This window comes from Pseudomonas sp. A125, assembly GCF_055409485.1.
Map to the genome: position 1 here is coordinate 1 of NZ_JBUZVP010000024.1, position 57,671 is coordinate 57,671.

A 57,671-nucleotide genomic window follows, 5' to 3' on the forward strand; every position below is an offset into this window, starting at 1 on the left:
GCCAGGGACGGGCCGTCGCGGCGGCCCGCGGAGCAATGCCGGAGTGAGGGCACACCGAGCCTAAGCGAGGTGCCGACAGGCGGGGCAGAGCGTTTTGGTGGACTTTTGCGCTTTTCAAAAGTGACCCGCTGTAAGAGCGGAACCATAAGCGGCCGTTACCTAAATAACGGATATACACCCCACTCCCCAAAAACACAGGCCTAAACCGAAAACCTAGCCACCATGGTGTTCAGATCCACAGCCAACCGCGACAACTCCTGACTCGCCGCACTGGTCTGATTCGCCCCCGCCGACGTCTGCTGCGCCAGATCGCGGATATTCATCAAATTGCGATCCACCTCCCGCGCCACCGCCGCCTGCTCCTCCGAGGCACTGGCAATCACCAGGTTGCGCTCATTGATCAGGGTAAACGCCGAAGCAATCGCCTCCAGCGCCGTCCCCGCCGACTTGGCGATATCCAACGTCGAACGCGCCCGAGTAGTGCTCTGCTGCATAGAGTGCACCGCCTGATCAGTCCCCTGCTGAATCCCACTAATCATCTGCTCGATTTCCTGGGTCGACTGCTGCGTACGATGCGCCAAGGCCCGCACTTCGTCCGCCACCACCGCAAACCCGCGCCCGGCATCCCCGGCCCGCGCCGCTTCGATCGCGGCATTCAACGCCAGCAAATTGGTCTGCTCGGCGATCGAGCGAATCACATCCAACACCTTGCTGATGCCATACACCTTCTGCGCCAAGTCCTCCACCTGCGTCGCATTGGCCGTCACATCATCCGCCAGGGACTCAATCGACAACACTGTCTGATGCACCTGCTCACGACCCTGCTGGGCGATACGATCAGACTCCACGGACGCCTGCGAAGTGGCCACCGCATTGCTCGCCACCTCCTCCACCGCCGCCGTCATCTGATTCACCGCAGTGGCCGCCTGCTCGATTTCCTGGCTCTGCTGATGCAACCCACGGGTCGCATCTTCCGTCACGCAACTGAGCTCTTCGGAAGCCGACGCCAACTGGCTCGACGAATCGGAAATACGCCGAATGGTTTCCCGCAGGCTCTCCTGCATGCTCTTCAGCGCCTGCTGCAAACGCGCCGGCTCATCCTTGCCGCTGACGACAATCACGCCAGTCAGATCGCCACTGGCCACGCCCTGGGCGACTTTCAACGATTGGGACAGCGGCAGCACGATACTGCGGGTCAGCAGTAACGCCAGGCCAATGGTGATCAGCGCCGTCAGCACAACCATGCCTACCACCCAAGTGCGCGATTGCGTGAACACGCTTTGCGCCAGACTCGCCGCCTGATTGGCACTGACCTTGTTCAACGTGACCAGCTCTCGCAGGGTGCCGGCCAACTCGTCGGCAAGTTGGTTCATCTCGCCGTTGACCACCTTGATCGCATCTTCCAGCTGATTGGCCCGGGAGAACGCTAGCACCTGCTCCTGGCGTTGCAGGTAGCGCTCTTCTTCGGCTTTGAAACGATCGAACAGCACCCGCTCTTCAGGCAGCACAATCAAGCCCTCATAGAGGGACTGAGCCTTGTGCAGGCCGCTTTTCAATTCGCTGATTTTCGTTTCGTTCTGCGTGATCGCCTGCGGGTCGCGGTTCAACAGCAGCCGCAATGTCAGGGCCCGTACCCGCAGCAAGTCCTGATTCATCTCGCCGACCGCCATCACGCTGGGCAGCCAGTTGTTTTCCACCTGGTCCGACTGCTGGCGCATATTGCCCATCTGCAACAAGGCAAACCCGCCCAGGGCAAACACCATCAGCGCCAGCAAACCAAACCCCAGGCCGGCGCGAGGGGCGATATTCAGACTTCTGATATTCATGCTCGGAATCCTTCCATAAGCGCTGCATCCACCTGCAGCGGGCTCTTGAAAGGTATCGGCGAAGGACGGGGTTTGCGTAAGACGAAAATGCGATATCAAAACGCCTTATCATCGCCCCGTCTGCGCTGTAGCGATTCAGCGAAGCCCTTCACCTGGCTTTGGGCAAAATCGCCAGGAAATTGTCCCGTGCGACCTTTTTCGCCACGTCGTCAGGCAACGCATCGAGGAATGGATCAAAGCTACGCATTTCCTCACCGAGCTTGTTGAAGCGTCCTACCACATCTGAGCCAAGCATGAAGCGGTCCGGGAAGCGCTCTACCAGCTTTACCCACTCAGCACGGGGCTTTCCCGCCTCATCCAGCAAGTAAGGCGTGAGCACGCTCCAGGACAGGTCGACGTACAGGTTCGGGTAAGCCTCCAGCATGCGTGCCAGGGTCGGCAGCAAAAAATCCATTTGCGTCTGGTGCCTGTGAATTTCCATGCTGCTGCCCGCATGGGCCCAGATAAACCGGGTATGCGGATGATTGCGCAGCGGCTCTTCCATTTCGGCCAGGTACAACGGGTTTTTCTCACGCTTGGAGGTGATATTGGAATGCACCATCACCGGCAGATCATTCTCAGCCGCCAGGTGATAGATGCGAGTCATCGCCTCGTTATTGGCCCTTGGGGTATCGCCGGAGGTCAGCGCGGTCAGGTCGTCGTGACGGGTGAACACTTCACCGATGCCCTGCCATAGCCCGGGGTTGAGGTCGAGCATGCGCTGGATATGGGATGCGGCGTTTTTATCGTTGGGGTTGAAACCGCTGAGGAACGGGTGAAACCGCTGGCGTTGCTCGGGGGTCAGTTTATTCACCGCATCGGCGACGAACACATCGGTGCCGCTGTACCAATAGGCGTCGGCGTCATCCCCGGCGTAATAGCGCGGGCGCTTGGGCTCGTCTTCGTGCCATTTCTTGGCCACCGGAATGCCGGAAATCATCACATGCTCGATGCGATTATCGGCCATGGCCTTGAGCAACTTGTCCATGCCCGCCGACTCCTGGAAGAAGTCGACGTAATGCAGATGCGCATCGCTGTAGGCATAGTCGCGGGCCTGCACCGCAAGGCTTGCGGCGGCCAGCAACAGGGCAATACTCAGGCGGGTCCGGTGCACGGGAAAGTCTCAAGCAAGGGCGAATGAAGGTAGACCTCAGGGCCCGCCTGCCGGTTCAGCGGTAAACAACGGGGAACACCAAGGTGCCAGCATGCTCTATAACTGCATGACCTTCTTCCTGCCACCCTGTGAGGTTTGCCATGCCTGTTACCGTGAACACGTTGAACGCCGAAAACTTTCGCCACAGCGTCAACATCAATAACCACGAGCTGTTTACCGACCTGCCCAAGAGCCTGGGCGGCGACGACTCCGCGCCCTCCCCCCATGATTACTTCGATGCCGCGCTGGCGTCGTGCAAGGCCCTGACCGTCAAGCTCTATGCACAGAAAAAAGACATTCCGCTGACCGGCGTGACCGTGGAGGTCACCCATGACAGCACCGAAGAGCAAAAGGGCAAGTACACGCTCAACGTCAAACTCACCCTCAAGGGCGTACTCACCGATGAGCAACGCGATGAGCTGCACCGCGTGGCGGATCGCTGCCCGGTGCACAAGCTGATGACCACGGCCGAAGTCACCATCGAGACCAAGCTCTCCGAAGGCGCCTTCAGCCAGTAGCGGCAACCTGCTATCGAGCGGGTTATGCTCAGTGGCATCTAACCCGCTCAGACTGGGACGTACCATGACCACAACGACCGTGATCCGCCCGCGTGCCGAAGACGTCGAAGGGCAACCGATCCTGCGCCCGCTGCCTTCCCGGCAATGCCGTAGCGTCGGGCCTTTCGTGTTTTTCGACCATATGCTGCAAACCCGGTATGCCCCGGGCACCGGCATGAATATTCGCCAGCACCCGCATATCGGTCTCTCCACCCTGACCTACCTGTTTGAAGGCGAACTCCTGCACAAGGACAGCCTTGGATCCGACCAAGTGGTCAAGGCCGGGGATGTCAGCTGGATGACGGCCGGCAGCGCCATTGCCCACGTTGAACGCAGCCCCGAAGCACTCAAGGCCAGTGGTTTCAGCTTGCATGGGTTGCAAGTGTGGCTGGCCTCTCCCATAGAGCATGAGCAAGGGCCAGGGCATTACAGCCATCACCCCGCCGCCAGCCTGCCGGTCAGTGACACCCTCGGCGTGCAGATTCGTGTGATTGCCGGCAGCGGCTTTTGCCTGGTATCGCCCGTGCCGGTGTTATCGCCCACGCTGTATGCCGAAGTGCGGATGCAGACGGCCACCACGCTGCTGATCCCGAATGAGCATGAGGAACGGGCGGTGTATGTGCTGGAGGGTGAGGCGCAGTTGGACGGCGAGGCGCTGGAGCGGCACAGCCTGGTGGTATTGCCGGCAGGCGAAAGCATGGCGCTGTTTGCCGAGACCGATTGCCACTTGGTGGTGTTTGGTGGCGCGGCGCTGGATGGGCCACGGCGGATTAACTGGAACTTTGTCGCGAGTGATCCGGCGTTGATCGAGCAGGCTCGGCAGCGTTGGGCGGCCGGGGATTGGCCGGTGGTGCCGGGGGAAAGTGAGCGGATTGAGTTGCCACGGTAAGGCTTGAGAGATTTATCTCTGATTAGATAGCAATCGCCGGCAAGCCAGTTCCTACAGTAGGAATGCGTTCCAACTGTAGGAGCTGGCTTGCCGGCGATGGGGTCGGTCGGTTAACCGAGCTATCAGCCCTTGAACACTTCATCCAGCAAGTTATGCATCGACTGGAAGGCCCGTGCAGCGGTCTTCGCGTCATACATCATCTTGCCTGGCACATTCGCGTGCGGGTCGGTAAACGAGTGCACCGCACCGCCGTAGCTCAACAACTGCCAATCCACACCGGCTGCATTCATTTCGTCTTCAAACGCCGGCAGTTGCTCTTTCGGCACCAGCGGGTCGGAGGCGCCATGCAAGACCAGCACTGAACCCTGGATGTTTTTCGCATCGGCCGGGTTCGGTGTGTCGAGGCTGCCGTGGAACGAAACGGCGGCTTTCAACGGCGCACCGGTACGCGCCAGCTCCAGGGAGCAGCAACCACCGAAGCAGAAACCGAAGGTTGCCAGCTTCGAGGTATCCACCGCCGCTTCAGTCTGGGTTTTGAGGTGATCAAGCGCGACCTGCATGCGCTTGTTCAGCAGCACCCGGTCATTCTTCAACGGCATCATCGCCGCGCCCGCTTCGTCACCATTGGAGGGGCGAACAGTCTGCCCGTACAGGTCGGCAAGCAGCACCACGTAGCCCTTGCTGGCCACGCTTTTGGCGATCTCTTCAGCGCCGGCACTGACACCCATCCAGTTCGGCGCCATCAACAACCCTGGCAGCGGGCCCTTATGACTGGCATCAAATGCCAGGCGGCTTTCATAAGACTGGCCATCAATCTGATAGACCACGGAACGCACGGTGATTTGGCTCATCATTTACTCCAGGTGAACGGCTCTAGAACGAAAAAACCCGCCGAAGCGGGTTTTTCTACAACGGTGTTAAACCGACAGTTCAACCAACAGCTTGTTCAGTCGGCGCACATAAGCGGCCGGGTCTTTCAGGCTGTCGCCGGCAGCCAGGGCTGCCTGGTCGAAGAGGATGTGCGACAGGTCGCCAAACCGCTCTTCGCTCTGCTCGCCGTCGAGCTTCTCGATCAGCGGGTGAGCCGGGTTGAACTCGAAGATCGGCTTGGAATCCGGAACCTTCTGACCGCTGGCTTCCAGAATCTGACGCATCTGCATGCCCAGGTCCTGCTCGCCGATGGCCAGAATCGCCGGGGAGTCGGTCAGGCGGTGGGAAACCCGCACTTCGCTGACGGCATCGCCCAGGGCTGTCTTGATTCGCTCAACCAGGCCCTCTTTGGACTTGGCCACTTCTTCAGCGGCTTTCTTGTCTTCTTCGGAATCCAGGTTGCCCAGGTCCAGGTCGCCACGGGCCACGTCAACAAAGCTCTTGCCGTCGAAGTCGCTGAGGTAGCTCATCAGCCACTCGTCGATCCGGTCGGTCAGCAGCAGCACTTCGATGCCTTTCTTGCGGAAGACTTCCAGGTGCGGGCTGTTCTTGACTTGGGCGTGGGTTTCGCCGGTCAGGTAGTAGATCTTGTCCTGGCCTTCCTTGGCGCGAGCCAGGTAGTCGGCCAGGGACACGTTCTGCTCGCCGTCGTCACCCAGGGTGGATGCAAAACGCAGCAGGCCGGCGATTTTTTCCTTGTTGGCGAAATCTTCTGCCGGGCCTTCTTTCATGACCTGGCCGAAGTTTTTCCAGAAGCCCTTGTATTGCTCAGGCTCGTTCTTCGCCAGTTTTTCCAGCATGTCAAGCACACGCTTGGTCAGCGCCGACTTCATGGAGTCGATGATCGGGTCTTTTTGCAGGATTTCCCGCGACACGTTCAGCGACAGGTCGTTGGAGTCGACCACGCCCTTGATAAAGCGCAGGTACAACGGCAGGAACGATTCCGCCTGGTCCATCACGAACACGCGCTGCACGTACAGCTTCAGGCCTTTCGGCGCTTCACGCTGGTACAGGTCGAACGGAGCACGGGCCGGTACGTAGAGCAAGGAGCTGTATTCCAGCTTGCCTTCGACCTTGTTGTGGCTCCAGCTCAACGGGTTTTCGTAGTCGTGCGCGATGTGCTTGTAGAACTCCTGGTATTCCTCGTCTTTGACTTCGGTACGAGGACGGGTCCACAGGGCGCTGGCACGGTTGACCACTTCCCATTCCTGGGCTGGCGCTTCTTCGCCTTCGGCGGCCGCTTGTTCTTTCGGCAACTCGATCGGCAACGCGATGTGGTCGGAGTACTTCTTGATAATGTTGCGCAGACGCCAGCCATCAGCGAACTCGTCTTCACTCGACTTCAAGTGCAGGACGATGCGCGTACCACGATCAGCCTTGTCGACAGTGGCGATTTCAAACTCGCCCTCGCCTTTGGAAGACCAGTGCACACCTTCGCTGGCGGCAAGGCCGGCGCGGCGGCTGAACACTTCAACCTGGTCGGCAACGATGAAAGCTGAGTAAAAGCCGACGCCGAACTGGCCGATCAGGTGCGAATCTTTCTTCTGGTCGCCCGACAGGTTTTTCATGAAGTCAGCGGTGCCGGATTTGGCGATGGTCCCCAGATGGGTGATCGCATCGTCACGGCTCATGCCGATACCGTTGTCTTCGAGGGTGACGGTTTTCGCGTCTTTGTCGAAGCTCACACGGATTTTCAGTTCCGCGCCGCCTTCCAGCAACTCAGGCTTGGACAGGGCTTCGAAACGTAATTTGTCGACAGCGTCAGAGGCGTTCGAGATCAATTCGCGAAGGAAAATTTCCTTGTTGGAATACAGCGAATGGATCATGAGGTGCAGCAGTTGCTTCACCTCGGTCTGGAAGCCCAGGGTTTCCTTTTGAGTTTCCACACTCATGGTCATCAAACTCCAATTGGATGGCAGTGGCCGCGCCCTTGAGGGTTGGCGGCGGGTTGTCATCAAAGTTGGGGGCTAAGACCAGGATTTCAAGGGCGGGCAGGTTCCTCAATCTTGAAATGTGCACGGGCGGTGGCAATCGGTTCGGCCTGGGTACTTTGCCACGCGGTAATCGCCACATTGGCCACCCGTCGGCCCTGTCGCCACACCTGGCATTTGGCGTAGGTGTCGCGAAACTGGCCTGCACGCAGGTAATCCAGGGAGAAGTCGATGATTTTCGGCACGCCCGGAGAACCCGTGAATACGAGCAAATGCAACGCTGCAGAGAGCTCCATAAAGCCTGCAATCACTCCGCCGTGGATCGCCGGCAATATCGGGTTACCAATGTTGTCCTTGTTGGCCGGCATGCGGAACAGCAATTCATCCCCCAGCCGCGTGCACTCGATGCCGATCAGCTTGGCGTAGGGAATCAGGTTGAGCAGCGCCTCATAGTTGCCGCGCTCATGGGCTTGCTGCAGGCGGGTCTTGAACTGATGCGTCATGCCTGTTCTCCCTTGATCGTATTGCCCAGGCCCTGGCTGCCCTTGAGGCGCTTGCCCATGCGCATGAATGTGCCCACCACATGGGCAATCGGCTGCTGCGGGTCATCCTGGTAGGCGAAACCGCGGGTGAAGATCACGTCGGTGGTCACCCGGTAGCACTGGGCGAAACCGAACACCGGCTTGTGGGGTTCGGCCGGGTGCATGTAGTCGACCCGCAGGTCCAGGGTCGGGCAGACCTCGAACTCCGGCAGTACACACAGGGTGGCCATGCCGCAAGCGGTGTCCATCAACGACGTGAGTGCACCGCCGTGGATCACCCCGGTCTGCGGGTCACCGACGATATGCGGACCATAAGGCAGCACCAGGGTCATGCCCTCTTCACTGGCAGCGTGCACTTCAATACCCAGTACCTGACAGTGACGCAGGGCTGAAACGAAGCGCGTGGCACGCGCTAATAGCGGATTTTCGGTCATTCGTTAAAGACTCTTATTAGTGTGAGCCCGGCAGAGTAGACAGCCGGGGTGAAAGTTCCCTGTGAGAAACGCCTTATATATCTGTGAGATTTAAGGAACTAAGCGTTGGGCATAGGCTCGAAAGGCCAGTAGATATCTTCAATAAGGAGAAACACCCCATGCGTAAGACTTTAGCTATTTCCTTGATGTTGGCCGCTGCCCTCGGCCTCGCTGCCTGCGATAAAAAATCCGAGGACAAAGCTCAGGACGCCAACCAACATGCTGAACAAGCTCAAGAAAAAATGAGCGAAGCTCAGGATAAAGTGAACGACGCTGCAAAAGAAAACGCTGAAGCTGCCAAAGCCCAGCAGGAATCGAACAACGCAGCCGCGAAAGAAGCAGCACCTGCAACCGGTTCTTGAGTCTGACGACTTGAACACCGTGGCTTGAATAAGCCTTGCAGCAAAAGAAAGCCCGCTATCTAAGCGGGCTTTACTTTGTCCGGTGGTTTTAACCAGGCCGTGCAGCTCGAAAGTTCGAACCAAACATCAGCACAAGTTGATGGCTACACCTTCAGGCAATCGCCTCACTGCGCTTGCCCAGTACGCGGTCAACCACTACCGCGACTACCAGCGTCATCACCGAAGGCACCAGCCATGCCAAGCCCTGCTCGCTCAACGGCAAGTGAGCCAGTTGCGATGGCATCCAGTCCGCCAGGCCGGCGCCCTTCAGCGCGTCGATGCAGCCGAAGATGAACGACACCAGCATCACCGGGCCAACGATGCGGCCTTGCTCCTGCCAGAAATCCTTACAGAAGCTCAGGGCCACCAGCACGATGCACGGCGGGTAGATCGCCGTCAGTACCGGGATCGAGAACGCGATCAGCTTGGTCAGGCCCAGGTTGGACACAAACAGCGAGAACACCGCCAGGATCACCACCAGCGTCTTATAGGACAGCGGCAGCACACGGCTGAAGTACTCGGCGCAGGCGCAGGTCAGGCCTACGGCGGTCACCAGGCATGCCAGGGAAATCAGCACGGCGAGGAAGCCGCTGCCCAGGGAGCCGAAGGTGTGCTGGACGTATGCGTGCAACACGGCGGCGCCGTTGGCCGCACCGGCGGCCACTTCATGGCTGCCCGAACCCAGACGGAACAGGCTGATGTACACCAGCGCCAGGCCCACGCCGGCAATCAGCCCGGCAATGATCGCGTAGCGGGTGATCAGCTTGGGCGACTCGACGCCACGGGAGCGAATCGCGTTGACGATCACAATGCCAAACACCAGGGCGCCAAGGGTATCCATGGTCAGGTAACCATTGATAAAGCCCTGGGAGAACGGTGCAGCCACGTACTCAGGGGTGGCGACGCCCACATCCCCGGCCGGCAAGGCAAAGGCGGCAATGCCCAATATGGCCAGGGCGATGATCTTCAACGGCGCCAGGAAGCGACCGACGGTATCCAGCAGGCGGCCCGGGTACAGGGAGATGAAGAACACCAGCAGGAAGTACACCGAGCTGTAGAGGAACAGCGCCAGCGGGCTTTCGCCAGTCAGCGGCGCCAGGCCCACTTCAAAGGACACGGTCGCGGTACGCGGGGTGGCGAACAACGGGCCGACTGCCAGGTAAGCAGCCGCTGCCAGCAAGCCACCGGCGATCTTGCCGATCGGGCTGCTCAACGCGTCCATGCCGCCACCGACCTTGGCCAGGGCGATGACAGTGACCACCGGCAAACCGACCGCGGTGATCAGGAAGCCCAGCGCCGCCATCCAGACATGAGGCCCGGACTGCAAACCGACGATAGGCGGGAAGATGATGTTGCCGGCGCCCACGAACAGGGCAAACGTCATAAAGCCCAGCGCCAGGATGTCCTGGCTTTTCAACACTTTCATTTGAGGAAATACCACACTACTGAATCGGAATTTAGAGAGGGCTTCCCTATGGATGAGGGAAATACTGCCGGTCCTGATGGAGACCGACGGGTCTAGCGCGGAGCTTCCTTTTGGGATGCGCACGCATAAAGAGGCGGCTAGCCTAACGAACTTGCCGGCAAAACGCACTGTTGCGGGGCGAACTGTCCGATAAGCGACATTTTTATGTCGCGTTTTTATATCTAAATTTTGAAATGCGATCGAATGCAGGAGCTGGCTTGCCTGCGATAGCATCACCTCAGTGCGTCCGAAACACCGAGTAGCCTGCATCGCAGGCAAGCCAGCTCCCACAGTTGGTCGGCGTCACTCCATCCAACCGATGAGTAATCCCCAGAATGCACAAAGGCCACCCGAAGGTGGCCTTTGTGTGGTGAAGCGTCAGTTAAGCGCGAGGCTTACTTGACAGCCCAACCAGTCAGCTCGGCCAAAGCCTTGCCGATGTCTGCCAGCGAACGCACGGTTTTAACGCCTGCGTCTTCCAGGGCAGCAAACTTCTCGTCTGCAGTACCCTTGCCACCAGAGATGATTGCGCCAGCATGGCCCATGCGCTTGCCAGCAGGGGCAGTCACACCAGCGATGTAGGAAACAACCGGCTTGGTCACGTGCGCCTTGATGTAGGCAGCCGCTTCTTCTTCAGCCGAACCGCCGATCTCGCCGATCATCACGATCGCCTCGGTCTTCGGGTCTTCCTGGAACAGTTTCAGGATGTCGATGAAGTTCGAACCCGGGATCGGGTCACCACCGATGCCGACGCAAGTCGACTGACCGAAACCGGCGTCAGTAGTCTGCTTGACAGCTTCGTAGGTCAGGGTGCCGGAACGGGAAACGATACCGACCTTGCCTGGCAAGTGAATGTGACCTGGCATGATGCCGATCTTGCATTCGCCTGGAGTGATCACGCCTGGGCAGTTAGGGCCGATCAGGACTACGCCGAGCTCGTCGCACTTAACTTTAGCGTCCAGCATGTCCAGGGTAGGAATGCCTTCGGTGATGCAAACGATCAGCTTGATGCCGCCGAATGCCGCTTCCAGGATGGAGTCCTTGCAGAAAGGAGCAGGAACGTAGATCACGCTGGCGGTAGCGCCAGTGGTAGCTACAGCTTCTTTCACAGTGTTGAACACTGGCAGGCCCAGGTGCTCGGTGCCGCCTTTACCAGGCGTAACGCCACCGACCATCTTGGTGCCGTATTCGATGGCTTGCTGGGTGTGGAAACTACCTTGCGAACCGGTAATACCCTGGCAGATAACCTTGGTGTCTTTATTGATCAGGACGCTCATTATTTGCCCTCCGCAGCTTTGACAACTTGTTGAGCAGCGTCGGTCAGGCTGGTAGCAGCGATGATGTTCAAACCGCTTTCTGCCAGTACTTTAGCGCCCAGTTCAGCGTTGTTACCTTCAAGGCGAACAACAACCGGGATTTTAACGCCGACTTCTTTCACTGCACCGATGATGCCTTCGGCAATCATGTCGCAACGAACGATGCCGCCGAAGATGTTGACCAATACTGCAGCGACGTTGGAGTCGGACAGGATGATCTTGAACGCTTCGGTAACGCGTTCTTTGGTGGCACCGCCGCCTACGTCGAGGAAGTTGGCTGGTTTGCCGCCATGCAGGTTGACGATGTCCATGGTACCCATGGCCAGGCCAGCACCGTTGACCATGCAACCGATGTTACCTTCCAGGGCTACGTAGTTCAGTTCGAACTTGGCAGCGTGCGCTTCGCGCGGATCGTCTTGCGACGGATCGTGGAAAGTCTTCAGCTTAGGCTGACGGTACATGGCGTTGGCGTCGATGTTGATCTTGGCGTCGAGGCAATGCAGATCGCCGTCAGCCTTGATCACCAGCGGGTTCACTTCCAGCAGGGCCAGATCGTGATCCTGGAACAGTTTGGCCAGACCTACGAAGATCTTGGCGAACTGGGCAACTTGCTTGCCTTCCAGACCCAACTGGAATGCCAGCTCGCGACCCTGGAATGGCTGCGCGCCAACCAGTGGATCGATAGTGGCTTTCAGAATTTTTTCTGGGGTTTCTTCAGCGATCTTCTCAATGTCCACGCCACCTTCGGTGGAGGCCATGAACACGATGCGACGGCTCGAACGGTCAACGACAGCGCCCAGGTACAGCTCTTTATCGATATCAGTGCACGATTCAACCAGGATCTTGGTGACTGGCTGGCCATTGGCATCAGTCTGGTAAGTCACCAGACGCTTGCCCAGCCACTGCTGAGCGAAGGCTTTGGCGTCTTCTTTGCTGCGAACCAGCTTAACGCCGCCCGCTTTACCGCGACCACCAGCGTGGACCTGGGCTTTGACAACCCACTCGGTGCCGCCGATTTTGTCGCAAGCTTCTGCTGCTGCTTCCGGGGTGTCTACTGCGTAACCCTTGGATACTGGCAGGCCGTACTCAGCGAACAGCTGCTTACCCTGATACTCGTGAAGATTCATGCTTATTACCGTCTTCGTTAGGTACTGCGCATTCGGCGCTGCGCTCTTTATTGAGTGCCGCGCCACCTGTGACTGCTGCTTGCACAGTCAAACCACCAAAGGCCTGAACCCTGGGTGGTGAAACTGCGCAAGACTGCGTCCAGCGGATATTCCGCGGTGAGTCTTGCGCACAAGGCTCACGACGGGCAACCGCCGTGGTTTCTTATTATCTCGCTTAACGCTTCTTCTTGTTGGCGATGTGAATGGCGCCGCCATTCACTGCCAACGCGGCTTCGTGCAGCGCTTCAGACAGGGTCGGATGGGAGAAAACCATCATGCCGATGTCTTCGGCGCTGGTGCCGAATTCCATACCGATTGCGCCTTGCTGAACCAGTTCTGCAGCGCTCGGGCCAATCACATGCACGCCCAATACGCGGTCAGTTTTGGCATCAGCGATGACTTTGACAAAACCACCGGTGTCGTTGGCTGCCATGGCACGGCCAGAAGCGGCAAACGGGAAGGTGCCGACGTTAACTTCAACGCCTTCAGCTTTCAACTGCTGTTCGTTCTTGCCGACCCATGCAATTTCCGGGTGGGTATAGATAACAGACGGGATCAGGTCGTAGTTCATCTGGGTCTTGTGACCCTTGATGCGCTCGACAACCATGATGCCTTCTTCAGAAGCCTTGTGCGCCAGCATCATGCCGCGAACCACGTCGCCAATGGCGTAGACGCCCGGCACGGTGGTAGCGCAGTGATCGTCAACGTGGATGAAACCACGCTCGTCGATGTTCACGCCGCTGTCGGAAGCCAGCAGATCAGCGGTCACTGGACGGCGACCAACGGCAACGATCAGCTTGTCGAAAGTGATGGTCTGCTCGCCTTCCTTGTCGGTGTAGGTCACGACGACTTCGTCGCCGTTAACCTTGGAACCGGTAACACGAGCGCCCAGCTTGATGTCCAGACCTTGTTTGGTCAGGGTTTTCAACGCTTCCTTGGACACAGCGGTGTCGGCAGCCAGCAGGAACGTGTCCAGGGCTTCCAGCACGGTCACTTCGGAACCCAGGCGGGACCAGACCGAACCCAGCTCCAGGCCGATCACGCCAGCGCCGATTACACCCAGACGTTTTGGAACCGATTGGAATTCCAGCGCGCCGGTCGAATCAACGATCACGTTCTGGTCAACGGGAGCCGGTGGAATGTCGATTGGACGCGAACCTGGCGCCAGGATCACGTTCTCGGCTTCGATGACTTCTACCGAACCGTCAGGCTTGGTGATTTCAATTTTCTTGCCGGCCAGCAGTTTGCCGTGGCCTTGCAGGGAAGTAACGCCGTTGGCCTTGAACAGGGTAGCAACGCCGGAAGTCAGGCCTTTAACGATGTTGGCCTTGCGGCCGACCATTGCTGGCACGTCCATGGTCACGCCAGCGTGGTTGATGCCGTGGATGGCAAAACCGCTTTGCGCTTCGTGGAATTTCCAGGAGCTGTCCAGCAGCGCCTTGGAAGGAATGCAACCCACGTTCAGGCAAGTACCGCCCAACGCCAGTTTGCCTTCCTTGTCGGTGTATTTTTCGATGCAAGCAGTCGAGAGGCCCAGTTGTGCGGCCTTGATAGCGGCAACATAGCCGCCAGGGCCAGCACCAATCACTACAACGTCAAATTTCTGCGACATGAAAAAAAATCCTCTTTAGCTAAAAGCTTCAAGCCGTGAGCCGCACTTCGGCCTGCCTTGCGGCAGACCGGGTGGTGCGGCTCACCGCCGCTTTATCAGATATCCAGCAGCAGACGAGCCGGGTCTTCCAGCAGGTTCTTGATGGTCACCAGGAAAGTCACGGCTTCTTTACCATCGATCAGGCGGTGATCGTACGACAGCGCCAGGTACATCATCGGGCGGATAACCACTTGGCCGTTGATCGCCATAGGACGCTGCAGAATGTTGTGCATGCCCAGGATCGCAGCTTGTGGCGGGTTGACGATCGGGGTCGACATCATCGAACCGAAAGTACCACCGTTAGTGATGGTGAAGGTACCACCGGTCATCTCGTCGATGGTCAGTTTGCCGTCACGGGCTTTCTTGCCGAAGTTGGCGATGCCGCCTTCGATTTCAGCCAGGCTCATCAGTTCGGCGTTACGCAGAACCGGTACCACCAGGCCACGGTCGCTGGACACGGCAACGCCGACGTCAGCGTAGCCGTGGTAAACGATGTCGCTGCCGTCGATGGAAGCGTTGACTGCCGGGAAGCGTTTCAGCGCTTCGGTGGCCGCTTTCACGAAGAACGACATGAAGCCCAGGCGCACGCCGTTGTGGGACTTCTCGAACAGGTCCTTGTACTTCGAACGCAGCGCCATGACTTCAGTCATGTCGACTTCGTTGAACGTGGTCAGCATCGCCATGTTCGACTGCGCTTCAACCAGGCGCTTGGCCACGGTGGCACGAACGCGGGTCATCGGTACGCGCTTCTCGGTGCGGTCGCCAGCGGCGAACACAGGAGCAGCGGCAGCCGGGGCAGCAGCCTTGGCAGGTGCGGCAGCCGGGGCGTTTTTCTTGGCTTCAACGGCGGCAACCACGTCTTCCTTGGTCACACGGCCGTCTTTGCCGGTGCCTTTGATGGAAGCCAGGTTGATGCCGTTTTCTTCAGCCAGCTGACGCGCAGCCGGTGCAGCGATTGGGTCTTCGCCGCCAGCAGCCGGCGCAGCAGCTGGAGCTGCGGCAGCAGCAGCCGGTGCAGCAGCCGCAGGAGCAGCGGCAGCAGCGCTGCCCTCTTCGATCGAGCCCAGTACCTGGTTCGACAGGACGGTAGCGCCTTCTTCGGCAACGATTGCGCCCAGCACGCCGTCAGCTTCAGCCAACACTTCGAGCACGACCTTGTCGGTTTCGATGTCGACGATCAGGTCGTCACGCTTGACGGCCTCGCCTGGTTTCTTGTGCCAGGTGGCAACGGTGCCATCGGCAACCGATTCCGGGAATGACGGGGCTTTGATTTCGATAGCCATTATCTGTGGGTCCTTAAAATTCGGTTTCAGTCAGCACGAAGGCGTTAAACAGTGAAAGCATCTTGCAGCAGTTTTTCCTGCTGCTCGGCGTGCATCGACGCATAACCACACGCAGGTGCAGCAGAAGCATCACGACCGGCGTACTCCAGGCCCAGGGCCTGTTTGTGGTTGCCGATGCTGCGACGCAGATGATGCTGGCTGCTGTACCACGCGCCCTGGTTCATCGGTTCTTCCTGACACCACACCACGTTGGTGAGGTTGGTGTAAGGCGCGATGGCCTCCATCAGGTCGTCTTCCGGGAACGGGTAAAGCTGCTCGATCCGCACGATGGCGATGTCTTCACGGCCCTCGCTACGGCGTTTTTCCAGCAAGTCGTAGTAGACCTTGCCGCTGCACAGCACCAGGCGGGTGACCTTGGCTGCGTCCAGCGTGTCGATTTCTGGAATAACGGTCTGGAACGAACCGTCGGCCAGATCTTCCAGGGTCGAGATGGCCAATTTATGACGCAACAGCGATTTCGGGGTCAGCACTACCAGCGGCTTGCGCAGCGGGCGGATCACCTGGCGACGCAGCAAATGGTAGATCTGGGCCGGGGTAGTCGGCACGCACACCTGGATGTTGTGCTCGGCGCACAATTGCAGGTAACGCTCCAGACGGGCCGAGGAGTGCTCCGGACCCTGGCCTTCATAACCGTGTGGCAACAGCATGGTCAGACCGCACAGACGGCCCCACTTGTGCTCGCCGCTGGTAATGAACTGGTCGATAACCACTTGGGCACCGTTGGCAAAGTCGCCGAACTGGGCTTCCCAGATCACCAGCGCCTGAGGCGTGGTGGTCGAGTAACCGTATTCGAACGCCAGTACGGCTTCTTCGGACAGGAACGAATCGTACAGGTCGAAACGTGGCTGGCCTTCGTACAGGTTCTGCAACGGGATGTAGGTGCCCGCGTCTTTCTGGTTGTGCAACACCGCGTGACGGTGCGAGAACGTACCGCGGCCGATGTCCTGGCCGGTCATGCGGATCGGGTGACCTTCGAACGCCAGGGTCGCGTACGCCATGGTTTCAGCGTAACCCCAGTTGATCGGCAGGCCGCCGGCTTGCATCTTCTGACGATCTTCGTAGATCTTCGCAACCTGGCGCTGTACAACGAAACCGTCTGGAATTTCCAGCAGCTTGGCCGACAGTTCCTGCAGGGTTTTCAGATCGAACGAGGTGTCGTGACGCGCAGTCCAGGCGTGGCCCAGGTACGGGCGCCAGTCAACGAACAGCTCTTTGTTCGGCTCTTTAACCAGGCTTTTCACTACGTGCAGGCCGTTGTCCAGCGCGTTGCGGTATTCATCGATCTTCGCCTGAACACGTGCATCGTCCACCACACCGGCCTTGGTCAGGCTTTCGGCGTACAGCTCACGGGTGGTGCGCTGCTTGGTGATTTGCTGGTACATCAACGGTTGGGTGCCGCTAGGCTCATCCGCTTCGTTGTGACCGCGACGACGGTAGCAGACCAGGTCGATGACCACGTCACGCTTGAACTGCATGCGGTAATCAATGGCCAACTGGGTCACGAACAACACGGCTTCCGGATCATCACCATTCACATGGAGAATCGGCGCCTGGATCATCTTGGCAACGTCGGTCGCGTACTCGGTAGAGCGCGCGTCCAGCGGGTTGCTGATGGTGAAGCCCACCTGGTTGTTGATGACGATGTGAACGGTACCGCCCGTCTTGAAGCCGCGAGTCTGCGACATCTGGAACGTTTCCAAGACCACGCCCTGACCGGCGAATGCCGCGTCACCGTGGATGGAAATCGGCAGGACCTTCTCACCGGTTGCATCGTTACGACGATCCTGGCGCGCACGTACCGACCCCTCGACCACTGGAGAAACGATTTCCAGGTGGGATGGGTTGAACGCCATGGCCAGGTGAACTTCACCGCCGGTGGTCATTACGTTGGACGAGAAGCCCTGGTGGTATTTAACGTCACCGGAACCCAGCTCGACCTTCTTCTTGCCCTCGAACTCGTCGAACAGCTCGCGCGGGTTCTTGCCGAAGGTGTTGACCAGCACGTTCAAACGGCCACGGTGGGCCATGCCGATCACGATTTCCTTGGTGCCGTAGGAACCGGAACGCTGGATCAGCTCGTCGAGCATCGGGATCAGGCTTTCGCCGCCTTCCAGGCCGAAACGCTTGGTGCCCGGGTATTTGGTGCCCAGGTATTTTTCCAGGCCTTCCGCTGCGGTGACGCGCTCGAGCAAATGGCTCTTGACGTCTGCAGACAGCACCGGGCGCCCACGCACGCCTTCAAGACGGTGCTGGAACCAGTGGCGCTGCTCGGAATCGGTGATGTGCGTAAATTCAGCGCCGATGGTGCGGCAATATGTCTGCTGCAACGCTTCGTGAATTTCGCGTAGGCTCGCTTCCTCTTTGCCGATGAACAGGTCGCCGGCACGGAAGGTCGTATCAAGATCGGCATTGGTCAAGCCGTAATGATTGATCGACAGGTCTGCAGGTGCAGGACGCTGCCACAGCCCCAGCGGGTCAAGCTGGGCTGCCTGGTGGCCACGCATACGGTAGGCCTGGATCAGTCGCAGTACTTCAACTTGCTTCTTCTCGTGCTCACTGCTCACGCTCCCGGCGGAAACCGGTTGAGCGCGGCGCTGGTTCTTTGCCAGCAGCACGAACTGATCGCGAATTGTTGCGTGCGATACATCGGTGGCAGCGTTGCCGTCTGAAGACAACGTCTGAAATTTGGTGCGCCATTCTTCTGGCACAGCGTTAGGGTCGTGCAGGTAGAGCTCATAAAGCTCTTCCACATAGGCAGCGTTACCACCTGAAAGATAGCCGCTGTTCCACATGCGCTGCATCACGCTTTCTTGCATGCTTGGTCACCCTCGATTTGGGGACACCACCGGCGAAAACACCGAGTTTGCTTGCAAAAGGCCAAGTGCAGCGACCAAAACAAGCCACTTAGGATCACGCTGATAGTTCGGGTACCAACCCGAATGCCCCTGCTTGTCTCATTTCTTCAAAATAAGAGCCGCGGCTTTGTAAGTCGCTGCTCAAGTTAAAACTACGGCGCCGGTTGAAGCCTGCGCCGTAGCATCTACGGGCACAACGGTCCTGCTTTTTACGACAACGTCAGTTACACGCCGCTTTGCAGCAGCATGCTACGTACGTGACCAATGGCCTTAGTCGGGTTCAGGCCTTTTGGACATACGTTGACGCAGTTCATGATCCCGCGGCAGCGGAATACGCTGAACGGGTCATCCAGCGAAGCCAGACGCTCGGCAGTCTTGGTGTCACGGCTGTCTGCCAGGAAGCGGTACGCTTGCAGCAGGGCAGCTGGGCCCAGGAACTTGTCGGGGTTCCACCAGAAGGACGGGCAGGAGGTCGAGCAGCAAGCGCACAGGATGCACTCGTACAGACCGTCCAGCTTCTCGCGCTCTTCTGGAGTCTGAAGACGCTCGATGGCCGGGGCCGGAGTGTCGTTCAGCAGGAATGGCTTAACCTTTTCGTATTGCTTGTAGAAGATGCTCATATCGACGACCAGGTCACGGATAACCGGCAAACCTGGCAGTGGACGAACGATCAGCTTGTTGCCTTTAACCACGGCAGACAGCGGCGTGATGCACGCCAGGCCGTTTTTGCCGTTGATGTTCATGCCGTCGGAACCGCAAACACCCTCGCGGCAAGAGCGACGATAGGAGAAACCTTCGTCCTGCTCTTTAACCAGGGCCAGTACGTCCAGCACCATCAGGTCTTTACCACCGGTATTGACCTGGAATTCCTGCATGAACGGCGCGGCGTCCTGATCAGGGTTGTAGCGATAAACACTGACTTTCAACATATCGGCCACCCTTAATAAGTCCGAATCATTGGTTCAAACGTAGGGACTGTTTTTGGCGAGAAGTTCACGGCACGTTTAGCTACGCGCTTGTCACCCGGGAAGTACAGGGTGTGGCACAGCCAGTTAACGTCGTCGCGTTCTTCGAAGTCTTCACGGGCGTGGGCGCCGCGGGACTCTTTGCGAACTTCTGCAGCGATGGCAGTTGCTTCAGCCACTTCCAGCAGGTTTTGCAGCTCAAGGGCTTCGATACGAGCGGTGTTGAACGCCTGGCTCTTATCGTTGATCTTGACGTTGGCGATGCGCGTGCGCAGGTCAGCCAGTTGGGCGATACCTTTTTGCATGTATTCGCCGGTACGGAACACACCGAAGTAGTTCTGCATGCAGCTTTGCAGTTCTTTGCGCAGGGAGGCAACGTCTTCGCCGTCGGTACGCGAGTTCAGGCCATCCAGACGTGCCAGGGCAGCGTCGATGTCGGACTGGCGTGGACGAGCGTAATCAACGCCTTCCTTCAAGGTCTGTTCCAGGAACAGGCCGGCGGCACGACCGAACACCACCAGGTCGAGCAGCGAGTTGCCGCCCAGACGGTTGGCACCGTGAACCGATACGCACGCCACTTCGCCTACTGCGAACAGACCAGGGATGATCTGGTCGACGCCGTCGGCGTCCTGGGTGATCGCCTGGCCATGAATGTTGGTGGCAACGCCGCCCATCATATAGTGGCAAGTTGGAACAACCGGGATCGGCGCAACAGCCGGGTCAACGTGAGCAAAGGTCTTGGACAATTCCATGATGCCTGGCAGACGGCTGTGCAGCACTTCTTCACCGAGGTGATCGAGCTTGAGCATCACGTGGTCGCCATCAGGACCACAGCCGTTACCGGCGATGATCTCTTTAACCATGGAACGGGCTACAACGTCACGACCGGCAAGGTCTTTGGCGTTCGGAGCATAACGCTCCATGAAACGCTCGCCGTTCTTGTTGATCAGGTAACCACCTTCACCACGGCAACCTTCTGTAACCAGTACACCGGCGCCGGCGATGCCGGTCGGGTGGAACTGCCACATTTCGATGTCCTGTACCGGGACGCCTGCACGCAGGGCCATGCCGATACCGTCACCGGTGTTGATCAGGGCGTTGGTAGTAGACGAGTAGATACGGCCTGCACCGCCGGTCGCCAATACGGTGGCGTTAGCCCGCACGTAAGAGGTTTCGCCGGTTTCGATGCAGATAACGATCATGCCTACAAAGGCACCGTCTTCGTTCTTCACCAGGTCGACACCATAGTATTCGTTGAGGAATACGGTGCCGGCCTTCAGGTTGGCCTGGTACAGGGTGTGCAACAGCGCGTGACCGGTACGGTCAGCTGCGGCGCAGGTACGAGCGGCCTGGCCACCCTTGCCGAAGTCTTTGGACTGGCCGCCGAACGGACGCTGATAGATGCGACCCTGCTCGGTACGGGAGAACGGCAGACCCATGTGTTCCAGCTCGAAGACCGCTTCCGGGCCTACGGAGCACATGTATTCGATAGCGTCCTGGTCACCGATATAGTCGGAACCCTTGACGGTATCGTACATGTGCCAGCGCCAATCATCGTTTGGATCGGCAGAGGCGATGGCGCAGGTAATGCCACCCTGGGCCGAAACGGTGTGGGAACGGGTCGGGAACACCTTGGTGATCACGGCAGTCTTGTGACCGCCCTGGGCCAGTTGCAGCGCAGCGCGCATGCCGGCACCGCCGCCGCCAATGATGATGGCGTCGAATGAAAGCGTATTAACTGTGTTAGCCATGAATCAGATACCCCAAAGAATCTGCACACCCCAGACGAAGTAAGCGAACATCGCAACGCCGCATACCGCCTGGAAGAGAAACCGTACTGCTGTCGCGGACTTGCCCAGCGCCATTGGCGTGAGGTAGTCGGTCGCGATGGTCCACATGCCAACCCAGGCGTGAGCGCCCAGGGCTACAAGGGCCAGCAGACTGAAAATGCGCATCCCGTTGTGAGCGAACAGGCCGTGCCATTGGGCGTAGCCAATGCCAGGGTTCGCCGCGAGGTACCCGATCAGGAAAATGAAATAAGCCGCGAGAACAACCGCAGACACACGTTGCGCCATCCAGTCATAGAGGCCCGAACGCGACAGGTTCGTAACGCTGGTTACCATATCCAAACTCCCGCCAGAACGATCAGCACCACGGAAATGGCGATGACGATTTTCGAGCCCAGCTTGCCGCCTTCCAGCGTCTCACCGATACCCATGTCCATGATCAAGTGGCGAATACCGGCCACAAGGTGATAAAGCAGAGCGGACAGGAGGCCCCAGGCGACGAATTTGGCCAGCGGACTGGTCAAGCATGCCTTCACCTCGGCGTACCCTTCTTCCGAACCCAGGGATTTGCTCAATGCATAAAGCATGATGCCCAGGCCAAGAAACAGGATGATGCCGGATACACGGTGCAGGAATGACGTTACGCCGGTGATGGGGAGTTTGATGGTCCTTAGGTCTAGGTTTACAGGTCGTTGGCTATTCACGGCTTTTTTTCACACTGAAGAGCCCCTAACAATCAGGGCAAAGTTGTTGGGGAGTGCACTGGTCAGGTAACCACCACCCAGGGAGTGCGACCCCCATCAAAACGGGCCCAAAAGCCCCTGGCGGTCGGAGGCCGAGTATAGACAGTTAGGCAACTAATGACAACGCGCACTCCTCACCCTAATAGCGCATTGCGCTGGCGGCATAAAAGGCGTAAATGGCAGGTAATTTCGAGGAAAAAGTACGGTTAAAGCCTTCTGGAGCAAGACTTTAGGCAAATTGACATCTGAATTTATCTCACTATAGTGGTGCGGGCCCTGCGTGGGGGGTCTGTCTGATGATTTGAAGCATAAATAGGAGGCCACATGGCTGACAAAAAAGCGCAGTTGATCATCGAGGGCGCAGCCCCCGTCGAGCTGCCCATTTTAACCGGCACCGTTGGTCCCGATGTTATCGACGTACGGGGCCTGACGGCCACGGGCCGTTTTACCTTCGACCCAGGCTTCATGTCGACCGCCTCATGCGAGTCGAAGATCACCTATATCGACGGTGATAACGGTATTTTGCTGCATCGCGGCTACCCGATCGAACAGCTTGCTGAACAGTCGGACTACCTGGAAACCTGCTACCTGCTGCTTAATGGCGAATTGCCAACAGCTGAACAAAAGGCCCAGTTTGTCAGCACCGTGAAGAACCACACCATGGTTCACGAGCAGTTGAAGACCTTCTTCAACGGCTTCCGTCGCGACGCCCACCCGATGGCCGTCATGTGCGGCGTAGTCGGCGCCCTGTCGGCCTTCTATCACGACTCCCTGGACATCAATAACCCGCAGCATCGCGAAATTTCCGCGATCCGCCTGGTTGCCAAGATGCCTACCCTGGCCGCAATGGTTTACAAGTACTCCATGGGTCAACCCATGATGTACCCGCGCAACGACCTGACGTACGCGGAAAACTTCCTGCACATGATGTTCAACACCCCGTGCGAGATCAAACCGATCAGCCCGGTACTGGCCGCGGCGATGGACAAGATCTTCATCCTCCACGCCGACCACGAACAGAACGCCTCGACGTCTACCGTACGTCTGGCAGGTTCGTCGGGTGCCAACCCGTTCGCCTGTATCGCCGCCGGTATCGCCGCACTGTGGGGCCCTGCCCACGGCGGTGCGAACGAAGCCGTATTGACCATGCTCGATGAAATCGGCGATGTCTCGAACATCGACAAGTTCATCGCCAAGGCCAAGGACAAGAACGATCCGTTCAAGTTGATGGGCTTCGGTCACCGGGTCTACAAGAACCGCGACCCGCGCGCTACCGTGATGAAAAAGACCTGCGACGAAGTGCTGAAGGAACTGGGCATCAAGAACGATCCGCAACTCGAACTGGCCATGCGCCTGGAAGAGATCGCCCTGACCGACCCGTACTTCATCGAACGCTCGCTGTACCCGAACGTCGACTTCTACTCGGGGATCATCCTCAAGGCGATCGGCATTCCAACCAGCATGTTCACCGTGATCTTCGCCCTGGCGCGGACCGTGGGCTGGATCTCCCACTGGAAAGAAATGCTCTCCAGCCCGTACAAGATTGGCCGCCCGCGCCAGCTGTACACCGGCTACGAGTCGCGTGACATTACCAAGCTGGAAGACCGCAAGTAAGCAGTTAGCTGCCTGGTTGCACTGAAAACGGCCTCCCTGGTGGAGGCCGTTTTTATTTGTGCCAGATTTGTGCCGAGGAGCTTTGTAGTGAGGGGGCTTGCCCCCCGCTGGAGTGCGTAGCGCTCCCAGGATCTTGGGGCCGCTTCGCAGCCCAGCGGGGGACAAGCCCCCTCACCACAGCAAGTCCCCTCACCACAGCAAGCCCCCTCACCACAAACAAGCCCCCTCAACACAGAAGCCCACCAGGCAGGCAATCAGCCATAAAAAATGCCCCAGTCTCTCGACCGGGGCATTTTTGTCAGTGCAGCTTATACAGCTATCTCGATACAACCCTTAGTGAGAAACCGCCCCACTTGCGCCCAACCCCGTTTGCGAACGCACAAACTGCGGGAAGTACAGCGCACGTTCCTTCTCTGCCGCCGCCGACTTGTCGGTGATGGAGAAGAACCAGATACCGACGAACGCAATGATCATCGAGAACAGCGCCGGGTATTCGTAAGGGAAAATCGCCTTCTCATGGTGCAGGATCGAGACCCAGATGGTTGGACCAAGGATCATCAGGCCAACGGCACTGACCAAGCCCAACCAGCCACCAATCATTGCGCCGCGGGTGGTGAGGTTTTTCCAGTACATGGAAAGCAGCAGCACCGGGAAGTTACAGCTGGCGGCAATGGAGAACGCCAGGCCGACCATGAACGCGATGTTCTGGCTTTCAAACAGGATACCCAGACCAATGGCCAGCACTGCCAGGGCGATAGTGGTGATCTTCGATACACGAATCTCATCCTTCTCGTTGGCCTTGCCTTTCTTGATCACGCTGGCGTACAGGTCATGGGACACCGCCGAAGCACCCGCCAGGGTCAAACCGGCAACCACTGCCAGGATGGTGGCAAACGCCACGGCCGAGATGAAGCCCAGGAAGATACTGCCGCCCACCGCGTTGGCCAGGTGCACCGCCGCCATGTTGTTACCGCCGAGCAAGGCACCTGCAGCATCCTTGAACGCCGGGTTGGTGCTGACCAGCAGGATCGCGCCGAAGCCGATGATGAAGGTCAAAATGTAGAAGTAGCCGATGAAGCCAGTGGCATACAGCACGCTCTTGCGAGCTTCTTTCGCGTCACTCACGGTGAAGAAGCGCATCAGGATGTGCGGCAGGCCGGCGGTACCGAACATCAGTGCCAGGCCGAGGGAGAACGCCGAAATCGGGTCTTTTACCAGGCCGCCCGGGCTCATGATCGCTTCACCTTTAGGGTGAACCTTGATCGCCTCGGCAAACAGCATGTTGAAGTCGAAGTTGACGTGCTTCATCACCATCAGCGCCATGAACGAGGCACCGGACAGCAGCAGAACCGCCTTGATGATCTGCACCCAGGTGGTCGCCAGCATGCCGCCGAACAACACATAGAGGCACATCAGGATGCCTACCAGGATTACCGCAACGTGGTAATCAAGGCCGAACAGCAGTTGGATCAGCTTGCCCGCGCCGACCATCTGCGCGATCAGGTAGAACGCCACCACCACCAAAGAGCCACAGGCCGACAGGCTGCGGATCTGGGTTTGCCCCAGGCGGTAGGACGCCACATCGGCAAACGTATATTTGCCCAGGTTGCGCAGGCGCTCGGCGATCAGAAACAGAATAATCGGCCAGCCCACCAGGAAGCCGATCGAGTAGATCAGGCCGTCGTAGCCGGAGGTGAACACCAGCGCGGAAATCCCCAGGAAGGACGCTGCCGACATGTAGTCGCCGGCAATCGCCAAACCGTTCTGGAACCCGGTGATCTTGCCGCCAGCCGCGTAGTAGTCGGCCGCCGACTTGTTGCGCTTGGACGCCCAGTAAGTAATGCACAAGGTCGCGCCGACGAAAGCCACGAACATCAGGATCGCTGCAATATTCAGCGGTTGTTTATGCACTTCGCCGGTCAATGCTTCCGCCGCCCAAACAGCGGGTGCAAAGACCGAAGCACCGAGTACAGCCAATAGACGACGGATCATTGCGCAGCCTCCTTGAGAATCGCATTGTTCAGGTCGTCAAATTCGCCGTTGGCGCGTCGTACGTAGATTGCGGTAAGGATAAAGGCTGAAACAATCAGCCCGACCCCAATCGGGATTCCCCAGGTAATAGACGAACCGGGGCTGATCTTGGCCCCCAGTATTTGTGGCCCATAGGCAATCAGAAGAATGAAAGCGGAGTAAAGCCCTAGCATGATCGCCGAGAGAATCCAGGCGAACTTTTCTCTTTTACTGACCAGCTCCTTGAAACGCGGGCTGTTTTGAATCGAGAGGTAAATGCTGTCGTTCATTGTTTTTATCCTCGCAGCACAGCTTTTTATTATTGGAACATATCCACTGTATGCGGCTGAGGAACAGGTTCCAGACGACCTTAGTAGTAGAAGGAGTGTAGCGAGGGATATTGAAGGCGCAGGAATAACTGCGGGGGCAAAATAATGTGGGAGCCGAACTTGCCTGCGATGGGATCACCTCGATACATCAGGTGCACCGAGGCGTCTGCATTGCAGGCAAGCCAGCTCCTACAAGAGACTTACTTAGCGGTCCACTCGGCGACACGTTCAGGGTGCTTGGCCACCCAGTCCTTGGCCGCTGCTTCAGGTTTGGCGCCTTCTTGAATCGCCAACATCACTTCGCCGATTTCATCCTTGGAGGCCCATTGGAATTTCTTCAGGAACGCCACGACTTCCGGGGCTTTCTTTTCCAGGCCTTTGCTGCCGATGCTGTTGACGGTCTCAGCAGCACCATAAATTCCTTTTGGGTCATCCAGGAAACGCAGTTTCCACTTGGCGAACATCCAGTGTGGCACCCAACCGGTGACCGCAATGAATTCCTGTTTGTCTTCGGCACGGGTCAGCTCGGCGATCATTGCCGCGCCCGAACTGGCTTGCAGCTTGTAGTCCAGGCCATAGGCCTTGATCGCTTCGTCGGTCTTGAGCATCACGCCTGAACCGGCGTCGATGCCGACGATTTTATTCTTGAAGGTGGTATCGGTCTTGAGGTCTTCGATGGATTTGGCTTTCACGTACTCAGGCACGATCAGGCCAATCTTGGCGTCCTTGAAGTTGGGCCCGTAGTCGACCACCTTGTCCTTATTTTTGGTCCAGTATTCACCGTGGGTCACCGGCAGCCAGGCGGAGAGCATGGCGTCGAGTTTGCCGGTGGCCACGCCTTGCCACATGATCCCGGTGGCCACCGCTTGCAGTTTCACGTCATAACCGAGCTTTTGCTTGATCACTTCTGCCGCAACAAAGGTGGTGGCAACGCTGTCCGACCAGCCATCCACATAGCCGATGCTCAGGGTTTTGCTGTCGGCGCTGGCCAGTGTGGAGCTCATCGCAACTACCAGCGTGGCAGCTGCGCCCAAGAGTCGTCGCATCTTCATAGTGCTTCCCCGAAAGTGCTGCGCCCGGCGGATGCCGAGCGACGTCAACCTGTTGTTATGTGGTGCACCGCGCCCCCTTCACGCGCATCGATCATGCGGGTGCCTCATCAGTGGAGGGCTGACACTTCGATAATCAACCTGCTGCCACAAGCGACCTGCTCTGACTGCGACCTCAGGTAAGCAAGAAACGACATCACATCGCCAGCAGGCCGATTTGTAGGAGATTGACCGACGATCCCGCCCGAACTTTGCATGTCAAAATTATGCGGCCCCACTGGGACGGCACAAATCCGGGTAAGATGCGCGCCTTTGCCCCCAGACGGCCTGATCATGCCCGCGACTGCACGCTTCCCGCTCCTGCCCTATTTATTTGCCCTGATCCTCGGTGTGCTGGCCCTCGGCGGCTACTGGTATGGCCTTGGCCAACCGGTGGTGCTGCCGGACGTGGCCAGCGCCAGCCACAAGCTGCAATGTGCGTCCTATACGCCGTTCGACAAAGACCAATCGCCGTTCGACCAACCGTTCACCCTGCGCCCCGAGCGCATGGACGCCGACCTCGCGTTGCTGGCCACCCGTTTTGAATGCATTCGCACCTACTCCCAGACCGGCCTTGAAGACCTGCCGGAACTGGCGCGCAAACACGGCCTGAAACTGATGAGCGGCGCGTGGGTCAGCAGTGACCCGGTGGCCACGGCCAAGGAAGTCGATGCACTGATCGCTTCGGCCAACGCCAACCCCGACGTCGTCACCTCGGTGATCGTGGGTAACGAAACCCTGTTGCGCAAGGAAGTCACCGCGGCGCAGTTGGTCAAGTTGATCCAGCAGGTCAAAAGCCAGATCAAGCAACCAGTCACCTACGCCGATGTGTGGGAGTTCTGGCTGCAACACCCGGAAATCGCCCCGGCGGTGGATTTCCTGACCATACACTTGCTGCCTTACTGGGAAGATGACCCTTCGGGCATCGACCAGGCACTCAAGCATGTGGGCGACGTGCGCCAGACCTTCGGCAACAAGTTCGCCCCCAAGGACGTGATGATCGGCGAGACCGGCTGGCCGAGCGAAGGCCGCCAGCGGGAAACCGCGGTGCCGAGCCGGGTCAACGAAGCGAAATTCATGCGCGGGTTCGTGGCCATGGCCGAGGCCAATGGCTGGCACTACAACCTGATTGAAGCGTTTGACCAGCCCTGGAAACGCGCCAGCGAAGGTGCGGTGGGGGGTTACTGGGGTTTGTTTGATGCAGATCGCCACGACAAGGGCGTGCTGGCCGGCCCGGTGACCAATGTGCCGTACTGGCCGCTTTGGCTGGGGGTTGGCGGGATTATCCTGCTGGGCACCCTGGCCCTGGGTGGCCGCGTGCGCAGCACCCGTGCAGCGTTGTTGTTGCCCTTGCTGGGCGCAGTGGCAGCCTGCTCGATCGGCACCTGGGCCGAACTGAACCGGGTAACGGCGCGTTTCACCGATGAGTGGGTGTGGGCCGGATTGCTGGTGGCCCTGAACCTCGCCGTCCTGGCCCACGCCGCGCTGGCCTTGAGTGCACGGGAAGGTTGGCGTGAACGTGCCTTCAATTGGCTTGAGCAGCGCGCCGGCTGGCTGGTGGCAATCGCCGGGTTTGCCGGTGCCGTGATGATGCTGGCGCTGGTGTTTGACCCGCGTTATCGCAGCTTCCCGAGTGCCGCGCTGGTGCTGCCGGCGCTGGTGTACCTGGTGCGTCCGGTGAGCGGGCTGCGGCGGGAGATCGCGCTGCTGGCGTTCATCATCGGTGCCGGCATTGCGCCGCAGCTGTACCGCGAAGGGTTGATGAACCAGCAGGCGTGGGGTTGGGCGGTAGTGAGCCTGCTCATGGTTGCAGCGTTGTGGCGTTGCCTGCGGGTGCGCAAGGCTTAAGCCCGCTATCGCAGGCAAGCCAGCTCCCACATTTGAACTGTGAACACGGTCAAATGTGGGAGCTGGCTTGCCTGCGATGAGGCCCTGTCAGGCTGCCCGAGGCGCCCTGACCAACCGCAGTCCCGCAATCACCACCGCAAACACCGCAAAGGTCGTGTTGTACAACGCCAACGCCGGAAACCCGAACACCAGCGCCAACACAGCCAACCCCCATCCGACGCGTCCCGGCACAAAAAACGCCAGCACCGATGCCACCAATGCCGCCCAGCCCATCACCTTGAAGTGAATCATCAATCCCAGGTTGGAACGCACCTGGCATTCCCAGCGGCTGGCTTCGTCAGCACAGATGCCCACCCAACGGCCGTCTTCCATGAATCCATAACGCGCACCATAACTGGCGGCCAGCCAAAGCGGCAGGGCAATAAGCAACAGCATCAGCGAAAAACGGCGGGACATGGGGCACTCCGATAGACGAAAACGGCGCCCAGCTTAATCCCCCGGCAGCCGTTGGCAAGGCTTGGTAACAGATAAGTATTCATTGGAGCGTGCCAAAGTGTATCGTCTGGCTACTATTACCCCGATTCCGACGTTTTTTCCGACTTTTAGTGCCGAGGGCTGGCACTTCGGCAGCAACGCGGTGGTCATAGCCTGCGAACTCCATTCAGCACGTTTTCCTCTTAGGGATTTAGTCATGCTCCGTTCCTTGCGCTGTGCGGCCCTGTTGGGCAGCCTTTTTCTAAGTGCGTCAGCACTGGCGGTCGATATCGACCAGGCCAGCTATGGCTACCCTTTGACCAACCCGTTTGAAGCAACCATCGCCACCACCCCGCCGAACCTGCGGCCGGAACTGCCGTCGGACGATGAAATCAATCAGTCCGACTACACCCTGACGATGCGCCCCGAGCGCGAGTTCAGCCTGCCCGACAACTTCTGGGCCGTGAAGAAACTCACCTACCGCATCGCCAAGCAAGACCGCGCCGCGCCACTGATCTTCCTGATCGCCGGCACCGGCGCACGCTTTGACAGCACCATCAACGAATACCTGAAAAAGCTCTACTACAAGGCTGGTTACCACGTCGTCCAGCTGTCGTCCCCCACCAGCTTCGACTTTATCGCCGCCGCCTCGCGCTTCGCCACCCCCGGCATCAGCCAGGAAGACGCCGAAGACATGTACCGCGTGATGCAGGCCGTACGTGCGCAAAACCCGACGCTGCCCGTGACCGACTTCTACCTCACCGGCTACAGCCTCGGCGCCCTGGACGCAGCTTTCGTCAGCAAGCTGGACGAAACCCGTCGCAGCTTCAACTTCAAGAAAGTCCTGCTGCTGAACCCGCCGGTCAACCTCTACACCTCCATCACCAACCTCGACAAGCTGGTACAGACCGAGGTCAAGGGCATCAACAACAGCACCACCTTTTATGAGCTGGTGCTGAACAAGCTGACCCGCTACTTCCAGCAAAAGGGCTACATCGACCTCAACGATGCCCTGCTCTATGACTTCCAGAATTCCAAGGAACACCTGACCAACGAACAGATGGCGATGCTGATCGGTACCTCGTTCCGCTTCTCGGCGGCCGACATTGCCTTCACTTCAGACCTGATCAACCGTCGCGGCCTGATCATCCCGCCCAAGTACCCGATCAGCGAAGGCACCAGCCTCACGCCATTCCTCAAGCGTGCGCTGCAGTGCGACTTCGACTGCTACCTCACCGAACAGGTGATCCCGATGTGGCGCGCCCGTTCCGACGGCGGCAGCCTGTTGCAACTGGTCGACCAGGTCAGCCTGTATGCCCTCAAGGACTACCTGCACGACAGCCCGAAAATCGCCGTCATGCACAACGCCGACGACGTGATCCTGGGCCCGGGCGACCTTGGCTTCCTGCGTAAAACCTTCGGCGATCGCTTGACCGTCTACCCCCTGGGCGGCCATTGCGGCAACCTCAACTACCGCGTCAACGCCGACGCCATGCTGGAGTTCTTCCGTGGCTAAATATCTTTTGCTGCTCGCCGCCCTGATGTGCGCGGGCGTGGCCAATGCCGACAACAGCAAGGCCCACACACCAACCGTGGTCGACTCCGATGGCTTCAAGGAACCCCTGAGCCACCTCAAGTTCAACCCCGGCCTGGACCAGCGTGAGTTCGAGCGTTCGTCGGTCAACGCCCTGAACGTCTACGACCCGTTGGAGTCGTGGAACCGCCGGGTCTACCACTTCAACTACCGCTTCGACCAGTGGGTGTTCCTGCCGGTGGTGGACGGTTACCGCTACGTCACCCCGAGCTTTCTGCGCACCGGCGTCAGCAACTTCTTCAACAACCTGGGGGATGTGCCCAACCTGTTGAACAGCCTGCTGCAGCTCAAGGGCCATCGCTCCCTGGAAACCACCGGGCGCCTGCTGCTCAACACCACCCTCGGCATCGCCGGCCTGTGGGACCCGGCCACCGCCATGGGCCTGCCGCGCCAGAGCGAAGACTTCGGCCAGACCCTGGGCTTCTACGGTGTACCGGGCGGCGCCTACCTGGTGCTGCCGCTGTTTGGTCCCTCGAACCTGCGAGACACTACCGGCCTGCTGGTGGACTACGGTGCCGAGACCGAGGTCAACTTCCTGAACGTGTCCAAGGTCAGCGAAAACCACCCGGAAATCTGGGCCCTGCGCGCTGTCGACAGGCGCTACCAGACCAGCTTCCGCTACGGCCAGATGAACTCGCCGTTCGAGTATGAAAAGGTGCGCTACGTGTACACCGAGGCGCGCAAGTTGCAGATCGCCGAGTAGCCTTCGGCGGGTTCCTGTAGGAGCTGTCGAGCCCCAGCGAGGCTGCGATGGGATCACCTCGGTGTACCTGTTGCACCGCAGCGATCCGATCGCAGCCTCGCTGGGGCTCCACAGCTCCCACATTTGATCTTCAGTGCCTTCTGAACTGGCCGTGTTCAGCTATTTGACCAGGCGCTTCTCTTTGGACGGCCTGTAGCCAAAGTACGCGCTGTAGCACTTGCTGAAATGACTCGGCGAGACAAACCCGCAAGCAACCAGCACGTCCACCTGGGAAAGCTCAGTGTGTTGCAGCAACCGGCGGGCTTCGGTGATGCGCAGTTCCAGGTAATAACGCTGCGGCGTGGTGCCAAGCTGTTCCTTGAACAAGCGCTCCAACTGCCGCCGGGAGCGGCCCGCATACACCGCCAGTTGCTCAAGCTCCAGAGGCTCTTCGAGGTTGGCATCCATCAGGTTGACCACCTCGCGCAACGGCGCGCTCAAGCAGATATTTTCCGTCGGCTTGACCCGCCGGTAGCGCGACTCTTCAAACGCCAGGATGTCCTCGATGCCCTCCACCAACGCCTTGCCGTAGAGCCCCTTGATCCAGTCCAGCGCCATATGAAACGCCCCCGACGGGCTCGATGCCGTCAGCCGGTCGCGGTCAATCACATACGGCTCACTGCTGACCTGCGTCGCCTTGCAGAAATCGGCCAGGGCCGGGCGATGTTCCGGGTGCACGGCGCAGCGGTAGCCACCCAGCAAACCTGCACGCCCCAGGAACCATGCCCCATTCCACAACCCGGCCAGGCTCACACCCTGCTCCGAGGCGCTTTTGAGCAGGTGGACGAATTCTTCGCTGGCCTTGAGTTCGGTGCGGTAGCCACCGCAAATCACCAGCAGGTCCAATTCTTTAAGCACCGAAGACTCAAGCCGCGCATCGGGCCGAATCACAAGGCCCAGATCGCTGGTGACCTCTCCTTCCTGCAAGCCGAAGGTCGAGGTAGAAAACGACGCAGGCCGCAGCAGGTTCGCGGTGATCAGCGTATCCAGCGCCTGGGTGAACGCAGGCAGCGAGAAATGCTCGAGCAACACAAATCCCGCACGCACCGTTTGACGAGCTTCACCGGGTTTTTCATTCAGGTAACGGAGGTTCTTGCCTTTCATGCCCCCGCTGAATTGCCGTCGTTCGATCAAGTGCCTACGCCCTCGCCCGTTTCCAGAGCTTACCCGCCACACTGACAACCGCCAGGACCACGGCCCCGGCAATGATTCCCGCCACCGCATTAAGCAACGTCGGCACCAGCCACGCCAGGCCACCGGTACTCTGGCTCACCGTCTCGATCCAGTGATGCACCACCGGCACACCATGGGTCAGGATGCCGCCGCCGACCATGAACATCGCCGCCGTGCCGATCACCGACAGGCTTTTCATCATGTAGGGCGCCGCCCGCAAAATCGCCGCGCCAATGCTGCGCGCTGCCTGGCCGGGCTTTTGGGTCAACCACAGGCCCAGGTCATCGAGTTTGACGATGCCGGCCACCAGGCCGTAGACGCCGATGGTCATGACGATGGCGATGCCCGACAGCACGATCACTTGCTGCATCAGCGGCGCATCGGCCACGGTGCCGAGGGTGATGGCGATGATTTCGGCAGAGAGGATGAAGTCGGTACGGATCGCGCCCTTGATCTTGTCCTTCTCGAAGGCCACCAGGTCTGTGGCCGGGTCCGCCACGGCTTCCACCAGGTGTGCCTGCTCTTCGGTGCGCCGGTGCAAAAAGGTATGCGCGAGCTTTTCGAAGCCCTCAAAACACAGGTAAGCACCGCCCAGCATCAACAACGGCGTGACCGCCCACGGCGCAAACGCGCTGATCAGCAAGGCGGCGGGTACCAGGATCAGCTTGTTGACGAACGAGCCCTTCGCCACCGCCCACACCACCGGAATTTCTCGCTCGGCGCGCACCCCGGAGACTTGCTGGGCATTCAGCGCCAGGTCATCGCCCAACACGCCGGCGGTTTTCTTCGCGGCCATCTTGGTCATCAACGCCACATCGTCGAGCACTGCGGCGATATCGTCGATCAATACCAGCAAACTGCTTCCTGCCATGGCTCGGGCTTCCCGTGATTCAAAGTGCGCCGAGAATAACGCGGTGCACACCGGGTTAGCGAGCCGTTCAGTGCCGAGGGGTTTGCCACCCGCCGCCAAGGCTCTGGATCAACGCCACACTGCCCTGGCTGAGTTGGCCCTGGGTATCACGCAGGTTTTGCTCGGCTTGCAGCAACACCAGTTGCTGGGTCAGTACATTCTCCTGGCTGACGGTGCCGGCGCGCAGTTGCGCCTCCTGGCTGCCGAACAGTTGCTGGTTGCGCTGATACACCTGCTGGAAGGCGTCGGCCTGGGTTTGCAGATGGTTGATCGCCGACAGGTTGTCTTCGACGTTTTGCAAGGCACTAAGCACGGTGCCCTTGTAGGTCGCGGCGATCTGGTCATAGCTGGCCTCGGCCTGCTTGACCGCCGCTTCACGGGCGCCGCCATCAAACAGCGTTTCCGCCAGCGCCGGGCCCAGGGTCCAGATCCGGTTGGGCAGCGAGAACAACCCGCCCAGGGCGCTGCCGCGATAGCCGACTTCGGCGGTGAGGTCCAGGGTCGGGAAGAATGCAGCTTCAGCCACACCGATTTTGGCGTTGGCCGCCGCGGCCGAACGCTCCGCCGCCACCACATCGGGACGCCGCTGCAACAGGGTCGAGGGCAAGGTCAAAGGGGGGCGCGGCAGCACAAAGGTGTAGTCATCCCGCGCCGCCACGGCAAACTCGCTGGGCGCCACGCCCACCAGCACGGCCAGCGCGTGTTCGTATTGTTCACGGTCGCGCAGCGAAGTCTGCAGGTCGGCAATCGAGGTGGTCAGTTGGTCCTGGGCCACCAGCAACTGGTCGTTGGTGGCGACGCCCTGGGTGAACTGCACCTGGATCATGTCGAGCAACTTCTGGTTGATGGTCTGTTGCTGTTGCAGCAGGCGCACATCGATATCCATCTGCCGCAGGGCGAGGTAGTTGCTGGCCACGCTGGAACTGATGGACAGCCGCACCCCAGCCAGCAATGCATCCGATTGCTGGGCCGTGGCCTGGCTGGACTCTATCCCGCGCCGCACCAGGCCCCACAGGTCCGGCTCCCAACTGGCGGTCAAGGTCGCGCTCACACTGTTCGAGACCCCGCCCGAAGTGGTGGTGGTGGTCGTCGACGTGCTACTGCCGCTACCTGCCGAACCCCGTGAACCCGACAACCCTACGCCGACGGTAGGCCACAACCCGGCCCGGCTCGACGCCACCTGCGCCTGGGCCAAACGGTAAGCCGCCTCGGCCGCGATGATCGATTGGTTGGCCTTGGACGAGCGCGCCACCAGGTCGTTCAGCACCGGGTCCTGATAGGCCAGCCACCATTGGCTGTCCATCGCCCCTTGGGGGTTGGCCGCCGCGCGCTGCCACTGGGCGCCTTCCTTGAAGGTCTGCGGCAGCTCCATGGCGGGCTTCTGGTAATCGGGCCCGACCATGCAGCCGCCGAGCAGCAGGCTGATGCAAAGTACGCTGTATTTCACGTTCATAACCTTGCTTCCTTACGCCGACCCAGGCGCTGTGACGCCCGGTCGAGCCACAGGTAGATCACCGGGGTGGTGTACAGCGTCAGCACCTGGCTGAACAGCAGGCCACCAATAATCGAAATCCCCAACGGCCGGCGCAGCTCCGAACCATAGCCGGTGCCGAGCACCAGCGGCAGTGCGCCGAGGATCGCCGCCAGGGTAGTCATCATGATCGGTCGGAAGCGGATCAGGCACGCCCGGCGAATCGCTTCCTTGGCCGTGAGGCCGAACTCCCGCCGCTCGGTGATTGCAAAATCAATCATCATGATCGCGTTTTTCTTCACGATGCCGATCAACAGAATCACCCCCACCAGGGCAATGATCGACAACTCGGTGCCGGTCAGCAGCAAGGCAATCAACGCGCCGACGCCCGCCGAAGGCAAGGTAGAAAGGATGGTCAGCGGGTGCGTCAGGTTTTCATAGAGGATGCCCAGCACGATATACACACACAGCAGCGCAGCGACGATCAGCAACGGCTCGCTGGCCACCGACGACTGGAACACCTGGGCCGTGCCGGCAAACTGGCCGACCACACTGGCCGGCATGCGCAGCTGCTTCACCGCATCGTCGACCATCGCGGTGGCCTGGCCGATGGACGTGCCGGGGGCCAGGTTGAATGAGACCGTTACCGCCGGGAACGTGCCCTGGTGGCTGATGGAAATCGCGGTGCGCGCCACCGTGTTATCCGCCAGTGCCGAGAGCGGCACCAGAGTTTGCGAAGTGCTCAGGTTGGGCGCCACCGTGGTGCCTTTGGTGGCGGTGGCCTGGGTGCCCGTCGGCACATAAATACCCTTGAGCGCCGAAGGGTCGGTCCAATACTCCGGGGCGATTTCCATCACCACGTGGTACTGGTTCGCCGCGCGGTACAAGGTCGCGACCTGGCGCTGGCCAAAGGCGTCGTACAGCGTCTGGTCGACCGCCGAGACACTCACCCCGAGGCGCGCCGCCGTGTCGCGATTGATCTGCACATTGGCCAGCAGGCTGTTGTCTTGCTGGTCGGTATTGAGGTCGGTCAGTTGCGGCAATTTACGCAGCACCGCCACCACCTTGGGCACCCATTCATCCAGCGACTCCTGGTCATCGGCGGTCAGGGTGTATTGGTATTGCGCGCCACTTTGCCGGCCGCCCACGGTGATGTCCTGGGCCGACTGCAAATACAGCTTGGTGCCCGGCAGGTCGCCAAGGCTGTGGCGGATCTGGCCGATGATTTCAGTGGCGTTGTCGTTGCGCTCGCCCAGCGGCTTGAGCAGCACAAACATCTGTGCGCTGTTGACCGCCCCGCCACCCCCTCCGCCACCGCCGACAAACCCGGCCACGGTTTCGATGTTCGGGTTCTTCATCACCTTGCGGTTGATCTCGGTGAAGTCCTTTTGCATCGCCCCGTAGGAAATGCTCTGGTTCGCCAGGATGCTGCCCTGCAAGCGCCCGGTGTCTTCCTGGGGGAAAAAGCCCTTGGGCACCAGCACGTACAACACGCCGGCGAGCACGATCACCAGCACCGTCACAAAACCCATCAGCACCGTGTGGTCGATGACCCAACCGAGGGTGCGATCGTAGAAACGGTGAAAGCGTGAGTCCGGGTGTTCGTTGCCTTCGTGTACTTCCTTCGGTGCGCGCAGCAGCACGCTGGCAAGCATCGGCGTGACGGTGAGCGAGATCAGCATCGAGATCACGATGGCCACCGACAACGACACCGAAAACTCGCGGAACAGCCGCCCGACAATCCCGCCCATCAGCAGCAGCGGAATAAACACCGCCACCAGCGACACGCTGATGGTCAGCACCGTGAAACCCACCTCCTGGGCGCCGGCCAGCGCGGCCTCGACCCGGGTCTTGCCGCGCTCCAGGTGGCGCATGATGTTTTCCACCACCACAATCGCATCGTCCACCACAAAGCCGGTGGAAATGGTCAGCGCCATGAGGGACAGGTTATTCAGGCTGTAACCGAGGAAGTACATTGCGCCAAAGGTGCCGAGCAACGACAGTGGCACCACAATCGCCGGCACCAGGGTGCTGCGCCAGTCGCGGAAGAAGCCGAACGTCACCAGGGTCACCAAGAGGATCGACACCAGCAACGTGATCTCGACGTCATGCAGCGAGGCGCGAATGGTGGTGGTGCGGTCCATCAGCAAGTTGAGCTTGATCGTCGCCGGAATCGAGCTTTGCAGAAACGGCAGCGAGGCTTTCACCGCGTCCACCGTCTCGATCACGTTGGCGCCCGGCTGCTTGAACACCACCAGCAACACCGCCGGCTTGCCGTTGGACAGGCCGAAGTTGCGCAGGTCCTGCACGTCTTCGCGCACGTAGCCAAGGTCGGAAATATGGATCAGGTCGCCGTTGTGCGCCTTGACCACCAGCGGCCCGTAGTCTTCCTCGTTGAGCAACTGGTCGTTGGCGGCGATGCCGTAGTTGCGGTCGCCAATCGCCACATTGCCCTTGGGCAGGTTGACGTTGGAGGCGTTGATCACCTGGCGCACCTGCTCCAGGCTGACGCCGTACTGGTTGAGTCGGTCGGGGTTCAACTCCACCCGCACCGCCGGCAGCGCGCCGCCGCCCACGGTCACGTCGCCGACGCCGGTGGTTTGTAACAGCCGCTGCTCCAGCAGGGTCGAGGCCACGTCATACATCTGCCCCGGCGTGGCGCTGTCGGAGGTCAGGCTGATGATCAAAATCGGCGAATCCGCCGGGTTGACCTTGCGGTACGTCGGGTTGCCGGACAGGTCACTGGGCAGGTTGCTGCGCGCCGCATTGATCGCCGCCTGCACGTCGCGGGCGGCGCCGTCGATGTCGCGGTTCAGGTCGAACTGCAGGATGATCCGTGCCGAGCCGAGGCTGCTGGACGAAGTCATCTGCGTGACCCCGGCGATCTGCCCGAACTGGCGCTCCAGGGGCGTTGCCACTGAACTGGCGACCGTGGTGGGATCGGCGCCGGGCAACGAGGCACTGACGCTGATGGTCGGGAAGTCCACCTCCGGCAGCGGCGCCACCGGCAGCAGCATAAAGGCCAGCGCGCCAAACAGCGCGAGGCCGGCTGCCATCAACGTGGTTGCAATCGGGCGGCGAACGAACGGCGCGCTGAGGTTCATTGCCATCAGACCGCTTCAGCCGGCTGGCGACTGAAACGCTGCCCCAGGCCGTGCATGGCGAGGAAGATCACCGGCGTGGAAAACAGCGTCAGCAGCTGGCTCAACAGCAGCCCGCCGATAATCGCGATGCCCAACGGGTGACGCAGCTCCGAGCCAATCCCGGTCCCCAGCGCCAGCGGCACCGCGCCGAACAGCGACGCCATGCTGGTCATCAGGATCGGGCGGAACCGCAACTCCGCCGCCTGGCGGATCGCAGCCGTCGGGCTCAGGCCGCCCTCGCGTAATAACTCCAGGGCAAAGTCGACCATCATGATCCCGTTTTTCATCACGATGCCGATCAGCAGCACAATGCCGATCAAGCCGATAATGTCGAACTGCGTGCCGGTCACCAGCAGCGCCAACAAGGCCCCGAGCGCCGCCGACAGCAGCGTCGAAAGGATCGTCACCGGGTGCACGAAGCTCTCGTACAAAATCCCCAGCATCAGGTACACCACCACAATCGCCGCCACCACCAGGAACACCTGGTTCGACAACGACTGCTCGAACGTTGCCGCCGCGCCTTCCAGGTTAGCCTGCACCGACAGCGGCAAGCCGACCTTGGCCTCAATGTCCTTGAGCCGCGTCACGGCCGCGCCAAGGGTCTGGCCGGGGGCGAGGTTGAAGGACACGTCGGCATAGGGAAACTGGCCCAAACGGTTGATAGTCACGGGCGCGCGCACCACCTGCATGGTCGCCATGCTCGACAGCGGCGCGACACCGCCGCCCGGAATATCCACGTACAAACCCGTGAGCAAGTCCGGCAAATTGCGCGGCGGGTGGTCGGTGGCGATCACCACGTGATACTGGTTGAGCTGGGTGTAGATAGTCGAAACCTGGCGCTGGCCAAACGCGTCGTACAGCACATCGTCGATCGCCTGGGGCGTGATGCCCAGTCGCGAGGCGGTAGCACGGTCAAAGGTCAGCTGGATCTGGTTGCCGAACTGCATCGCCTGGCTTTGCACATCGGTGAACATTGGGTCTTGCTTGATCGCCGCCAGCAGCTTGGTGGTCCAGGTTTCCAACTCGTCCGGGTCGGTGGCTTGCAGGCCCAGGCGGTAGCTGGTGGTGGACACCGTGGCGTCGAGCGTCAAGTCTTGTACCGAGTGCAGGTACAGGCGGATGCCAGCGTCGTCGGCATTGGCATCGGAGAGCCGGCGGATCACGTCGCTGGCGCTGTCGCGCTCGCCGCGCGGCTTGAGGTTGATCAGCAGGTTGCCCTGGTTGATGGTCGGGTTGGTCTGGTCGATACCCACGAAAGACGACAGGCTTTGCACCGCCGGGTCCTTGAGGATCCGGGCGGCGAGGCGTTGCTGTTCGGTCTGCATCTGCTGGAACGAAACCGTCGGCGCCGCCTGGGAAATGCCCTGGATCAGGCCGGTGTCCTGCTCGGGGAAAAAGCCCTTGGGCATGATCACCAGAATCAACAGGGTCAGCGCAGCGGTCAGTGCTATCGAGATCAGCGTCAGCGTGCGGTGTGCCAACACCCAATCCAGGCCACGCACGTAGTGGGTATTGATGCGGTCGAAGAAATCCGCACGGCGCGCCTCGTGCTTATTCTTGAGCATCCGCGCGCACATCATTGGCGTGAGAGTCAGCGAAATGAAGGCTGAAATAACGATGGTCACGGCCACGGTCATGGCGAATTCGCGGAACAGCCGGCCGACCACATCGCCCATGAACAGCAGCGGGATCATCACTGCAATCAGCGCAATCGACAGCGAAATAATCGTGAACCCGATCTGCTCCGAGCCCTTGAGCGCCGCCTCCAGCGGTGAGTCGCCGGCCTCGATATAACGCGTGATGTTTTCGATCATCACGATCGCGTCATCCACCACAAACCCGATGGCGATGGTCAGCGCCATCAGCGTCAGGTTGTTCAGGGAGAAGCCCAACGCATAGGCCACCGCCAGGGTGCCCACCAGCGTCAGCGGAATGGTGACGGCGGGAATGATCGTGGCCGGCACGTTGCGCAGGAACGCGAAAATCACGATCACCACCAGCGCGATGGCCATGGCCAGTTCGTACTGCACATCAGTGACCGAGGCGCGGATGGTTTGGGTGCGGTCGGTGAGCACATCGACCTTCAAGGTGCCCGGCAAACTCGCCCGCAGCTTGGGCAGCAATTGCTGCACACGGTCAACCACTTGGATCACGTTGGCGCCGGGCTGGCGCTGGATATTCAGCACAATCGACGGCGTGCTGTTGGTCCACGCGGCCTGGCGCGGGTTCTCCGGGCCCTGGGTGGAGCTGGCGATCTGCGACAGGCGAATGGGGGCGCCATTTTTATAGGCGATCACCAGGTCGCGGTATTCCTCGGCCGATTGCAGCTGGTCGTTGGCGCCAATCGAATATGCCTGGAACTTGCCGTCGATGTTGCCCTTGGCCTGGTTGACGTTGGCCGTGCCGAGGGAGGTGCGCAGGTCATCGATGGACAGGCCCAGGCTGTTGAGCGCCGAGGTGTTCGCCTCGACCCGCACCGCCGGGCGCTGGCCGCCGCTGATGGTCACCAGGCCGACGCCAGTGATCTGCGAGATCTTCTGCGCCAGGCGTGTGTCGGCCAGGTCTTCGACCTTGGTCAGCGGCAATACATCGGAGGTCAGCGACAGGGTCAGCACCGGCGCATCCGCCGGGTTGACCTTGCTGTACACGGGCGGGTACGGCAGGTTGGCCGGCAAGAAGGTGCCCGCGGCGTTGATCGCGGCCTGCACTTCCTGCTCCGCCACGTCCAGGGACAACGACAGGTCAAATTGCAGGGTCACCACCGAGGCGCCGTCGGAGCTGGTGGAGTTCATCGATTTAAGGCCCGGCATCTCGCCGAGTTGGCGCTCCAGCGGCGCGGTAATGGAAGAACTGACCACGTCCGGGCTGGCGCCGGGGTACTGGGTGAACACCTGGATGGTCGGGTAATCCACCTCCGGCAATGCCGACACCGACAGCAGGTGATACCCCAACAGGCCGAGCAACAGCACCGCGACCATCATCAAGGTGGTGGCCACAGGGCGTTCGATAAAGGGCCGCGAAATGTTCATGCTCGGCAGCTCCTCACTGGGCGACGACCTTCACCGCCGATCCGTCATCCAGTTTGTCGGCGCCTTCGGTGATCACCTGCTCGCCCGGCTTGACCGCGTTTTCGAGTACTGCCGAGACATCGCCCATGGACGGGCCGGTTTTGATAGTGCGCAGGCTGGCCTTGTCGCCATTCACCACGAACACGAAATCTCCCTTGCTGCCATGCTGGATCGCCCGGGTGGGCACCACGGCAACCTGAGTCAAGGTGTCGGCTTTCAGGCGCGTATTGACGAACTGATTGGGAAAAAGCGCATTGCCCGAATCATCGAACTGCGCCTTGACCTTGATCGTGCCGGTGGTGGTGTCTACCTGGTTATCCAGGGCCAACAGGCTGCCGGTGGCCAACAGGGCTTTTTTATTGCGGTCGTAGGCCAATACCGTCACGGCGCCACGGCCCAGGGCCTGGTTGATAGCGCCCAGGTCGTCCTCGGGCACGGCGAACACCACCGTGGCCGGGTTCATCTGGGTAATCACCACGATGCCGGTGGTACTGGTGGTGGTGACGTAGTTGCCCGGGTCTACCAGGCGCAGGCCCCCCACACCGTCGACCGGCGAGGTGATGGTGCAGTAGCTGAGTTGCACTTCAAGGTTCTGCACATTGCCCTGGTCGGCGGCCACAGTGCCCAGTTGTTGCTGGACCAAAGAGGCCTGGGTGTCGACAGTTTGCTGGCTGGTGGAGCCGGCCTTGACCAGTTCGCGATAGCGCGCCAAATCGCGCTGGGCATTGCTCAACACGGCCTGGTCGTGGGCCAGGGTGCCCTTGGCCACCGCCAGTTGGGCCTTGAGAGCACGGTCATCGATCCGCGCGATCACCTGGCCCTTAGTGACGTGCTGGCCTTCCTTGAACTCCACGCTGCTGAGGATCCCATCGACCTGGCTGACCACGGTCACGCTGCGCGTCGGGGTGACGGTGCCGAGGGCATCGATGTACACCGGCACGTCCTGCAACACCACGGGCACCACGGCGACCGGTTCGCCGGTGGCGGGCGGCCTGCCTTTATGCCCACCCGCGAAGAAGTGCAAACCCAAGGCAATCAACAACGCTACCAGTAACAACGTGCCAACTGCCCAGGCGAACGTACGTCGTCTGCTTTTCTCCACGGTTTTTCTCTCGAACGCCGAAATCAGGATGGAGCGATCGCACCCTTTGGCTGATCGCTGCCCTGAACTCTAGCAGCGCGTTCGACGTGTGCCTGTACGACCGTGAATACGTTCAGCATCAAGACAGACATAGTCAGCCGCAGCCCCCGAGGCACGGGGGCCGCGTACCGATCATCAACGATAGCTGTAGGCCGTCAGCGCCGTACGGTCAATGTGCTGTTCCAGGCGTTTGAGCGCTACGTCCATCGGGCACAGCAAACCTGCCTGGGTGCGAACACAGCCTTCGCCGCTGGCAAGGTCTGCATGCAAGGGCGGCTGCGCCGTGGCCAGTGGCGCCAACTGGCGGATCTGGTCCAGGGATTGCGCCTCGAACGCCACCCGCAGGAAATAGCGCCCGGTCTTAAGCTGCTTGTAGCGTTCGAATTGCAGGCTGCCTACCGGCGGAATGTTGCCTTCGAGGTAGTCGCCCAGGGCCCAGCGAAAGCCCAGCATCGTACGCAGGTAGGAGATGTTGGTGTCGTGGGCGACCAGTAGGGTAAACCGCGCGTCCGGCGGGTTACCCAAGGCATCATTGACGGCTTGGGGAGTGCCCTGTTTGAGGGCCAGGGAAATCTGATTCATCAACTGCGAGCCGCCACGGCTGGCGATGTAGAGGCTGTCGTTGATGAAGTCGTACTTGGCCTTGGTCAACGTGGTCAATTGCGCCACCTGCGCCGACGTGACGCCATGGCCGAACGCAACCTGGTCCAAGGGCAGGCCTTCGCTGTATTCCAGGCGGAAGGTTTCCCCAAGATTGGCTTCAAGACTCAAGCCTTTGATTGCCACACGACCCTCTTCATCTTCGACCAATTGCCAGGGTTGGTCGCGGTATTGGCACGCTGTGGCCTCAGCGCAAATGACGTTGCGCAACTACTGTTCGGCGCCGCGGTAGCGGGCCTGGGCGCCAGCAACACTACCGCCCATGCGTGCGAGCACACTGTCTTCGGCGCGCTGGGGATCGAGGCGGGCAAACGGCATTTTATCGGCCTGGAACAACGCGTCCTTGTCGCCCTGCACCACGCTCGGTTGCAAGCCGCAACCGGGGAACAGGCCGTCGAGCAACGCCGTGGCGGTAGCCTGGGTCCGTTGCAATGGGCTGGCGCGCACAAATACTTCGCCAGGGGCCGGGCAGCCGTTGGGCAACAAGCCCGCAGCGCGCAGCACCTGGCCACGGTAGCGACCCATTTCCACCGCCGCCGCGTAGCCATGGCCGGTCAGGTGTCCGTCTGGCACCGACCACTTCGGCAACTCGCGGCCGGTGACCTTGGCCAGCTTCGCACTGTCGGTGGGCGGTCGCACGCCATGGCGGCTGACCTGCACCACCTTGTCCAGCACAAAACCGTCGGCGGGCGCGGCCTGCACCGACTGCACCGAGACCACGCCCAGCAATAACAAAGGGATGACGCGTGTGAGAAAAGACAACATACAAGCATCCTGTTTCGGGTGAACGTACGAGCCATTCCCGCTCATGGCAAACGGGAATGGCCGCGCAGGGTCAAGGGTAGCGGTAAGCCGTCAGCGCCGAGCGGTCAATTGCATGGCCCGTGCGTTCGACGAATTGCGCGATCGGGCACAGGGTGCCGACAGCGGTGTGTTGGCAGCCAGGCTGATCGAAGTCCACCTGCAACGGCGGGTGCGCTGCGTCCAAGGGCTGCAGCGCGCGGATCTGGTCCATGCCCTGGGTAATGAACCGCGTGCGGACAAAACGCTCACCGGTCTGGCTGTCGCGGTACCGTTCAAACGCCAGTGTGCCGGTGGGCGGGATATTGCCCGGTTGGTACTCGCCAAGCTGCCAGGTAAAGCCGAGCATGGTGCGCAGGTGCGAGATATTCGTGTCGTGAGCCACCAGCATCAACAGGCGCGCGGGCGGCGGGTTGCCCAGTGGGTCATTTTTTTCCAGCACCGTGCCCTGCTCCAGGGCCAGCACAATCTGGTTCATCAACTGCGAACCCCCACGGCTGGCAATGTAGGCCGTGTCATTGATGAAGTCGTATTTGGCCCTGTGCAAGCGCCCCAGTGCCGAGACTTGTGCTGCATCCTTGGCGTGACCAAAGGCCACGTCGGCCAGGGGCATGCCTTCGCTGTATTGCAGGCGAATGGTCTCGGCCATGGACGAGGCCTTGTCCAGGCCTTTGATCTTGAAGCGCCCGCCATCACCTTCCTTCAGTGCCCAAGGCGTATCGAAGAACGGGCAGGCTTTGCCGGTTTCGCACACAGCGTCTTTCAGGCGTTCCAGGTCCGGTCGCAAGCGCTCCTGGGCCGCTTGAAGAGTGCCGCCGAGGGCTTCAAGAATCTGCGCCTTGGCAATGGCCGGGTCGAGTTTGGCGAAGGGCATTTCATCAGTCTGGAACAACGGGTCAGGCTTGGTCCGCGCCCGGGCCTTTTCGCCACAACCGGGGAACATGCCGTCCAGCAGCGCGGCGGCGGTGGCGCGGGTGCGCTGCTTGGGGCTGGCGACGGCGACCACACTCCCAGGTGGCGGGCAGCCGTTAGCCAACAGTCCCGCAGTGCGGTAATGGGCCGCCTGCCAGGCGCCCATCTGGCTGGCCGCCAGGTAGCCATGGCCGGTCAGTTCGCCGTCCTGCACCAGCCACGGTGTCCAGTCGCGGTCCGTGGCCTGCACCAGCTTGTCGGTGTCGGTGGGCGAGCGCACGCCATGGCGGCTGACCTGCACGGCTTTTTCCAGCACGTAGTGGCTGATTTCAGCGGCCTGAAGGCCCGCACACAGCGTGAGCAAGGCGATGGCCAGGCCCGTTCGTTTGAATACGGTCATGCGCAGTCTCCCTTGATCAGAATTCATATTTGAAACCCAGGCGATAACGCGCCTGGCGCTGGTCGGTGTTCTTGTCGACGTACACGTCGGCGACTTCCAGGTACGGCGTAAATTGTTTGTTGACCTTGTACTCAAACAATACCTTATTGCTGTAGTTAGTCTTGGTGCCGTCAAACACGACTTGGTCGCTGTAAATTTGTTTGCGGCCGACACCTACCGACAACGGCCCAAATTTGTATTTGGCACCCAACTCAATCACATTATCTTTTTTATCCTCCTTGCCCGACGCGTCGTAGTTAGTGAGCTTGTAGTAATAGCCCGGCGTAATGGAGAACTTTTCAGTGAGGGCGTAAGAAACTTTCAACGAGGGTTTATAGGACTTCTTGTCCTTGGCCACGGCATACGTGAACTTGGGCTTGACCTTCCAGTGCGGCCCCAGCTTGTGGCTGTACTTGACCTTGGCCTTGAGTTCGTCCTTGGTCAGGCGCGAAAACGCCTTGCCGGGCTGGCCGTCCTTGTCGGGCGCGGTGTTCATCACCGACTCGAACGAGAACGCCAGCCCATTGTCGAGTGCCTGGGTGAGCATGACTTTGTCTTTATGCTCGCGATCGACTTCCGAATACTGATGTTGGTAATCAAGTTCCAGGGCCTGGACGGTGGTAGAGGCTACCATCACACCGATCAACGAGATCCGCCTGATGGCTTTCTTGTTAGGGTTAACGCTCATTTTTTTCATCTTCGCACCTGTTATTTTTATTTTTAATGTCAAGACAACTTCCCACGACGGCTTTCCAGACGCGCAGACGTACTCCTTGCTGCTCACTCGGATTGTTCTGAAACACGGGTTTATCAGTCAGTTAAAGGCTTGGCCAACGCATGCCGTTGCCGGCGGTAAACCTGCCCGGAAAACAGCGCGGTCATCAGTACCGAGACCAGTGAGGCACCGATCCAGAACAGCGACAAAGTATGGAAGTCGTACAGCTTGCTGCCGTCTGCGGCCAGGGTGGTGCCGTGCTCGATCAGCACGCCGGTAAGAATTTCACCCGCCGCCGCCCCCGCATAACTGGCGATCCCGATCATGCCCAGTGCCGCACCGGCAGCGCTTTTGGCGGCGATGTCCACGGCCATCAAACCGCCGAGGAAACACAGCAATGCGCCCATGGACAAGCCAAACAGCATCATCGCCGCCGCGTCCAGCCAGTAATGGCCACCCGGCAGGAACAACATCATCCCCAGGGAGGCACTGTTCATCAGGCCAAACAGAACCGCCAGGCCATGGCGCCGGCCACTGAAGAAACGGTCGGAGATCAGCCCGCTCAACCCTGTGCCGACAATCCCGAATACGCCGGTAATGGAGATCAGCGCCGAGGCCGACAGCGTGGTGTAGCCCTTGGCGTTCTCAAGGAAAAACACGCCCCAGGAAATCACTGCATAACGGCCGATGTACATCAGGCACGACGCCAGCGCCAGCAACCACAGCGCCGGGTTCTTCAGCAGCGCCAGTTGTGCGCCCCATTTGCCGAGGGTCTTGGAGACCATTTCGGTACGGCCGCCGTCGACTTCGGCAAAGCCTGCGCTTTGCGGCGAGTCGGCCATGAACAAGTAAATCAGCAACATACCCAGCAACCCCATCGCGGTGGCCAGCCAGTAACCGTATTGCCAACCCCAGGTCACGATCATCGCCGCGACCGCAATGTAGGTCAGTGCTTCGCCGAGGCTGTGGGCAATCGACCAGAAGCCATAGAACGTGCCCCGCTCCTTGTCCGAATACCAGCGCGACAGCGAGACCACGCACGGCCCAACACCCATGGATTGGGCCCAACCGTTGATCCCCCAGGCGATGGTCAGGATCACGGCGTTGGTGGTCAGGCCCATGCACGCATTGACCACTGCGCTGATCAACAAGCCAAGCATCATGAAGCGTCGCACATTGGCGTGGTCCGCCAGGAAGCCATTGACCAGCTTGCCCACGGCATAGGTGAAAAACAGCGCCGAGCCGATCATGCCCAGTTGCGTCGGGCTGAGGATGTTCTGGGCCACCAATGCAGGCTTGGCAACGTTGAAGGAAAGCCTGCACACGTAGAACAGCGCATAGCTCAAGGACATGGATAAAAAGGTCAGCCAGCGTGCGCGGCGAAACCTGCGGCCATCGGGGTCGTCGACACCGGGCCTGGCCGGTGCGGCATGGAACAGTTGCAGGATGGATCTCATGGCGGACAGTCTCCTATTGTTATTATTGGCTGTACGTTGAAGCGAGACTCAGGCCTCCAGTGACGGGCCGATCAGGCCAGCCAGTTGCGGGTAGACCTGAGGGCTGGCCACCAGCAGTGGGTTGCCACTGAGCAAGCCATCGCCCCGCAGGAAATCACTGCAGCGCCCACCGGCCTCACTGACCAGCACCAGCCCTGCTGCACAGTCCCAACTGTTGATATGGGTTTCGTAGTAGCCCACCAGCCGGCCGGCCGCGACATAGGCAATCATCAAGGCGCCGGAGCCGTTGCGGATGAACATGCCGCCGCTCTCCAGCAACCCGCAAAGAAACGGAATGAAGTGCTCTTTGCCACGTCGGTGGGAAGTGCCAACTCCGGTCACGCCGTAGCGAATATCCGCGGCCTGGCTGACACGAATCGGCGTGTCGTTGACGTAGGCGCCCAGGCCACGGCAGGCGTGGAAAAGTTCGTTATGGTTGGCGTCCGCTACTGCACCCAGCCAGGGCTGGCCGTCCACCAACAAGCCGATGGACACACACCAGGTGTGCAGGCCGTTGACGAAGCAACTGGTGCCGTCGATCGGGTCCACCACCCACACGCAGCGGGCCTGCAATCCGTCGGCGCCGCCCTCCTCGCCGACAAACCCGTCCGCGGGGAACTGCTCGGCCAGACGCGCCTTGATAAACACCTCCAGTTCCCGGTCAGCGACGCTGACGACGTCCTGGGGTACCGAATCCTTGTGCTCAACGTTCAACTGCTCGCGCTGACGGTAATACGCCATACCGCGTTGGGCCGCCTCACTGGCGACCTCACGTGCCAAGGCATACCGTGCTGCCAGCTCATCCAGGTCCGATAACGTCTGTGCCTGACTCATAAACCCAACCTCTAAACGCTGATTGCACACGTGTGCAATCATCCTGGAAAAAAAAGTGAAGGCAAGCCCTTTGCGAAGGCCAACCGATCACCGATTACTGCTCATACAACACGAAATAAATTTTCTCTTCAAGTAGGTTATGAAATTTTATTTCTGAATTAGCGTACTGCCGCGCTCAATCAACGTCACCGGCACCGGCTCAAACTGCGCGATCCGCATGAAATTCTCGCCGCGGGCCACAATCGCATTCACCGCCCGTTGCGCCAACTGCACACTGTCTTGACGCACAGTGGTCAGGTCGTAGGCCAGTTGCGAGGCTTGGGCGATGTCGTCAAACCCGATCACCTGCACCTGTTGCGGCACTTGTATGTTCAAGGTGAAGCGCAGCGCATCGAGTGCGCCCAGGGCCAACATATCGGTCGCACAAAAGATTCCATCGGGACCCTCGCCCTGGCTGAACAACGCCAGCAATGCCTGGATTCCGCCCTGGTAGCCCGGGGTTTCATTGAACACCGTCTGCGCTTCGAGGCCGTCTTCGGCCAAGCGTTCGGCAAACCCCAACCAGCGCTCCCGGCTACTGAAGTTATGCTCGCCCTGGCCAATGAACGCCAGGCGCCGGGCCCCACCCTTCAACAGCGCCTCGGCCGCCATTCGCCCGCCGGCCCGGTTATCACTGCCGACGACTTCAGCGCCGGCCAGCTCATGGCCACGGTTGATCATGGCCACGGGAATCTGCCGGTCCAGGTAGTGCTGGACCACCGACAAGGGTGGCGAGGCCGAGGTCAGGATCACCCCGGCAATCTGGTAACTCAGCAAGGCGTGCAACGACTGCTCAAGCTGCTGCGGATCGTCGGCATTCATCAGCAACGGCATCAAGCCGCGACGGCTCAGGCTATGGGCGATGGGGCTCAAGAGGCTGGCGCGAAAGGCGCTGTCAAAACCGGCGGTGACCACGCCGACAAAGTTACTGCTGCCCTTGTTCATGGTACGGGCGATCATGTTGACCTGATAACCCAAGGCCTTGGCTGCGGCCATTACTTTTTCGCGGGTAGCAGGGGCCACGCTGGCGCCGGCGGTGAACGTACGCGAGACCGCCGACCGGGACACACCGGCATGCCGGGCCACATCAAGGGAGGTAATCACGTTTTTGTCAGAAGCGTCCATGGTCAACCCGCCCACTGCGAAAGAGGCGTTACGTTAATGGCAAACGCACCTCAAGGAAAGCGCGCAACGGTGCATTCTTGAGGCCCGCGCAAAGCCGGTGCTACCATGCCCCACCGCCTGTCTTGGCAAGGAACCTCCCGGTCTATGAGCACCATTCGCGAGCGCAACAAAGAACTGATCCTGCGGGCTGCCAGTGAGGAGTTTGCCGACAAGGGCTTCGCCGCGACCAAAACCAGCGACATCGCCGCCAAGGCCGGGCTGCCCAAGCCCAACGTTTACTACTACTTCAAGTCCAAGGACAACCTCTACCGCGAGGTGCTCGAGAGCATTATCGAGCCGATCCTGGCCGCCTCCACGCCGTTCAATCCTGACGGCGACCCCAAGGAAGTGTTAAGCGGGTACATCCGCTCAAAAATCTGCATCTCGCGGGATTTGCCGTTCGCCTCGAAAGTGTTCGCCAGCGAAATCATGCACGGCGCCCCGCACCTGAGTACCGAGCAGGTGGAACAGCTGAACGCCCAGGCCAAGCACAACATCAACTGCATCCAGAGCTGGGTGGACCGGGGGCTGATCGCACCGATCGACCCCAATCACCTGATGTTCAGCATCTGGGCGGCAACACAGACGTACGCAGATTTTGACTGGCAGATTTCGGCGGTGACCGGGAAGGCCCGGCTGGATGAGGCGGATTACGAGGCGGCGGCGCAGACGATTATCCGGTTGGTGTTGAAGGGGTGTGAGCCGGACTGATAGACCGTGGTGTAGTCATCGCAGGCAACTGGATTTGTGCCGGACACAGAATGTATGAACGACAGAGGTCCCCTGTGGGAGCGGGCTTGCCCGCGATAGCTATCTCCCGGACACATCCCGCCAAAATCTGGAACACCCCTTAAAACATTCCCATCTAGCCTTTCAGAACTCACTTCTGCAAAGGGGCAACGGAATGCCTGATCTACCCGCTTCATCTCGTCTACGCACAGGCCGCTATAACGAACCCAACCGAATTTATCTTCTGACCAGCAACACACTGCATCGCGAACCCATATTCAGCAACTTCAAGCTAGGCAGACTGGTGGTGCAGCAATTCAGAATTGCGCAAAACCAGCGATTGGCAACCTCACTCGCCTGGGTAGTGATGCCCGATCATTTCCACTGGTTGATTTCGCTGGAAAACGGTTCGTTGGCTGACCTGATGCGCCAAGTCAAATCCAAAAGTACTCGAGTCGTGAATGCCGTTGGCGGGCGAAAAGGGCGTCTTTGGCAACCAGGTTTCCATGATCATGCCGTGCGGCGCGAAGAAAACCTTGAGGGCATAGCTCGGTACATCGTGGCCAACCCCTTGCGGGCGGGGCTGGTGAAAAAATATGGCGACTACCCACTGTGGGATGCGATCTGGCTTTGACTGGAGACCGAGTTGCCGCCATCGCGGGCAAGCCCGCTCCCACATTTTGATTTGTGAATACATTCAACTGTGGGAGCTGGCTTGCCTGCGATGACTATCCATCAGTCACTTCAAATCAGGCAGTTACCCCCGCATCCGCCCACAACCCCTGCCCCTCGATGGCACTGATCGCGCACTGCTCGTCAATATCCGACGTATCACCACTGATCCCGATGGCCCCCAGCACCACGCCAGCCTGATCCCGAATCAATACCCCGCCCGGTGCCGGCACCACGCTGCCCTGCCCAAAACTGTTCAACGCCGCAATAAACGCCGGCCGCTGTTGCGCATCCAGCGCCAGCAATCGCGAGCCCTTGCCCAGGGCAATCGCCCCCCAAGCCTTGCCGATCGCGATCTGCGGGCGCAACAGGCTTGCGCCATCTTCACGCTGCAACGTAATCAAATGCCCGCCGCTGTCGAGCACCGCGATGGTCAGCGGTGCCGACGAAATGGTGCGGCCTGCCGCAATGGCGTGGCTGGCCAGGTTGACTGCGACTTTCAAGGTTAAAGCGCTCATGGGTGCCGTCCTTATCTTGTTATGGGGAAAGCCGTGGGGCTCTGTTTGATCAGAAGCCGGATCCAACAAATAGAACACAATAGATTTATTTTTTGTATACAATATTTCGAAACATACGCGCCACATGTCGAAAAAACCTTATCCAGGAGCCTTCCGACGAACGTAAAGGTCAGCCAAGAAAATGGATTGACCTGCCCCGCTCGCCGTGAATACACTTCGGACAAACACCACTTGTATACAATTACAAAACGCAAGAGGCACCAAAACCATGAGCAAAATGAGAGCAATCGAAGCCGCCGTCCTGGTGATGCGCCGTGAAGGGGTCGACACCGCCTTCGGTATCCCGGGCGCCGCGATCAACCCGCTGTATTCGGCCTTGCAGAAGGTCGGTGGCATCGATCACGTCCTTGCTCGCCACGTTGAAGGCGCCTCGCACATGGCCGAGGGCTACACCCGCACCAAGGCCGGCAATATCGGCGTGTGCATCGGCACATCGGGCCCGGCGGGCACCGACATGGTCACCGGCCTGTACAGCGCCTGGGCCGACTCGATCCCGATCCTGTGCATCACCGGCCAGGCGCCGCGTGCACGGATGCACAAGGAAGACTTCCAGGCTGTCGACATCACCAGCATCGTCAAGCCGGTGACCAAGTGGGCGACCATGGTGATGGAGCCCGGCCAGGTGCCGTATGCCTTCCAGAAAGCCTTTTATGAGATGCGCTCCGGCCGCCCTGGCCCAGTGCTGATCGACCTGCCGTTCGACGTGCAAATGGCCGAGATCGAATTCGACATCGACGCCTACCAGCCGCTGCCCCTGGCCAAGCCGTTGGCGACCCGCATCCAGGTGGAAAAAGCCCTGGCACTGCTGGACCAGGCTGAACGCCCATTGCTGGTGAGCGGTGGCGGCGTGATCAACGCCGACGCCAGCGAACTGTTGGTGGAGTTCGCCGAGTTGACCGGCATCCCGGTGATCCCGACCCTGATGGGCTGGGGCACGATCCCGGACGATCACCCACAGATGGTGGGCATGGTCGGCCTGCAAACGTCCCACCGTTATGGCAACGCCACGATGCTCAAATCGGACGTGGTGCTGGGCATCGGCAACCGCTGGGCCAACCGCCATACAGGTTCGGTGGAGGTGTACACCGAGGGCCGAAAATTCATTCACGTGGACATCGAGCCGACGCAAATCGGCCGTGTATTTACGCCGGACCTGGGCATCGTTTCCGACGCCGGTTCTGCCCTGACGATGTTCATTGAAGTGGCCCGCGAGTGGAAAGCCGCTGGCAAACTCAAGGACCGCAGCGCCTGGCTGCACGATTGCCAGCAACGCAAGGCCACCCTGCACCGCAAGACCCACTTCGACAACGTGCCGGTCAAGCCGCAACGGGTGTACGAGGAGATGAACCAGGTGTTCGGCAAAGACACCTGCTACGTCAGCACCATTGGCCTGTCGCAGATTGCCGGCGCACAGTTCCTGCACGTCTATAAACCCCGCCACTGGATCAACTGTGGCCAGGCCGGCCCGTTGGGCTGGACCATTCCGGCGGCGCTGGGTGTGGTCAAGGCAGATCCGACCCGCAAAGTCGTGGCGCTGTCGGGCGACTATGACTTCCAGTTCATGATCGAAGAGCTGGCGGTGGGCGCGCAGTTCAAGCTGCCGTACATCCACGTGGTAGTGAACAACTCCTACCTGGGGTTGATCCGCCAGGCCCAGCGCGGGTTTGAAATGGACTACTGCGTGCAGCTGTCCTTCGACAACCTCAATGCGCCGGAACTCAACGGGTATGGCGTCGACCACGTAGCCGTCGCCGAAGGCCTGGGTTGCAAGGCCCTGCGGGTGTTCGAGCCAGGCCAGATCCAGCCTGCACTGCGCAAGGCTCAGGAAATGATCGAAGAATTCAAGGTTCCGGTGATCGTTGAGATTATTCTGGAGCGGGTGACCAATATTTCCATGGGCACCGAAATCAACGCCGTCAACGAATTCGAAGACCTGGCACTGGTGGGCAACGACGCACCGACCGCCATCTCACTGCTCGATTAAGGAGAACCCCATGCCGCGTTTTGCCGCCAACCTGTCCATGCTGTTTACCGAACAGGACTTTCTTGCCCGTTTCAAAGCCGCCGCCGACGCGGGCTTCAGTGGCGTGGAATACCTGTTTCCCTATGAATTCAGCTCGGCTGAAATCAAGGCGCAACTCGATGCCCACGGCCTGTCCCAAGTGCTGTTCAACCTGCCGGCCGGTGACTGGGCCAAGGGCGAACGCGGCCTGGCGTGCCACCCGGATCGGGTCGAGGAGTTCCGCGCCGGGGTCAACCTGGCCATCGCCTACGCCCAGGTACTGGGCAATACCCAGATCAACTGCCTGGCGGGGATTCGGCCTGCCGGTGTGGATGACGCGACGCTTGAAAAAACCTTCGTCGCCAACCTCAAGTACGCCGCCGACAAGCTGCAGGCGGTGGGCATCAAGCTGGTGATGGAAGCCATCAACACCCGCGACATTCCGGGTTTCTACCTGAACAACACGGCGCAGGCCCTGTCGATTCGCGAGCAGGTGGGCAGTGCCAACCTGTTCCTGCAATACGACATCTATCACATGCAAATCATGGAAGGCGACCTGGCCCGCACCATGGCTGCGCACCTGGGTGAGATCAACCACATCCAGCTGGCAGACAACCCGGGGCGCAACGAGCCGGGCACCGGTGAGATCAACTACCGCTTCCTGTTCGAACATTTGGACCGCATTGGTTATCAGGGTTGGGTCGGCTGTGAGTACAAGCCGTTGACCACCACCGAAGCGGGTTTGGGTTGGTTGAAAACCCATAACGCGATCTAACCCACAACACAGAACCCAATGTGAAAGCAGGGCTTGTGTGGGAGCTGGCTTGCCTGCGATGCAGGCAACTCGGTCTCTCAGTTAAACCGAGGTGATGCCATCGCAGGCAAGCCAGCTCCCACAAAAAGCAGCTCTCACATCGAATAAAGAGAGGATTTTCGTCATGGCTAAAATCGGATTTATCGGCACCGGCATCATGGGCCAACCCATGGCCGCCAACCTGCAAAAGGCTGGTCACCAGCTGTTCCTGTCCGAGCACCACGGCAAGGCCCCGGCCGAGCTGATCAACGCGGGCGCGGTGGCCCTGGCCAACCCGCAGCAAGTGGCCCAGGAAGCCGAGTTCATCATCGTCATGGTGCCCGACACCCCGCAGGTCGACGATGTGCTGTTCCGCGCCGACGGCGTTGCCGCTGGCCTGGGGCCGAACAAAGTGGTGATCGACATGAGTTCGATATCACCTACCGCTACCAAGGCCTTCGCCGCGAAGATCAACGAGACCGGCGCGCGCTACCTCGACGCTCCGGTGTCGGGCGGCGAAGTGGGTGCCAAGGCCGGCACCCTGAGCATCATGATCGGCGGCGACCCGCACACCTTCGAACGCGCCCTGGCGCTGTTCCAGGCCATGGGCAAGAACATCACCCTGGTGGGCGGCAATGGCGATGGCCAGACCGCCAAGGTGGCCAACCAGATCATCGTTGCGCTGAACATCCAGGCGGTGGCCGAAGCGCTGCTGTTCGCCTCAAAAAACGGCGCAGACCCGGCCAAGGTGCGTGAAGCGCTGATGGGTGGTTTTGCCTCCTCGAAAATCCTCGAAGTGCATGGCGAGCGGATGATCAAAGGCACCTTCGACCCGGGCTTTCGCATCAACCTGCACCAGAAGGATTTGAACCTGGCGTTGGCGGGTGCCAAGGAGCTGGGGATCAACCTGCCGAACACCGCCGGTACCCAACAGGTGTTCAGCACCTGCACCGCCATCGGCGGCGGCAACTGGGACCACTCGGCGCTGATCAAGGGCCTGGAGCATATGGCGAATTTTTCGATTCGCGATAAATAACCCCTGCCCTTCCCTGTAGGAGCCGGCTTGCCGGCGATGAGGCCAGCAGCTTCACCGCCAGCCTTCAGGCCGCCATCGCCGGCAAGCCGGCTCCTACAGTTTTTTGCATTGCCTCTAATAACAAGAACCCCCGGGAGCCCGCTTATGTCGGTCGATCCGCAACACCTGCTTCGCGAGCTGTTTGCCACAGCCATCGACGCCGCCCACCCCCGGCAAGTCCTCGAACCTTATCTGCCCGCCGACCGCAGCGGCCGCGTGATCGTGATCGGCGCCGGCAAAGCCGCCGCCGCCATGGCGCTGGTGGTGGAAAACTGCTGGCAAGGCGAAGTCACCGGCCTGGTGGTCACCCGTTACGGCCACGGTGCGCCCTGCAAGAAAATCGAAGTGGTCGAAGCCGCGCACCCGGTGCCGGATGCCGCAGGCCAAGCCGTGGCCAAGCGTGTGCTGGAGCTGATCAGCAACCTGGGCGAAGACGACCGGGTGATCTTTCTGCTGTCTGGCGGTGGCTCTGCGCTGCTTGCCCTGCCGGCCGCCGGCATCACCCTGGCGGACAAGCAAACAATCAACAAAGCCCTGCTCAAATCCGGCGCCACCATTGGCGAGATGAACTGCGTGCGCAAGCACCTCTCGGCAATCAAGGGTGGCCGCCTGGCCCGAGCCAGCTGGCCGGCCACGGTCTATACCTATGCGATTTCCGATGTGCCGGGCGACCAGGCCACGGTCATCGCGTCGGGGCCTACCGTCGGCGATCCGAGCACTTCGCAACAGGCGCTGGCAATCCTCAAGCGCTACCAGATTGAAATCCCGGCATCGGTACGCAGTTGGCTGCAAAGCCCGGAGTCGGAAACCGTCAAACCCGGCGACCCGGTCCTCGCCCGCAGCCACTTCCAGCTGATCGCCCGCCCACAGCAATCGCTGGAAGCGGTGGCGGTAAAAGTTCGCCAGGCCGGCTTCAGCCCGCTGATCCTCGGCGACCTGGAAGGTGAAGCCCGCGACGTGGCCAAGGTGCATGCTGGCATCGCCCGGCAGATCATCCAGCACGGCCAGCCGCTGGCGGCGCCTTGCGTGATCATTTCCGGCGGCGAAACCACTGTGACGGTGCGCGGCAATGGCCGTGGCGGGCGCAATGCCGAATTCCTCCTTAGCCTCACCGACAGCCTCAAGGGCCTGCCCGGCGTCTACGCCCTGGCCGGTGACACCGACGGCATCGACGGCTCCGAAGACAATGCCGGCGCGATCATGACGCCCACCAGCTACGCCCGCGCCGAGGCCATGGGTTTGAGCGCCAGTGATGAGCTGGACAACAACAATGGCTATGGCTATTTCGCGGCCCTCGACGGGTTGATCATCACCGAGCCGACCCGCACCAACGTCAACGATTTTCGCGCCATTCTGATTCTTGAAAGCCCTGAAAGAGAGTCCCCTGAACATGACGCCTGACAAGAAGGTCAAAATCCTCGCCACGCTGGGCCCGGCCACCGACAGCATCGACGACATCCGCGAGCTGGTGGAAGCCGGGGTGAACATCTTTCGCCTGAACTTCAGCCATGGCGATCACGCCGACCATGCCCAGCGCTACCAGTGGATTCGCCAGGTGGAGCGCCAGCTGAACTACCCACTTGGCATCTTGATGGACCTGCAAGGGCCGAAACTGCGGGTTGGACGTTTTGCCGAGGGCAAGGTGCAACTGATTCGCGGCCAGGCCCTGCGCCTGGACCTGGACCCAACGCCTGGCGACCAACGGCGAGTCAACCTGCCGCACCCGGAAATCATCGCGGCCCTGCAGCCCGGCATGGACCTGTTGCTGGACGACGGCAAGCAGCGCCTGCGGGTGATCACCAAGCACGCCGACGCCATCGACACCACCTTGCTCAACGGCGGCGAACTGTCGGACCGCAAAGGTGTGAACGTACCCCAGGCGTTGCTGGAACTCAGCCCGCTGACGGCCAAGGATCGCCGCGACCTGAGCTTCGGCCTGGAGCTGGGTGTGGACTGGGTGGCACTGTCGTTTGTGCAACGCCCGGAAGATATCCGCGAAGCCCGCGAGTTGATCGGCGACAAGGCGTTCCTGATGGCCAAGATCGAGAAGCCGTCGGCAGTGAAACACCTGCGGGAAATCGCCGAACTGAGCGACGCGATCATGGTCGCCAGAGGGGATCTGGGT

At 60.1% G+C, this 57,671-nt stretch carries 48 protein-coding genes (1 of these 48 running past the window's edge); 14 read left to right on the forward strand and 34 right to left on the reverse strand.

The window, feature by feature from the left end:
* Positions 1–200: 200 nt before the first annotated feature.
* Complete coding sequence (locus ACZRN6_RS26435) at positions 201–1,826, reverse strand: methyl-accepting chemotaxis protein (RefSeq protein ID WP_464009214.1); 1,626 nt, start codon at positions 1,824–1,826, stop codon at positions 201–203.
* 148 nt (positions 1,827–1,974) lie between these two features.
* Positions 1,975–2,979, reverse strand: a complete 1,005-nt coding sequence (locus ACZRN6_RS26440; RefSeq protein WP_464009215.1) for an amidohydrolase family protein — start codon at positions 2,977–2,979, stop codon at positions 1,975–1,977.
* 140 nt (positions 2,980–3,119) lie between these two features.
* On the opposite strand from ACZRN6_RS26440, the gene ACZRN6_RS26445 reads away from it, so the two are divergent.
* On the forward strand, positions 3,120–3,536 hold the full coding sequence (locus ACZRN6_RS26445) for an OsmC family protein (protein ID WP_177087538.1): 417 nt from the start codon (positions 3,120–3,122) through the stop codon (positions 3,534–3,536).
* Between the two features lie 64 nt (positions 3,537–3,600).
* Positions 3,601–4,464, forward strand: coding sequence for a pirin family protein (locus ACZRN6_RS26450; RefSeq protein ID WP_464009216.1), 864 nt, complete (start codon positions 3,601–3,603; stop codon positions 4,462–4,464).
* A 122-nt stretch (positions 4,465–4,586) separates the two neighbouring features.
* On the opposite strand, the gene ACZRN6_RS26455 is transcribed toward ACZRN6_RS26450, so the two are convergent.
* The 4 genes from ACZRN6_RS26455 to ACZRN6_RS26470 all read right to left on the reverse strand — a co-directional run bounded on the left by ACZRN6_RS26455 (position 4,587) and on the right by ACZRN6_RS26470 (position 8,301).
* Positions 4,587–5,315 carry a dienelactone hydrolase family protein gene (locus ACZRN6_RS26455; protein ID WP_464009217.1) on the reverse strand — a complete coding sequence of 243 codons (729 nt, stop codon included), beginning with the start codon at positions 5,313–5,315 and terminating at the stop codon, positions 4,587–4,589.
* 66 nt (positions 5,316–5,381) lie between these two features.
* Positions 5,382–7,286 (reverse strand): molecular chaperone HtpG, encoded by a 1,905-nt coding sequence (htpG, locus tag ACZRN6_RS26460; protein WP_464009218.1) that lies wholly within the window; start codon positions 7,284–7,286, stop codon positions 5,382–5,384.
* 89 nt (positions 7,287–7,375) lie between these two features.
* The gene (locus ACZRN6_RS26465; protein ID WP_322146467.1) at positions 7,376–7,828 is read right to left on the reverse strand and encodes a PaaI family thioesterase; all 453 of its coding nucleotides are present in this window, start codon (positions 7,826–7,828) and stop codon (positions 7,376–7,378) included.
* Positions 7,825–8,301 (reverse strand): PaaI family thioesterase, encoded by a 477-nt coding sequence (locus ACZRN6_RS26470; RefSeq protein WP_322146469.1) that lies wholly within the window; start codon positions 8,299–8,301, stop codon positions 7,825–7,827. The genes ACZRN6_RS26465 and ACZRN6_RS26470 overlap by 4 nt, the downstream gene beginning before the upstream one ends.
* 158 nt (positions 8,302–8,459) lie before the next feature.
* Here ACZRN6_RS26470 and ACZRN6_RS26475 point away from each other — a divergent pair, with 158 nt between their 5' ends.
* Entirely contained in the window at positions 8,460–8,702 is a 243-nt protein-coding gene (locus ACZRN6_RS26475; RefSeq protein WP_010166269.1) for a hypothetical protein, read from the forward strand.
* A 151-nt stretch (positions 8,703–8,853) separates the two neighbouring features.
* On the opposite strand, the gene brnQ is transcribed toward ACZRN6_RS26475, so the two are convergent.
* The 10 genes from brnQ to sdhC all read right to left on the reverse strand — a co-directional run bounded on the left by brnQ (position 8,854) and on the right by sdhC (position 21,993).
* Complete coding sequence (brnQ, locus tag ACZRN6_RS26480) at positions 8,854–10,167, reverse strand: branched-chain amino acid transport system II carrier protein (RefSeq protein WP_464009219.1); 1,314 nt, start codon at positions 10,165–10,167, stop codon at positions 8,854–8,856.
* Between the two features lie 434 nt (positions 10,168–10,601).
* The gene (gene sucD / locus ACZRN6_RS26485) at positions 10,602–11,483 is read right to left on the reverse strand and encodes a succinate--CoA ligase subunit alpha (RefSeq protein WP_076015228.1); all 882 of its coding nucleotides are present in this window, start codon (positions 11,481–11,483) and stop codon (positions 10,602–10,604) included.
* Positions 11,483–12,649: an ADP-forming succinate--CoA ligase subunit beta gene (gene sucC, locus ACZRN6_RS26490; protein WP_322146474.1), complete on the reverse strand. Its 1,167-nt coding sequence runs from the start codon at positions 12,647–12,649 to the stop codon at positions 11,483–11,485. The genes sucD and sucC overlap by 1 nt, the downstream gene beginning before the upstream one ends.
* A gap of 214 nt (positions 12,650–12,863) precedes the next feature.
* Complete coding sequence (lpdA, locus tag ACZRN6_RS26495) at positions 12,864–14,300, reverse strand: dihydrolipoyl dehydrogenase (RefSeq protein ID WP_322146476.1); 1,437 nt, start codon at positions 14,298–14,300, stop codon at positions 12,864–12,866.
* Between the two features lie 95 nt (positions 14,301–14,395).
* A complete protein-coding gene (gene odhB / locus ACZRN6_RS26500; protein WP_322146478.1) occupies positions 14,396–15,622 on the reverse strand; it encodes a 2-oxoglutarate dehydrogenase complex dihydrolipoyllysine-residue succinyltransferase in 1,227 nt (408 codons plus the stop codon).
* A gap of 44 nt (positions 15,623–15,666) precedes the next feature.
* Positions 15,667–18,498, reverse strand: a complete 2,832-nt coding sequence (locus tag ACZRN6_RS26505) for a 2-oxoglutarate dehydrogenase E1 component (RefSeq protein WP_322146480.1) — start codon at positions 18,496–18,498, stop codon at positions 15,667–15,669.
* A 263-nt stretch (positions 18,499–18,761) separates the two neighbouring features.
* On the reverse strand, positions 18,762–19,466 hold the full coding sequence (locus tag ACZRN6_RS26510) for a succinate dehydrogenase iron-sulfur subunit (protein ID WP_076015224.1): 705 nt from the start codon (positions 19,464–19,466) through the stop codon (positions 18,762–18,764).
* 11 nt (positions 19,467–19,477) lie between these two features.
* Entirely contained in the window at positions 19,478–21,253 is a 1,776-nt protein-coding gene (gene sdhA, locus ACZRN6_RS26515; RefSeq protein WP_322146482.1) for a succinate dehydrogenase flavoprotein subunit, read from the reverse strand.
* A gap of 3 nt (positions 21,254–21,256) precedes the next feature.
* Complete coding sequence (gene sdhD, locus ACZRN6_RS26520) at positions 21,257–21,625, reverse strand: succinate dehydrogenase, hydrophobic membrane anchor protein (protein WP_003210573.1); 369 nt, start codon at positions 21,623–21,625, stop codon at positions 21,257–21,259.
* A complete protein-coding gene (sdhC, locus tag ACZRN6_RS26525; RefSeq protein ID WP_008433998.1) occupies positions 21,619–21,993 on the reverse strand; it encodes a succinate dehydrogenase, cytochrome b556 subunit in 375 nt (124 codons plus the stop codon). The genes sdhD and sdhC overlap by 7 nt, the downstream gene beginning before the upstream one ends.
* Positions 21,994–22,356: 363 nt before the next feature.
* On the opposite strand from sdhC, the gene gltA reads away from it, so the two are divergent.
* Entirely contained in the window at positions 22,357–23,646 is a 1,290-nt protein-coding gene (gltA, locus tag ACZRN6_RS26530) for a citrate synthase (RefSeq protein ID WP_003210575.1), read from the forward strand.
* Positions 23,647–23,979: 333 nt separating this feature from the next.
* Here the strand turns inward: gltA and ACZRN6_RS26535 are convergent, their stop codons facing one another.
* The 3 genes from ACZRN6_RS26535 to ACZRN6_RS26545 form a co-directional block, all read right to left on the reverse strand.
* Entirely contained in the window at positions 23,980–25,638 is a 1,659-nt protein-coding gene (locus tag ACZRN6_RS26535) for a cation acetate symporter (protein ID WP_322146491.1), read from the reverse strand.
* Complete coding sequence (locus ACZRN6_RS26540) at positions 25,635–25,946, reverse strand: DUF485 domain-containing protein (RefSeq protein WP_322146493.1); 312 nt, start codon at positions 25,944–25,946, stop codon at positions 25,635–25,637. Before ACZRN6_RS26540 ends, ACZRN6_RS26535 begins: the two co-directional genes overlap by 4 nt.
* Positions 25,947–26,185: 239 nt before the next feature.
* Entirely contained in the window at positions 26,186–27,037 is an 852-nt protein-coding gene (locus ACZRN6_RS26545; RefSeq protein WP_464009220.1) for a glycine betaine ABC transporter substrate-binding protein, read from the reverse strand.
* 330 nt (positions 27,038–27,367) lie between these two features.
* On the opposite strand from ACZRN6_RS26545, the gene ACZRN6_RS26550 reads away from it, so the two are divergent.
* Positions 27,368–28,921 carry a glycoside hydrolase family 17 protein gene (locus ACZRN6_RS26550; RefSeq protein ID WP_464009221.1) on the forward strand — a complete coding sequence of 518 codons (1,554 nt, stop codon included), beginning with the start codon at positions 27,368–27,370 and terminating at the stop codon, positions 28,919–28,921.
* A gap of 87 nt (positions 28,922–29,008) precedes the next feature.
* On the opposite strand, the gene ACZRN6_RS26555 is transcribed toward ACZRN6_RS26550, so the two are convergent.
* Complete coding sequence (locus tag ACZRN6_RS26555; RefSeq protein WP_322146497.1) at positions 29,009–29,377, reverse strand: hypothetical protein; 369 nt, start codon at positions 29,375–29,377, stop codon at positions 29,009–29,011.
* 235 nt (positions 29,378–29,612) lie between these two features.
* On the opposite strand from ACZRN6_RS26555, the gene ACZRN6_RS26560 reads away from it, so the two are divergent.
* Together ACZRN6_RS26560 and ACZRN6_RS26565 are read left to right on the forward strand one after the other, a co-directional pair.
* Positions 29,613–30,911: a serine protein kinase PrkA gene (locus ACZRN6_RS26560; RefSeq protein ID WP_010166231.1), complete on the forward strand. Its 1,299-nt coding sequence runs from the start codon at positions 29,613–29,615 to the stop codon at positions 30,909–30,911.
* Positions 30,904–31,692, forward strand: a complete 789-nt coding sequence (locus ACZRN6_RS26565) for an MlaA family lipoprotein (RefSeq protein ID WP_322146500.1) — start codon at positions 30,904–30,906, stop codon at positions 31,690–31,692. The genes ACZRN6_RS26560 and ACZRN6_RS26565 overlap by 8 nt, the downstream gene beginning before the upstream one ends.
* Positions 31,693–31,851: 159 nt before the next feature.
* Here ACZRN6_RS26565 and ACZRN6_RS26570 read toward each other — a convergent pair whose 3' ends face one another.
* The 13 genes from ACZRN6_RS26570 to ACZRN6_RS26630 form a co-directional block, all read right to left on the reverse strand.
* Entirely contained in the window at positions 31,852–32,835 is a 984-nt protein-coding gene (locus ACZRN6_RS26570; RefSeq protein WP_322148728.1) for a GlxA family transcriptional regulator, read from the reverse strand.
* A gap of 34 nt (positions 32,836–32,869) precedes the next feature.
* Positions 32,870–33,775 carry a DUF808 domain-containing protein gene (locus ACZRN6_RS26575; protein WP_322146507.1) on the reverse strand — a complete coding sequence of 302 codons (906 nt, stop codon included), beginning with the start codon at positions 33,773–33,775 and terminating at the stop codon, positions 32,870–32,872.
* A gap of 67 nt (positions 33,776–33,842) precedes the next feature.
* Entirely contained in the window at positions 33,843–35,267 is a 1,425-nt protein-coding gene (locus ACZRN6_RS26580; protein ID WP_464009222.1) for an efflux transporter outer membrane subunit, read from the reverse strand.
* Entirely contained in the window at positions 35,264–38,389 is a 3,126-nt protein-coding gene (locus ACZRN6_RS26585; RefSeq protein ID WP_464009255.1) for an efflux RND transporter permease subunit, read from the reverse strand. Before ACZRN6_RS26585 ends, ACZRN6_RS26580 begins: the two co-directional genes overlap by 4 nt.
* 5 nt (positions 38,390–38,394) lie before the next feature.
* A complete protein-coding gene (locus ACZRN6_RS26590) occupies positions 38,395–41,457 on the reverse strand; it encodes an efflux RND transporter permease subunit (RefSeq protein ID WP_464009223.1) in 3,063 nt (1,020 codons plus the stop codon).
* 13 nt (positions 41,458–41,470) lie between these two features.
* Positions 41,471–42,598: an efflux RND transporter periplasmic adaptor subunit gene (locus tag ACZRN6_RS26595; RefSeq protein WP_464009224.1), complete on the reverse strand. Its 1,128-nt coding sequence runs from the start codon at positions 42,596–42,598 to the stop codon at positions 41,471–41,473.
* Between the two features lie 174 nt (positions 42,599–42,772).
* A complete protein-coding gene (locus ACZRN6_RS26600) occupies positions 42,773–43,507 on the reverse strand; it encodes a histidine-type phosphatase (RefSeq protein ID WP_464009225.1) in 735 nt (244 codons plus the stop codon).
* Positions 43,508–44,062 carry a histidine-type phosphatase gene (locus tag ACZRN6_RS26605; protein ID WP_464009226.1) on the reverse strand — a complete coding sequence of 185 codons (555 nt, stop codon included), beginning with the start codon at positions 44,060–44,062 and terminating at the stop codon, positions 43,508–43,510.
* Between the two features lie 70 nt (positions 44,063–44,132).
* The gene (locus tag ACZRN6_RS26610; RefSeq protein ID WP_464009227.1) at positions 44,133–45,410 is read right to left on the reverse strand and encodes a histidine-type phosphatase; all 1,278 of its coding nucleotides are present in this window, start codon (positions 45,408–45,410) and stop codon (positions 44,133–44,135) included.
* 16 nt (positions 45,411–45,426) lie between these two features.
* Positions 45,427–46,137, reverse strand: a complete 711-nt coding sequence (locus tag ACZRN6_RS26615; RefSeq protein WP_322146522.1) for a porin — start codon at positions 46,135–46,137, stop codon at positions 45,427–45,429.
* Positions 46,138–46,259: 122 nt separating this feature from the next.
* On the reverse strand, positions 46,260–47,621 hold the full coding sequence (locus ACZRN6_RS26620; protein ID WP_464009228.1) for an MFS transporter: 1,362 nt from the start codon (positions 47,619–47,621) through the stop codon (positions 46,260–46,262).
* Positions 47,622–47,669: 48 nt separating this feature from the next.
* Positions 47,670–48,494 (reverse strand): inositol monophosphatase family protein, encoded by an 825-nt coding sequence (locus tag ACZRN6_RS26625; protein WP_322146526.1) that lies wholly within the window; start codon positions 48,492–48,494, stop codon positions 47,670–47,672.
* A gap of 147 nt (positions 48,495–48,641) precedes the next feature.
* Positions 48,642–49,658, reverse strand: a complete 1,017-nt coding sequence (locus ACZRN6_RS26630) for a LacI family DNA-binding transcriptional regulator (RefSeq protein WP_322146528.1) — start codon at positions 49,656–49,658, stop codon at positions 48,642–48,644.
* A 144-nt stretch (positions 49,659–49,802) separates the two neighbouring features.
* Here ACZRN6_RS26630 and ACZRN6_RS26635 point away from each other — a divergent pair, with 144 nt between their 5' ends.
* A complete protein-coding gene (locus tag ACZRN6_RS26635; protein WP_464009229.1) occupies positions 49,803–50,408 on the forward strand; it encodes a TetR/AcrR family transcriptional regulator in 606 nt (201 codons plus the stop codon).
* A gap of 193 nt (positions 50,409–50,601) precedes the next feature.
* Positions 50,602–51,060 carry an REP-associated tyrosine transposase gene (locus tag ACZRN6_RS26640; RefSeq protein WP_464009230.1) on the forward strand — a complete coding sequence of 153 codons (459 nt, stop codon included), beginning with the start codon at positions 50,602–50,604 and terminating at the stop codon, positions 51,058–51,060.
* Between the two features lie 115 nt (positions 51,061–51,175).
* Here the strand turns inward: ACZRN6_RS26640 and ACZRN6_RS26645 are convergent, their stop codons facing one another.
* On the reverse strand, positions 51,176–51,616 hold the full coding sequence (locus ACZRN6_RS26645; RefSeq protein ID WP_322146534.1) for a GlcG/HbpS family heme-binding protein: 441 nt from the start codon (positions 51,614–51,616) through the stop codon (positions 51,176–51,178).
* 268 nt (positions 51,617–51,884) lie between these two features.
* Here ACZRN6_RS26645 and gcl point away from each other — a divergent pair, with 268 nt between their 5' ends.
* The 5 genes from gcl to pyk form a co-directional block, all read left to right on the forward strand.
* A complete protein-coding gene (gcl, locus tag ACZRN6_RS26650) occupies positions 51,885–53,660 on the forward strand; it encodes a glyoxylate carboligase (RefSeq protein WP_076015203.1) in 1,776 nt (591 codons plus the stop codon).
* 10 nt (positions 53,661–53,670) lie between these two features.
* Complete coding sequence (gene hyi, locus ACZRN6_RS26655) at positions 53,671–54,453, forward strand: hydroxypyruvate isomerase (protein WP_464009231.1); 783 nt, start codon at positions 53,671–53,673, stop codon at positions 54,451–54,453.
* 163 nt (positions 54,454–54,616) lie between these two features.
* On the forward strand, positions 54,617–55,507 hold the full coding sequence (locus tag ACZRN6_RS26660) for a 2-hydroxy-3-oxopropionate reductase (RefSeq protein WP_322146540.1): 891 nt from the start codon (positions 54,617–54,619) through the stop codon (positions 55,505–55,507).
* A gap of 144 nt (positions 55,508–55,651) precedes the next feature.
* A complete protein-coding gene (locus ACZRN6_RS26665) occupies positions 55,652–56,947 on the forward strand; it encodes a glycerate kinase type-2 family protein (RefSeq protein ID WP_322146542.1) in 1,296 nt (431 codons plus the stop codon).
* Positions 56,937–57,671, forward strand: the 5' portion of a protein-coding gene (gene pyk / locus ACZRN6_RS26670) for a pyruvate kinase (RefSeq protein WP_464009232.1). Its footprint extends 681 nt past the window's final position; 735 of the gene's 1,416 nt are visible here — the first part of the coding sequence; the start codon lies at positions 56,937–56,939; its stop codon lies off the right edge, out of view. Before ACZRN6_RS26665 ends, pyk begins: the two co-directional genes overlap by 11 nt.

Coding starts and splice junctions, on each gene's coding strand:
- ACZRN6_RS26555 (WP_322146497.1), bottom strand. CDS start 29,377: ATGTCCCGCCGTTTTTCGCTGATGCTGTTGCTTATTGCCCTGCCGCTT.
- ACZRN6_RS26435 (WP_464009214.1), bottom strand. CDS start 1,826: ATGAATATCAGAAGTCTGAATATCGCCCCTCGCGCCGGCCTGGGGTTT.
- ACZRN6_RS26545 (WP_464009220.1), bottom strand. CDS start 27,037: ATGAAGATGCGACGACTCTTGGGCGCAGCTGCCACGCTGGTAGTTGCG.
- ACZRN6_RS26570 (WP_322148728.1), bottom strand. CDS start 32,835: ATGAAAGGCAAGAACCTCCGTTACCTGAATGAAAAACCCGGTGAAGCT.
- ACZRN6_RS26590 (WP_464009223.1), bottom strand. CDS start 41,457: ATGAACATTTCGCGGCCCTTTATCGAACGCCCTGTGGCCACCACCTTG.
- lpdA (WP_322146476.1), bottom strand. CDS start 14,300: ATGTCGCAGAAATTTGACGTTGTAGTGATTGGTGCTGGCCCTGGCGGC.
- ACZRN6_RS26580 (WP_464009222.1), bottom strand. CDS start 35,267: ATGAACGTGAAATACAGCGTACTTTGCATCAGCCTGCTGCTCGGCGGC.
- ACZRN6_RS26455 (WP_464009217.1), bottom strand. CDS start 5,315: ATGAGCCAAATCACCGTGCGTTCCGTGGTCTATCAGATTGATGGCCAG.
- ACZRN6_RS26640 (WP_464009230.1), top strand. CDS start 50,602: ATGCCTGATCTACCCGCTTCATCTCGTCTACGCACAGGCCGCTATAAC.
- htpG (WP_464009218.1), bottom strand. CDS start 7,286: ATGAGTGTGGAAACTCAAAAGGAAACCCTGGGCTTCCAGACCGAGGTG.
- ACZRN6_RS26605 (WP_464009226.1), bottom strand. CDS start 44,062: ATGTTGTCTTTTCTCACACGCGTCATCCCTTTGTTATTGCTGGGCGTG.
- ACZRN6_RS26660 (WP_322146540.1), top strand. CDS start 54,617: ATGGCTAAAATCGGATTTATCGGCACCGGCATCATGGGCCAACCCATG.
- ACZRN6_RS26445 (WP_177087538.1), top strand. CDS start 3,120: ATGCCTGTTACCGTGAACACGTTGAACGCCGAAAACTTTCGCCACAGC.
- sucC (WP_322146474.1), bottom strand. CDS start 12,649: ATGAATCTTCACGAGTATCAGGGTAAGCAGCTGTTCGCTGAGTACGGC.
- ACZRN6_RS26450 (WP_464009216.1), top strand. CDS start 3,601: ATGACCACAACGACCGTGATCCGCCCGCGTGCCGAAGACGTCGAAGGG.
- sucD (WP_076015228.1), bottom strand. CDS start 11,483: ATGAGCGTCCTGATCAATAAAGACACCAAGGTTATCTGCCAGGGTATT.
- sdhA (WP_322146482.1), bottom strand. CDS start 21,253: ATGGCTAACACAGTTAATACGCTTTCATTCGACGCCATCATCATTGGC.
- ACZRN6_RS26540 (WP_322146493.1), bottom strand. CDS start 25,946: ATGAACGACAGCATTTACCTCTCGATTCAAAACAGCCCGCGTTTCAAG.
- gcl (WP_076015203.1), top strand. CDS start 51,885: ATGAGCAAAATGAGAGCAATCGAAGCCGCCGTCCTGGTGATGCGCCGT.
- ACZRN6_RS26585 (WP_464009255.1), bottom strand. CDS start 38,389: ATGAACCTCAGCGCGCCGTTCGTTCGCCGCCCGATTGCAACCACGTTG.
- ACZRN6_RS26630 (WP_322146528.1), bottom strand. CDS start 49,658: ATGGACGCTTCTGACAAAAACGTGATTACCTCCCTTGATGTGGCCCGG.
- sdhD (WP_003210573.1), bottom strand. CDS start 21,625: ATGGTAACCAGCGTTACGAACCTGTCGCGTTCGGGCCTCTATGACTGG.
- brnQ (WP_464009219.1), bottom strand. CDS start 10,167: ATGAAAGTGTTGAAAAGCCAGGACATCCTGGCGCTGGGCTTTATGACG.
- ACZRN6_RS26645 (WP_322146534.1), bottom strand. CDS start 51,616: ATGAGCGCTTTAACCTTGAAAGTCGCAGTCAACCTGGCCAGCCACGCC.
- ACZRN6_RS26465 (WP_322146467.1), bottom strand. CDS start 7,828: ATGACGCATCAGTTCAAGACCCGCCTGCAGCAAGCCCATGAGCGCGGC.
- ACZRN6_RS26610 (WP_464009227.1), bottom strand. CDS start 45,410: ATGACCGTATTCAAACGAACGGGCCTGGCCATCGCCTTGCTCACGCTG.
- ACZRN6_RS26475 (WP_010166269.1), top strand. CDS start 8,460: ATGCGTAAGACTTTAGCTATTTCCTTGATGTTGGCCGCTGCCCTCGGC.
- ACZRN6_RS26535 (WP_322146491.1), bottom strand. CDS start 25,638: ATGATCCGTCGTCTATTGGCTGTACTCGGTGCTTCGGTCTTTGCACCC.
- ACZRN6_RS26620 (WP_464009228.1), bottom strand. CDS start 47,621: ATGAGATCCATCCTGCAACTGTTCCATGCCGCACCGGCCAGGCCCGGT.
- ACZRN6_RS26560 (WP_010166231.1), top strand. CDS start 29,613: ATGCTCCGTTCCTTGCGCTGTGCGGCCCTGTTGGGCAGCCTTTTTCTA.
- gltA (WP_003210575.1), top strand. CDS start 22,357: ATGGCTGACAAAAAAGCGCAGTTGATCATCGAGGGCGCAGCCCCCGTC.
- ACZRN6_RS26550 (WP_464009221.1), top strand. CDS start 27,368: ATGCCCGCGACTGCACGCTTCCCGCTCCTGCCCTATTTATTTGCCCTG.
- ACZRN6_RS26615 (WP_322146522.1), bottom strand. CDS start 46,137: ATGAGCGTTAACCCTAACAAGAAAGCCATCAGGCGGATCTCGTTGATC.
- ACZRN6_RS26505 (WP_322146480.1), bottom strand. CDS start 18,498: ATGCAAGAAAGCGTGATGCAGCGCATGTGGAACAGCGGCTATCTTTCA.
- hyi (WP_464009231.1), top strand. CDS start 53,671: ATGCCGCGTTTTGCCGCCAACCTGTCCATGCTGTTTACCGAACAGGAC.
- ACZRN6_RS26575 (WP_322146507.1), bottom strand. CDS start 33,775: ATGGCAGGAAGCAGTTTGCTGGTATTGATCGACGATATCGCCGCAGTG.
- ACZRN6_RS26510 (WP_076015224.1), bottom strand. CDS start 19,466: ATGTTGAAAGTCAGTGTTTATCGCTACAACCCTGATCAGGACGCCGCG.
- ACZRN6_RS26665 (WP_322146542.1), top strand. CDS start 55,652: ATGTCGGTCGATCCGCAACACCTGCTTCGCGAGCTGTTTGCCACAGCC.
- ACZRN6_RS26625 (WP_322146526.1), bottom strand. CDS start 48,494: ATGAGTCAGGCACAGACGTTATCGGACCTGGATGAGCTGGCAGCACGG.
- ACZRN6_RS26470 (WP_322146469.1), bottom strand. CDS start 8,301: ATGACCGAAAATCCGCTATTAGCGCGTGCCACGCGCTTCGTTTCAGCC.
- odhB (WP_322146478.1), bottom strand. CDS start 15,622: ATGGCTATCGAAATCAAAGCCCCGTCATTCCCGGAATCGGTTGCCGAT.
- ACZRN6_RS26635 (WP_464009229.1), top strand. CDS start 49,803: ATGAGCACCATTCGCGAGCGCAACAAAGAACTGATCCTGCGGGCTGCC.